Here is a 57,671-nt window from a genome sequence, read left to right as displayed (position 1 = left end):
TAAGTGTAAAGCTCAAGTTATTTTCTCTGATTAAGACTTTTGCCTCTTCCATTCGAAGCGCCTTAAAGAAGGACATCACGGTATATCCCGTTTCTTCTTTAAATATTTTCTTCAAATATGTCTTACTAAGAAAGAAATGGGTACATATATCATCTAAAAATAATTGCTTATGTAATCGTTCATTCATGAAATCGATAATGTCATTCACAATCGTTTTTTCAAACTTTTTCTTAGTTGCTCCGCTTGCACGTTGCTGATTGATTTCCGATGTCTCATCTCTTATTAATCGTATTAAAAACTCACTCAAGTACAAATACATCATCTGTTCCGCTCCAACCCTAGGGTTTGGCAGGCGTATATCGTCTCGATATATCCTTCCTAGACTTGGCTGGAATACATCTTTTGCTTCTTTTAAAACTTTAGCCAACAATTCTCTTTCTCCAGTTGCGACCCTCATAATTTTATTTTCGAAAAAAGACATGATTGGAGATTGACAAACAAAACTAATGACTAAGACATTAGGAGCACAAATTCCATTCGCCCACAAATTATGAAATTCGTTTGGTTTATGGAAAATAATATCTCCTTCTTTTAATTCGTAGCCTTCTTGATCAGCAGAAACCTCTAACTTCCCCTTATCTACATAGACAAATTCCCAAAAATCATGTTTTTCACCCGTATACCGATAATCCTTAGAAAACTCAAAATAATACAATGTTAAAATCTTCTCAATTTCAATTAGATATTGCGGTGGATGAATATTCCTAAAAAAATCAGCCCTCAGAAGAATCGCCACCTTTATTGGAAATTTCAGAATACTTATTTCCAATTATCACAGTATTTACCTAATATAGGTACTACTTTTTACTAATTCAGCCCTTTTTTACAAGAAATGGGACTTTAATTCTAAATATCAAAAGACTTCTTGATAGGTAAGGTTAAAGAAGATTTATATCTTAAATAAAATACTTTTGAAACCGACTGAGGAGGTTGCCCATGTTAAAAGTAGGAATTGTAGGATTAGGTTTTATGGGAAATGCTCATTTACAGAAGTATTTGAGACTGGAAAAGGAAGGATACCCCATTAAATTAGTATCTATTTGTGATGTGGATGAAAAAAAGCGGCATGGTAAAGTAGTGGAGGGGAATTTGGAAACAGGTAAAGAGCAGGTAGATTTCAGCCGGTTCACCTTCTATGAAAAAATGGAAGACATGATTAAGGATGAAAAACTAGATTATGTAGACTTATGCCTTCCAACGTACCTACATGCTCCACTGGCCGTTCAAGCAATGGAATTAGGTGTCCATGTCTTGTGTGAAAAACCGATGGCAATCTCAACAAAGGACTGCTCCTTGATGATTGAAGCCTCTAAGAAATATGACCGCCAATTAATGATAGGTCAGACTCTTCGTTTTTTCCCAAGTTATCAGTACTTAAAAGAAACAATTGATACGAATAGATATGGTCCTGTAATAAGTGCTTCATTCTTTCGAGGCGGTTCAACACCTATATGGTCTTGGGAAAACTGGCTCCTGCAAAAGGAGAAATCCGGTGGATGCTTACTTGATCAACATATTCATGATGTGGACACTATCAATTGGTTGTTCGGTAAACCTGTAGCTGTATCTACAAGCGGAAAAGTGGTTTTTGAAGGAAATGGATATGACATTGTATCTACTAACTATCACTATCTCGATGGCAAAGTAGTAAATGCCCAGGATGACTGGACAATTAAAGGTGATTTTGGATTTGAAATGCGCTACAGAGTGAACTTTGAAAAAGGAACCATTATTTTAGAAAACAATGTACTAACCGACTATCCAGCCGAAGGTAAAAAATTTGTGCCTGATATATCAAAAGAAGACGGCTATTATCTCGAAATTAAACATTTCGCTGAAGCAATAAGGCTGAATACCAGTGCCCAAGATGCAATTCCGTTAGAAAGCACAAAAGAAACCATATATATAGCAGAAAAAGAGCAAGAATCCGCAAACCAATATGGAAAATTGGTATATTTATAGGAAGACATACGGTCCATATTATTACAAAATAGAAAGAAGCCATACAGAGTTATTAAAATCTGTGTGGCTTCTATTTACTACTATTAATATCACCAATATTGTTGGAATCAATATTCAACTTCATTTTTTATACTTATTTAAAGCTGCCATTTTGGCCGCAATCTTGATTTGCTCTTCCATTAAGCTTTTTAATTGCATAAAGCTTGGATAAAAGTACGGTCTTGCCAATATAAAGGGCAAACGCTCTTCCACATTAACTGGTTTCCCCTTTAATTCCTTTAGACATGCAGGGAAGCCGCATAAATCTACAGGTACTTGATTTGACCAATACATAAACGATATATATAGTACAATTCCTTTTAACAGATATGGTTTAATTTCCTGCTTTTCTCTGTTAGCGAACATAATTTCCAACTGTCGAACGATTTCCGCCCATTCATTCGTCAACTGCTCCCTTATAACAGAGAAATCCTCCCAGGGCCTGTACAGATCATTGCCTTTAAAATAATAATACTCATAAGGAAAACCAAGATTGAAAATATCGTTATTCCATCTCAAAAAATCATTTTTATCAAGTTGATTGTACTCAAAATTAAAAGGTTCAAGATTTAATTCTGGTATATTCATTTTCCTTTTCCTGCTGCTTTCATTCTTTTTTTCCCTTCACGGCACAGTAGAAGCATAGGACACTCCTCGCATTTTGGCGATTGAGCTTTACAATGGTATCTACCAAAGAAAATCAATCGGTGATGGGTAATCGACCATTCTTCCTCAGGGATCCTTCTCATCAGCGTTTTTTCAACCTCTAAGACGGAGTCCTTCCATCTGCATATACCTAACCTTTTACTTACTCTCTCCACGTGTGTATCCACAGCGATTGCCGGTGTTCCATACGCTACTGAAACAACCACATTCGCTGTCTTTCTCCCTACTCCGGGAAGCTCAACTAATAAATCCCGGTCATTCGGAACTACCCCATTGTATTTTTCCAGTATAATCTGCGATAACTTCTGAATATTTTTCGCTTTATTTCTGTATAAACCAATTGAACGAATATCATTTTCCAATTCACTAAGCGGTACAGAAAGGAAATCCTCTGGTTTTTTATATTTTTGAAAGAGATTTTTCGTTACTTTATTCACCAAAGCATCCGTACATTGTGCCGATAATACTACCGCTACGGTTAATTCGAATGGATTGGAATGATTTAATTCGCAATGGGCCTCAGGAAACATCCTTGCCATTTCGTCGAGACAATATCGAATTTGTGTATTGGTAAGCATCTAAATCCCCCTCCCTTTATTCTTTATTTTTCGCGAATAAAAAGACCGGATAAAAGGATCTATCCTGGTCTATCGATTAAAGTCTATTCTAGCCAATTATATAATGGCAACTCTTTAGCAACGGGAACAGTTTTAGCAGGACTTTTTTTCGTGTAGCTTCTGAAGCGTTCACTATACGCCTTGGCTTGTTCCAACGTTTTGATACTGTGTTTCTTCCAATCGAACAAAATACGATCTATATATCTGAAACTGAGCTTTCCGGAGATAACGGCTTCTTTAAGAGCAGCCTTAACCAAATCAGGTGAATGCTTATCCTCATCCAGCCACATCGTTAATGTTTCACCCTCAAAGGGTGATAATGGACGGCCAAACTCCTTTTCAAATACGGTATATAAGGATTCACTCTTAATTACTTTCTCTTCAAAGTCGGTTTGCTTAGCTTCTTTTAAATAATGATAGGCCAATTTTTCAAATAATGGCTTGATTGAATAGCTCTCATAACCTGGTTTTTCATCCTCTGTAATATCTAAGAAACCATGCTGAACCAGTTTTCTGAGCAGGTTAGTACAGTCCATTTCAGTGAGGTTCATTACAGAAGAGATTTCAGCAGGAGTGGGAAATGAATTCCCGTTCATTGAAAAGTTTTCAACATGCAGTAAAAGCATCATCTCTTGTTCATTTAATCCCATCTCTTTGTAACTGCTTAACAAATAAGAGGGTATGACAACATTCGCCTGCTTAATCCAATTCGACAGATTTTTTATAGTCATAATTCGACACCTCACCTTTTAGTATACCATGTATGCTGATTTTGAAGTACGGAAAAATAAAACCTGACAATAAAATAAATTGCCAGGTTTTATTTGACTATTAAGGATATAGACGATTTAAAAGACGAGGGAATGGAATCGTTTCACGAACATGTTCCACACCGCTTATCCAAGCAACCGTTCTCTCTAGCCCAAGACCGAAACCAGAATGAGGAACGGAACCATATTGACGTAATTCATAATACCATTTATAAGCATCCATACTTAAATTATGTTCATCAAGTCTTGCTTTTAATAGATCCATATCGTGGATACGCTCTGATCCACCAATGATTTCACCATAGCCTTCCGGTGCAATTAAATCTGCACATAAGACAACATCATCACGGTCAGGAGCAGGCTGCATGTAGAACGGCTTAATTCCTGTAGGATAATGGGTGATAAACACAGGCTTATCATAGCTTTCTGCAATTGCTGTTTCGTGAGGAGCACCGAAATCATCGCCCCACTCGATATCATCAAAGCCCTTCTCATGCAAGAATTTAATTGCATCATCATAGGTAATTCTAGGGAATGGTGCTTTGATATTTTCTAATTTGGAAGTATCTCTTCCTAGCGTTTTCAGCTCAATCACACAATTTTCCAGTACAGATTGAACGATATAGGAAACATATTGCTCTTGAACTTCTAAGTTCTCATTGAACTCAACAAATGCCATCTCTGGTTCAATCATCCAGAATTCGATTAAATGACGTCGCGTTTTGGATTTCTCAGCACGGAATGTTGGACCGAAGGAGAATACTTTCCCAAGTGCCATTGCTGCCGCTTCCATATATAATTGTCCACTTTGAGATAGATAAGCATCTTCATCAAAGTATTTCGTTGCGAACAATTCTGAAGTACCCTCTGGAGCACTTCCTGTAAGAATCGGCGGGTCAACTTTTACAAAGCCCTCTTTATTAAAGAATTCATACGTAGCACGAATGATCTCATTACGAATTTTCATGACAGCATGCTGGCGCTTTGAACGAAGCCATAAATGTCTGTGATCCATAAGGAACTCAGTGCCATGCTGTTTCGGTGTAATCGGATAGTCAACTGCTTCTGCAATTACTTCAAGTCCTGTTACAAGTAGTTCGTAACCAAATGGGGAACGCTCATCCTCCTGAACAATACCTTTCACCCATACGGACGTTTCCTGAGTAATCTTCTTAGCGGTATTGAATAATTCTTCATCAACCTCTGCTTTGACAACTACGCCTTGAATAAAGCCTGTACCATCGCGCAGCTGCAAGAAAGCAATTTTTCCTGAAGAACGTTTATTGGCAATCCAAGCACCTATCTTAACTTCTTCATTAACATATTTATATACTTCATTAATTGTACATTTCACATTTTTTCCCTCCAAAGCTTAAACAAAACCAGGTTATGTACCCTATTCATTATACAAGTACCAAAATGGACAAGCAAATACAAAATTTCACCTGTACATGAAATAATCCATTATTTCATCGATCCTTTGCAGAAAACATCCATTCTCGCTTGCTCGTTTTTTAAATTAATCCTTAACCCCCTCATTTACCATCAGTCAGTAAGGTAATGAAGCGGCTTAAATTAATACCATTCACTCAAAAAACCCCTTTAAGATCATCCAGGAATTTTCCTTAAGGGGTCGTTTCGTTTACCGTCTCCCTGTGAATCCTATTTATTCAGCCTTTGTTGCTGATTTATTTATCACATATTCCTTTATACGCTTAACAGCTTCTTGAAGTGCTTCTAACGATATAGCATACGATAAGCGTATATTATCAGGTGCACCAAAGCCAGAACCGGGAACTACGGCTACCAGAGCATTTTCCAATAGATCTTCTACAAAATCATCTACACTGTTAAATCCACACATCTCTGCCGTTTTTGAGACATTTGGGAACAGGTAGAATGCCCCCTGAGGTTTCAGACAAGTCAATCCCGGTATCTCAAGCAATTGATCGTAAATAGCATCCAATCTTTGTTCAAACGCACTTCGCATAATTTCAACTTGATCTTGCGGTCCTGTATAGGCTTCAATTGTTGCATATTGTGCGGTCGTTGTCGGATTGGACGTACTGTGGCTTGCCAAGTTCGTCATTGCTTTAATTAACGCTTGGTCACCTGCCGCATAACCAATTCTCCATCCTGTCATAGAATGGGATTTGGAAACACCGTTAATGACGATTGTTTGCTGCTTAAACTCTTCGGAAAGCTCTGCTATCGATACATGTTCATGGTTGTGGTAGACCAATTTCTCATAAATTTCATCTGAAACTATAATAATATCATGTTTTAAACATACCTCACCAATCGCCTGTAATTCTTCAGCTGTGTATATCATACCGGTAGGATTGCTTGGTGAATTGATAATAAGCGCTCTCGTTTTTTCAGTAATTGCTTTTTCAATCTGTAAAGGCGTTACCTTAAATTGATTTTCTTCTTTACCTTCAATATAAACAGGCACTCCATCTGCCAATTTAACTTGTTCCGGATAGCTTACCCAATATGGAGTAGGAATCAGCACTTCATCCTCTTCATCCAAAATTGCCTGAAAAAGTGTATATAAAGCGTGCTTGGCACCTGAAGCGATAAAAATTTGGCCGTTACTGTATGTTAGTCCTTGATCTTTTTGCAGTTTATCTGCGACAACCTTGCGCAGGGATTGCAATCCAGCAGAAGGTGTATATTTTGTGTGGCCATCCCGCATGGACTTTTGCGCTGCTTCGAGTATGTTAGCTGGAGTATTGAAATCTGGTTCTCCTGCTCCAAGTCCAATAATGTCCAGACCTTGGGCTTTAAGCTCTTTTGCTTTGGCTGTTATTGCTAGTGTTGATGATGGTGTTAATGCTGATACTCTTTTTGCTAATTTCATCCGGTTCCATCTCCATCCTACAGATTATCGTAATTACGTATTAAATTGCCTGTTTTGAAATTCAGGTAATAATACCCATAAAGGTCTTTATTATTTTTATAGGTTACTTCCCATAAGGGTTGATTATTTTCCATTCCCAAATGGGCAGACACAATCTTCTTCACATTCTTTTTTTCTTTCACGATTGCAATGGCTTTATTTTTACTAATACCTTCTGAGAGGGCAATAATCTGGCTTTTCTTTTTCTTATCATCCGGCACCCAAACACCGATTTTTTTGCCATCTGCTGTTTTGCCAGTTATTACACTCCATGTCTCATTTCCATTATATAAATAGAAATCATCCACTTCTGTCATTCCAGCTGTTTCTCTGGCAATATCTTCTGCACTCTTTTCAGCGTCTTTCCTGGTGCTGTCACCAGCATAGATAGCCTGAATAAAAAAGCCACTGCCAATCAGGATAATAATCACTATGCTCCAAATTACTTTTTTCATATCTATTTCCTTTCAAGTTATGTACGGTATATTGAAAAAACGGCTGTTTGTTGATCTTGTTTATCTAATGCTAAGCCAAACATTAAATTCTCTTTTTTCAACGTTTTATTTAAAGAATCAACGATTTTATATAAATCATTCGTGTATGTCAATTTAACACTTGATAATAGCTCTACCTTACTCTCCATTGTAAGTCCTCCCAAAACGTAGCGCTCTCGTACACATTATACCAAAATAAAATTGCAAATAGCTTTACTTTACTAAAAAAGCGAGCCAAACATTAAATTCCTTACATATTCCTGTATATTGGCTTTACGTAATTTAGACCATGTTCAAACATACTTCTATCACTCCGAATCAAATCATTCTCTATCAAGACCCATTTGCTGTCTTTTTTATAATTCGGAGAAGTATTAAGCAAGCTTCTTAAATTAATGATTAACTCAGATATTAAATCCTCATCTGGAATCGTGCTGTTCATTTCGACTGGAGGCTCAACCATTAAAATCATTGATCGGCCATTATAAGTATGCCAAACCTGATCCCAGCCAGTGTAATTCATTAAGAGAATTGATTGGTCAACAGCAAGATGATTTCGCAGCATTTTCATGGCAGAACCGGAGGATAGTCCCTGAGCCTGCAACTGTATGTGCGTAAATTCTGCTAATCCCTTCATATCATTATATATTGTTTTTAATGATTCTTGTGATTGAAAAAGAAGGATTAAGGGCTTTTGTTGCTTTTTCACAAAATCAATCAGCGTATATCCCGACTTTTCCTTCAATGGAGTCAATATCGTTAAATATTGCTCTTTTACCGGGGGGATCACCAGGCTACTCAACTTGTTTTCCTGAACACCTAATTGTTGTGAAATAAAATGGAAGGATCCACCTACCGTCAAGACATCTGAAATAAATAAAATATGGCTATCCGGCTTTAATAAGTTTCGATTAACCCATTTTGAGACCGATAAGGGCTGGGCATATATTTGGACTGAATTTCTATTTCCCTTTACATTCCAACTCGCCCAAACCTCATCATTTGTATCCAGACTCTTAAAAAACCTATTTAAAGTAACTCGGATTAAATTTATTTCCCCCGATAATTTTGTTAATTCATCAATAATGTTAAATTGACTTCGCTTTAATTTTTCAATTGGTACTTGGTTCAACTCACCAAGGATCTGTTGAAATTGTACTACTAATAAACCGAGAGAGTCATACAGATCATTGGCTTCTTTTAATAATTGATCCATGTATTTTTTATTCTCCAGCTCAGAAAAATCAAGCTTACATTGCACTCTAGGTCCGTCCATATCCTTTTTGCTTTTCATTCCATATGTGAACAATGCCTCATAAAAGCTCTCCACACTGCATGCGATTTCTTCCAATAAAACAGCCAGTTGATTTTCATTATATGAACCGGTCGTTTTTTCCTTTAAAAGCAATATGACAGATCTCAATAGTTGCCGATTATCCAAAGTTCCAATTTTATTCAAGATATTCCTCACTTCTACATAGCTCAGCTCTTTCGTTAATCCGCTTTGAACAGAGGATGGAAAATAATTAGCTTCCTCAAGTACTATATTAGGGCACTCGCTTAAGAAATCCCCTGTTTGAATATCCGAAATTAGACTGTCATGAGTACTAAGAATAATCTTTGCCTGCTTAGCAGCCAGCATCTGTCTCGAATAGAAGTCCCGTTCCGTCCACGGCTTAAGCAAGCGTGGATGCAAATGGGCATGGTGGGCTACTTCCTTCCAATATTCTCTTCCCCCCGAGGATAAATTAAGCTCTTCCAAACAGCCTGTATTTGTCATGGTTAACCAGACTAATATTTGCATTTTTGCGATTGTACTTTCGTAATTTTGTTGTTTTTCCCGCATCGATTGCTCGAACTTCGGCAAACTTAAATACTGCTCCTTAGAATGCAATATGCTAACTTGATTTTGAATCATTTTAGAAGAATAATCCCTCTGAAAAATACCCATTAACTGTTCAGCTGTATGTTTAGTATGGGCAGCTATGGTTACCTGTACATGATTTTCATTGGCATATTCATAAAAGGCTTTTATATGTCCGGTAAAATCCCGTGTCCCATCTTCTACTAAACTAACGTTATGACTCTTAAAGCTCTTCTTTAATATGTTATGTAACGCTGATTCATCAAGAGAAATATGTTTTTTTTCATTCTCCTGTTGTGTTAGGCTTTCAATTGATTTCTGCCTAACAATTGCGATACCACGATAAATATCTAGATCTGGTCTCCATGGCTCACTCATCGTTGAATATTCATTTAATATCTCAGCCAATAATTCTTTAAGCTCGCTTTTTAATAAAAATGATAATCTGTATAATGATTTAATGGTAGGTTTCGGCAATTTCTTTAATTGTTTGTAAAACTCGATAAACAAAAGAGCCGTTACATAAGCATCACTGTCTGCTTGATGTGGCCGCTCATGAAGAAAGCCATAGGCTTTTCCTAACTCCTCTAGTTTAAAACTCGACATTCCAGGATTGACGATTTTTGCTAGTTCCACCGTATCTACGGTATATCCAAGAAAACGCTCATACCCTACACGTTCCAATTCAGCCTGTAAAAATGTCAAATCGAATAATACGTTATGAGCAACAAAAACAGCCTCATCCAATACACCAATAATGTAGGGTGCCAACTCTTTAAATGTCGGTGCATTCTCCACGTCTGCATCCGTAATACCGGTTAATTCCTGTATGAATAGAGGGATGGACCTCCCTGGATTTATGTAAGATGAATATTGGTATGTGATTTCACCATTTTCAATGACGTTAGCCGCAATTTGAATGATGCGATCACCATTTTTAGGGTTATTACCTGTAGTCTCCAAGTCGATTACTACATACTTACTTTTCATATTTAACACCTGCTCACTTCTTCTCTAACTTGCTTCTGTTTAGCTGATGGAAAAATTCACAATGGCACCTTATTTTCCATTTTATTTTTTGGGTCCCCTATCATACACTCTTCATATCATTTATCGTTACCCATTATCTACTGTTATATCAAAACCAGCCTTATTAATCAAAGAAGAATGAAGACTATTGGTTAATAAAAAACAAACGCTGGTTCCCTTAAAGATTTAAGGGGATCAGCGTTTGTTCATTAACAAAGTCATTAAATGATCGTTGCCTCTGGTTCGGCTCCAAGCATTTCAACAATTGTATTATACTCATCAAGAACAGCCACTTTAGGCCGATGGCTTCTTACATAAGCTTCTTCTATTAATCCATAGGATATAATGATTATTTTATCACCTTCCTGAACTAGACGGGCAGCAGCTCCATTTAGGCAGATTACACCACTGCCTCTCTTACCGGGAATGATATATGTTTCAAAACGTGCACCATTATTATTATTTACAATCTGAACTTTCTCATTTGGAAGCATATCTACCGCATCTAATAAATCTTCATCAATTGTAATACTGCCTACATAGTTTAAGTTTGCCTCAGTAACTGTTGCTCTGTGAAGCTTTGCTTTCATCATATTGCGAAACATAATCTTACCCCCTTGTATGACTATAAATTTATGATAATGTTGTCGATTAAACGAACAGACGTATATTGAACCGCCACTGCAAAGATGATTCTTTGATCATGCTCTGTAATCTCACTCAAGTCCGGATAGGATAATCCTTCAAAATAATCGATTTGACCATTGATATGGGATTGCAAATACTCTTTCCCCTTTTCAAGCGCTTCCGCGGGACTGGCACCTTTTTGCAGCTGAGCTTTCACTTTGCAAAGACTTTTATAGATAAATGGAGCTTCTTCTCTTTCCTGCTCTGTTAAATTAATGTTTCTGGAGCTTAATGCAAGACCATCCTCTTCACGCTTAATCTCAACACCAACCAGTTCAATCGGGAAATTAAAGTCATGGATAATCCCTTCTACTACAGCAACCTGTTGAGCATCCTTCAGTCCAAAATAAGTTCGGGTCGGATGGACAATAGTGAACAATTTTGTCAGAACAGTCGCCACTCCATCAAAATGACCCGGTCTGGATTTTCCGCAAAGTACATCGGTGCGCTCATGCACTTTTACCGTCAGGGTTTGCTTATCCCCATACATTTCCTGAACTGTTGGATAAAATAAATAATCCACCCCTGCATTTCGTGCCAGCTCTTCATCCCGTTCCATATCGCGTGGATATTTATCAAAATCCTCATTAGGACCAAATTGAAGCGGATTTACAAATATACTGATAACTACCACATGATTTTTCTCTCTTGCTTCTTGAATAAGTGATAGATGTCCTTCATGCAAATATCCCATAGTTGGGACAAATCCGATGGAATGTTTCTTTTCCCTCTCTAAATCAAGTACTTCACGCAGTTCGTTTATCTGGCTGATAATCTTCATTTTTCTCCTCCATACAATGAGGCTAGTTCTTCTTCCTTCATCGTGAATGAGTGATCACGATCCGGAAAAATTCCCGATTTCACTTCTTTTATATGCTCAGACAAAGCATAGCCAATCACATCATTTAGATTAGCATAGGATTTTACAAACTTGGCCACTCTGCCTACACCATATAATAAAACATCATGATAAACGAGAACCTGACCATCCGTACCGTTACCAGCACCAATCCCGATTGTTGGGATTATTAGTTCATTCGATATATGTTCAGCGACCTGATAAGGTACACATTCAAGCACAACGGCCATTGCCCCGGCTTCTTCACACTTTTTCGCATCCTCCAAAAGTTTAATTGCCGCCTCACTTGTTTTACCCTGGACTTTATAACCTCCAAGTACACCAACTGATTGCGGTGTTAAGCCTAAATGCGCCACTACCGGTATACCTGCATCTGTCATCGCTTTTATTTTGCTAATAACATCTCCGGCACCCTCCATTTTGACCGCATCAGCCCCTGCCTCCTGCATAAGTCTTGCAGCATTTTTTAACGCTTCCTCATTTGTTGTGTGATACGTCAAAAACGGCAGATCCGTCACGATAAATGTGTTAGGTGCGCCTCTTTTAACAGCCTTCGTATGATGAATCATATCCTCGATAGTGACAGGAACAGTAGAATCATATCCTAAAATAACCATTCCAAGAGAGTCACCTACAAGAATCATATCGACCCCCGCTTGTTCTGCCAGTTTAGCAGATGGATAATCATACGCAGTCAGCATTGAAATTTTTTCTCTGTTTTCTTTTAGTTTCAAAAAATCCACAGCAAATTTCATTTTTTCTTTCCTCCTTTTCATTCCGAGGAGAGAAAAACCTATTTACCAAATAAAAAATCCTTCTAATTACAGAAGGATGGATTGGCATAATAGCTTTTATCCCTCTGTCCCGGTCCTTTCTTGGATACAGGCAGAATTATAAATCTATTTAAAATGACTACTATACAAGGTGCAGGTCGTTTCCGCTCCCGCCCTTCTATGAATTATAACATTCAGTCATTTTTATATGCCATATATTAACTCATTTTCAATTAATTTCTTTTTTAAAAACAACCGCTTAATATTGTCCATTATTGATGCACAGTTATATCTCCGGAATAAACCAAATGGCTTTTTTGCTCATCATCCATGATAATCAATACACCATCATCATTAATTCCGGTTGCCAAGCCAGTTAAAGATCCTCGCAGGCTTTGGACGGTGACCTTCTTCCCAATGGTAATGGTAAGCTTTTCCCAAAGCTGTTTTATTGGTTCAAAACCTTTTTCTAAATAAAGTAGATATATATCTTCAAAATTCTTAAAAAAGCTTTGTAAAAATTCAGATCGATCTACTCTTTGTTTCTTCTCGATTAAGACAGAAGTAGCGATCTCTTTTAACTCATCAGGAAACGATTCAAGGGGCTGGTTTATATTCATGCCAATGCCGATAATCACATGATGAATTTGATCGGACTCCGCATGAAGCTCTGTTAGTATTCCCGCAATCTTCCTTCCTTCTACCAACACATCATTTGGCCATTTGATTCCTGCATTCACACCAAATTTGTTTAGTGTCTGAACAACAGCTACAGCTGTTAACAACGTGAGCTGAGGGGCATGGTAGGGAGGAATATCAGGTCTCATAATCATACTTAACCAGATCCCTCCATTTGAAGGAGAATGCCACTTTCTTTTTAATCGCCCTGTACCTTCCGTTTGTTCATCACTAATCACAGCTGTACCATCTTTAGCTCCGCTTCCCGCAAGTTCTCTGGCAACAACTTGAGTGGATGAGACTGTATCATAAGAATATATAGATTGTCCTACAAATTCAGTCTGTAACCCCATTAGAATATCAGTGGCCCTTAGAGAATCTAATTTTTTCAAGAGCCGATACCCCTTTTTCTTTACAGCCTCAATTTCGTAGCCTTCCTGACGCAGCTGGTCAATATGCTTCCATATCGCCACTCTTGAACAGCCAACTAAATCAGCTAATGCCTGTCCTGATATATAATCCTCTCCAGCTTTCGCAAATGCTTTGGCAATCTCATGCTTTAAAGTTTGTTCTCTTGAATGAGCCATTGTTTAATTAACTCCTTTTTATTCGGGACCTTATGATCCAGAATTCCGTTAATCACTTCATGCATAAGCTCCTTAATCCACGGTCCACCTGGTTTATCAGCCCATTTCATCAGGTCGTTTCCGGAAACCTCTATAACAGTTTCCTTATGAATTGGCATACGAGCATGCAGATCAGTGATTGCGTCGTAGTCTGGGTCCGCATGATGATATACTGACCAAACCCTTTCCACGCTCAGGGTGTTTTCAAGGCCAAGCTGATAAATGGTATAGGGAGTAAATGAGGAACTCTCTCTTTTCTTCGTTTCACGGATCAACAGACCTATTTTTTTCATTTGACTTGAAGAAAGCTTCCAGTGACTGTATAGGGATTGATCCTGACCATTAAAGAGGGCAATCAAAGCCATCCATTCTTCAAATGATTCACAACGGTTTAAGGGTAGTGCAAGAAACTGCTCTATATGAGCCGCAAATTGACCAAAACCCGGAAAATAGGCTAGCAAACCTTCGTCTGCAGCAATTTTTAACCCTTTTTCTGGATATTGCCCAAGAACCATTTTTTGAAACTCAGCTGTTTTCCGTTCCTGTGCTATATGTAAGAGTAAATCGGCATTTTTCCGTAATGCCGATCGTGTATTTTCATGCAATGTAAACCCTAGCTGGCTTACAAATCGAACAGCACGAAGAATCCTTAGCGCATCCTCACTAAATCGTTCATCCGCCGGACCAACCGTCTCGATTACCTTTGTATGTATAGCTTTTTCTCCATCAAATGGATCATACAATTTTCCATCCTGGTCCATGGCAATTGCATTCATCGTAAAATCTCTTCTCTTTAAATCCTCATGCAAAGAGGTTACAAAGATGACTGAATCTGGCCGTCGATAATCTTTATATGCAGATTCTGTTCTAAATGTCGTGATCTCAAACGAGTCTCCTTTATAAAGCACTAATACAGTTCCATGATCAATACCAACGTCTACTGTATGGGTGAAAATTTCCTTTACTTGCTCGGGAGTGGCGGAGGTAGCAATATCCACATCATCAATTTCCTTCCCCATTAAAGTATCCCTAACGGCTCCACCAACAAAATAGGCTTCATACCCCTTCGCCGTTAACTGATCCAAAACAGGACGCGCTCTGATAAATTCCTGGTTCATTCATCCTTCTCCCCATTTTTCAATAATGAATAATACAAGTCCTCATATTGATTCACGATATGTTCGGTTTGAAAATGATCTTTAATTTTATGAATAGCGTTATTACCCATATTCATTCTCAGCGAATCATTTTCAAGCAATTCCAACAATCGCATAGAGGCAGCTTCGATATCTCCTAGCTCGATGGTGTATCCGTTAATCCCATCTTCAATAACCTCAGGAATTCCCCCGATTTTGGTTCCAAGACATGGAACGCCATAGATCATCGCCTCAAGAAGTACTAACCCAAAACTTTCTTTTTCTGACATAAGGACACATACATCACTAATGGAATAGAGCTCCTGTAGATTTTCCTGTTTTCCTAACAGAATTATTTTCTCCTGTAAGCCCATTGCTTTAATTTTTTTACTTACAAAAGACATTTCCGGTCCGTCGCCTACTAATAAAAGTTTACTCGGTATTTTGTCTGCCACGGCTCCAAAAGTGTCTATGATATCAGGTACACGCTTCACCTTCCGAAAATTCGAGACGTGAATGACAATTTTTTCATCTTCTTTAATTCCAAGCTCTGCTTTTAAATTAGCCACATTACCAGCATCCGGTTCAGGCGCCGGATAATCGATAAAATTATAAATCGTTTGAATTTCTTGATCCGGTTGAATTAAATCATATGTCTCTTTAACAAGTTCATGAGACACGGCCGTAACAGCATCAGATTTTTCAATAGCGAACTTAATCATGTCCTGCAGAGAAGAATCATACCCTAGTATCGTAATATCCGTACCATGGAGAGTCGTTACTACCTTTAGGCCAGAGGAGGTCATTTGCTTGGCCAAAATTCCGCAAACGGCATGCGGCATCGCATAATGGGCATGAATGATATCAAGCTCTTCCATTTTAACCACCTCGGCTATCTTGCTGGCCAATGACAAGGTATATGGAGGATATTGAAAAACGGCATATTGATTAACTTCAACCTGGTGAAAATATATATTTGAGTATCGCTTTTTTAAGCGGAACGGTACACTGGATGTTATAAAATGAATCTCATGTCCCTTCTCCGCCAGCTTAATTCCTAATTCGGTCGCAACAATCCCTGATCCGCCGACAGTAGGATAACAAACAATTCCAATTTTTAACTTTTTCATTTCTTTCCACCTAACAAATCTTGATCAAGTAAAAGAGGTTTTTTCGTTCTAAATCCTTCTGCAAATAACACGCCTGCCTCTCTTCCATATGCCCGCTCTCTGCCTTCGATTGCTTCGAGATATCCTTCTGTAAGAGGGGTCACAACCCCATCATCCGTTTTAATAAATTGAGAGGAATAGCTTTTTAAACTGGATAATTTACAATGAAAATAGCTGCTGATATCCACACAAAAATCAGGTGGATGAAAGCTATTGATCATGTAATAAAAAACATGCTTCGGCTTATGGGCCTCCAGCTTACTTTCATCCTCATATTTCCTAATACCAGCTGAAAAGACAGCCTCTTCGACCAAAGCTGCACAATGTCCATGATCCGGATGACGGTCAGGAACAGCGGGTACAAAGATGATTTCAGGCTTGTATGTTCTTATAACAGAAACAATCTTTGAGATGTTTTCAGGTGTGGGATATAATTGCCGATCTCCGATATTTAAATTCAAGCGTTCCTTTACACCTAAGATAGCAGCTGCCTGTTTGGCTTCCTTCAATCTGTTTGTGGGAGTACCATTCGATGAAAGCTCCGCCTCGGTTAAGTCACAGATGACAACGGAATGGCCTAATTCTGTATATTTTGCTATTGTACCCCCCATTCCGATTTCCACATCATCGGAATGGGCGCCAAAACATAGTATGTCTGTCTTCATTGTGGGCATATTACTCCTTTTCCCTAACAATATTTCTCCATTTAAGGTCTCCACGTTCTAAACCATGTATTAACATTTCAGCCGTTCCCATATTAGTTGCCAATGGAATGGAATAAACATCAGCCAAACGCATTAAAGCGGACACATCCGGTTCATGCGGCTGCGCAGTCAATGGATCTCTGAAGAAAATAATAATATCAATATCATTTACTGCAACCATCGCCCCAATTTGTTGATCTCCCCCGAGTGGTCCGGACTGATAACGATGAACTGACAGGCCTGCTTCATCCTGTATTCGCTTTCCCGTTGTACCGGTAGCAAAAAGCTGATGCTCTTTTAGGATATGTTTATACGCAAGCGTAAATCGAATCATGTCGTCTTTCTTTTTGTCATGTGCAATCAATGCGATTTTCATGGAACAGTGCTCCTTAATCAATAATATTTTCTAATCCATATACTAATTCTTCTATATTCATGACGGTTTCCACCGACAATTTAACTCCGCTCATAAAAGAGTTTCGATCATATGAATCATGTCTTAGAGTAAATGTCTGACCTTCTCCGCCGAACATGACCTGTTGATGCGCAACAAGTCCAGGTAATCGTACACTATGTATTCTCATTCCTTCATAGTCTGCACCACGTGCACCTTTTATTGTTTCTTTTTCATTTAAATGTCCCTGTTTTTTTATTTGTCTTTCTTCAGAAATTAATTGTGCTGTTTTTATAGCTGTTCCTGAAGGAGCATCAAGTTTTTGATCGTGATGCAATTCAATAATTTCGACATCCGGAAAATATTTAGCTGCCTGCTTGGCAAATTTCATCATTAACACAGCACCAACAGCAAAATTCGGTGCAATAATACACCCAATTCCGTTTTCTTTTGAAATTCTTTTGATTTCATTTAAATCTTCATCTGAAAAGCCGGTCGTTCCAACAACCGGACGGATATGGTGTGATAATGCTGATAATGTATGGATTCTTCCAGACTCCGGAGTGGTCAAATCAATCAGTACATCCGCTTTAACTTCAGAGAAACATTTTTCATGATCTGTATAAATTGGAACATCTATACCGGTAAATCCATCTATTTCACTTAATTTCAACCCATCATTCTTATGATCCAATACAGCTACTAAATGAAAATGTTCTGTATTCATCACTAAATTTACTGCTGCTTTCCCCATTTTACCTCGCGGCCCTGCAATTATGACATTAATCATCAATCATTCTTCCTTTCTTGTCCAACGGTCTTTGTCCCTGGAATTGAATTTCTCCATCACCCTGTCATGTGCATCCTGTAAATCAATATTCAGCGAATTGGCCATACAAATTAGCACAAATAAAACATCTCCTAATTCTTCTTCAATTGCTTTTTCTGTTTCAGATTCTTTTTTGGGTTTTTCACCATAATAATGGTTAATCTCTCTCGCCAATTCTCCAAGCTCTTCAGTAAGTCTCGCTGTCATGGCAAGCGGACTGAAGTATCCCTCTTTAAATTGCCCTATGTATTGATCTACTTCCTGCTGTAAGTCAGCGATTGTTTTCTTATGTTCCATACAGTTACACCCTTTTCTCTTAATGTTAGCGTATTTCTTAGTTATCGAACAATAAATATGATAGAATGCAAAAGGATATCATTCATTATTTTTCCTCAATTGTACACTATAATAATAATTGAGTTAGCAAGAAAGGGGTTAGAATGTGTTTTTCAACTTAAAGCTTAAAAACGTCATACTGATATTATTAGGGGCTGCAATAATGTCTTTTGGCCTTGTTCATTTTAATATGCAAAACGCATTAGGTGAAGGGGGATTTACAGGGATTACCCTTTTAATTTATAACTTAACTGGTATTAGCCCTTCGATTACCAATATTTTATTAAATATACCTCTTTTCTTTGTAGGATATAAACTGTTGGGCAAAAAAACCTTTTTGTATACACTTATCGGTACCATCGCTGTATCTGTATTTATTGCGATTTTCGAAAAATATCAAATACATATTCCTTTAAAGGATGACCTAATGCTCGCGGCTTTATTTGCAGGTGTGTGCATTGGTGTCGGTTTAGGAATTATTTTCCGTTACGGCGGAACGACTGGCGGAGTCGACATCATCGCACGGCTCATGTTCAAATATAAAGGCTGGAGCATGGGAAAAACCATGTTTATGTTTGACTTCTGCGTTATCGTTTTATCACTCGTAACGTATTTGGAATATAAACAAGCCATGTATACACTTGTCCTCGTTTATATTGGCAGCCGTGTAATTGACTTTATCCAAGAGGGTGCATATGCAGCCCGTGGTGTGATGATCATAAGCAACTCCAATTCCGTGATAGCTGAAAAGATTAATCAACAAATGGAACGCGGTGTTACATTACTCAAAGGGGTTGGCTCATATACCAAACAGGAGCGCGATGTGATTTATTGCGTTGTAGGCAGCAATGAAATTGTACGCCTTAAGAGCATTATTACATCCATTGATCCACATGCATTTGTTTCCGTATCTGTCGTACATGATGTACTTGGTGAAGGATTTACGTTGGATGAAAATAAAAATCCGCTTGAAAAATAAGCAATATAGGAAAACCCCCTTCATATACGAAGGGGGTTTCTCTTATTAATCTTCACCATTCATGCCGGTTAGCATAAATACAAATCGTAACAATTCAAGTACAGCAACTGCTGCAGCTGCAACATATGTTAAGGCTGCGGCATCTAAGACTTTTTTCGTTTCTTTTTCTTCATCAGCCCTGATTACACCTAAAGCAACAACCTGTTTCATAGCACGGTTAGAAGCATTGAATTCAACCGGCAGTGTAACGAATTGGAATAACACGGCTGCCCCCATAAACAATACTCCCAGCCATGCTAGATTTAAGCTGCCAAGCAACAGCCCAGCTAAAATTAAAATCCAGGAAAAGTTAGAACCGATATTAGCAACTGGTACTAGCTTATGACGGATTCTCATAAAGGAATAATCTTCTTTATCCTGAATGGCATGGCCAACCTCATGAGCTGCGACAGCGGTGCCGGCGAGTGAATGACCATGATAGTTACTTGATGATAATCTTACCACTTTATTTGTAGGATCATAGTGGTCACTTAATACTCCATGTGTTTCTTCTACTCGTATATTGTACAAACCATTTTCGTCCAACAACTTACGGGCAACTTCCGCACCCGTGTAACCATTCGATGCAGGAACCTGTGAATATTTCTTGTAAGCCCTTTGAACTTTCATTTGTGCATAAATTGGGATAATTAAAAGCAGTATAAAATAAATTAAAAAGCTCATTTATATCCTCCATTTCATTTCTGTTATTTATAGTTGTGTTATGGTAATTGTAATAATGTCGTATTACATCTGTCAATGGATAGATATTATTCAAAATTTTATCAAAAATTCTGTTTTTTCTTTTTTGTATGAAGCTGATCATCTGAAGCTTTATATTTCCTCCATCCAACATAGGATAAGGTCATAATTATAATACTTCCAGTTGAAATGATTACCCACCAAAGGGATGGATCTGCATCATCTTTTTCTGCTTCCTCAAATATATCACGCAGCTGCTCCTCTAAGGAAATCATATCAGTTTGTGATTGATCAGAAAAGACTTGCGGACGATATTGATCAATGAATTGAATATGGGCATCCACTTGCTGAAAACGTTCAGGTGTTACATCTATTTTCAACGATGGATATATAATATTGTAAATCGTTAATAAATGATTTAATTTTTCCTGAAAAGCAATGGAATCCTGTTTCTGGATCGATACCTTTGTTTCCCCTGCAGCAGAGATCATGCTATCCTTTAAACTCGCCCATAATGGTGCGCCATCACTATGAACAGCATCAAGTACTAATCGGAATTTCGTTATTTCATTGATTACTTCATCATCTGTTTTTTCTTTATTTTTCACAGTTTGAATGGCTTCCTCATAGGCAATCGTTATAATATTAATTTCATCCATTGTATAGTTTGAGCTCTCAATTGCCTGATCATAAAATTTATCTGAAAATGCTTCCAATAAACGCTCTGCTTCATCACGTCTATCTACTTTTGCAAATTGAAGGGATTGATCAGCAAGGGTCTCTAACGAATTTTGTTTATCAGGTCCGTTAGCATAGGTCGTAATGAATCCTGATGATATTATAATGGCTATTGAGATAAATAAAGATTTAAACTTCATAAAAATATCCCTCCTCATACTACTTAATCGTATGTGTGAAGGGACAAGACTAGAACCATTTATTGCCTGAGATGAATGGAGTATATTTCCCGATTTTTACGAAGAGTAAACCAATACCCTACTCCAATCGAAAGTACACTCAGCCAAAAAGTGAAATAAGCAATTTGAGGGATATACTGATTCAAAACACTATACGTCGGCATCATCCCATAAACATAATCAATGATTTCATTATGTAACACGACAATCCCAGCCACGGTTAAATGCCATGGTTTAACCCGATAAAATGGAGCATAAAGAATTCCTTCAATTGCCATTGCAGCATGCGATAGAATCAGCATGACAGCGATCAAAGATACATAACCCTCTACAGAGAAAGTTAATATATTCATGACAACTGCCCAAATACCATATTTAAATAGAGAAACGATTGCTAAGGCTTCAAATAAACCAAAATTGCGCCCTAAAAGCCAGCCAATAACAGCAATACAAAAAAATAAACTGGCAGTTGGACTGTCTGGTACAAAAGCAAGAAAGGCTACTGGTGTTATTTCAAGCTGCCCTTTATACCAATAATATCCGTATATTGTTCCCAAAAGATTAACAGTGAATAAAATCCATAAAAATGTCCGATTTCTTAATACAGCATAAAGCCAGCTATTCATAATATCCTCCATCACAATCTGAATTATTCCAAATAAAGTTGCTCGATTACTTGATTTTCAGCCAAATCATCCCTACTCTAAATTTCTCTCTAAATATGAGCTTTTCAATTCAGGTGGAAGCTCACTGGCCGTCCCATATTATTAATAATACAAATAACTACACCTCATTTGTCAACATGATTACGACGACTATGACAATCATCTTAGCAGATAAAAGGGGTACTCATCTGAGTACCCCTCAAAAAAACATTATTCCCCTTTTGAATCTCCGCCTGCATTTGCTCCCTTAATAAATTCTGCCAGAGTTTTTAATTCTTCATCAGAACCTTTAAAAACTGGTGGCATTTTTTTATTTTCGGTACCATTTACAGCGATATGACCGATTTCATCAACCTCTAATTTTGTACCAAGTAATTTAGGACCATTTCCACCCTGTAAGGAGTCCCCATGACAGCTTACACAGCCTTGGCCTTGATATAATTTATATCCCTCTGACTCTTTATCGATTGCTACATCCTCAACAATTTGTCCTTGCAGCTTTGCTGCTGCCCAGTCATGTTGAGAAACAGTTTCCCATGTTAGGTAAAATATAGCTGCAAATGCAAGCAACATAAAACCTACTGGGAAAATCCGTTTAGTTGGTTTGCGTTCCGGTCCGCGATCCAGAAACGGTGCAAGCATTAATGCACCAAAAGCTAGTCCCGGAATAACCAAAGCCCCGATTAAATTATATGGCCCGGAAGCATATGAATATTTAAGCAATTGATACAAGAACATAAAGTACCAGTCAGGTAAAGGCGCATATCCCGTATCTGTTGGGTCAGCAATCCTTTCGAGCGGTGATGGATGGGCAACTGTAAGACATAAAAAACCTACTAAAAATACAGCACCTACCATCCATTCTTTCAGCAAGAAATTGGGCCAAAAGGCTTCTGTTTTTCCTGGATACTCTGAATAATCTTTTGGAATATTCGGTTTTCTATCTGCGCTTATCCTTGAATCCCCTACAAATCTCATTCCTTTACCACGATGCATAAGGATATCCCCTCCTTCGTAACATTTCCATTTTCAACTAATATCTTATAGCGGTCCTGATATTCCCTGTTTGCGTATCATTAAGAAGTGAGCTGCAATTAGTCCAATAAGCGCCGCCGGAAGGAAGAATACATGAATCGCAAAGAAACGCGTTAAGGTTTGCGCCCCGACAATCGTAGGGTCACCAGCAAGCAACGTTTTTAAGTATGGCCCGATGAATGGCACCGAATCGATAATGGTCAACGTTACTTTTGTAGCGAATAACGCTTTCATATCCCAAGGAAGCAGATACCCTGTCAATCCTAGAGCTAGCATTATAAAGAAAATTAATACTCCAACAATCCAGTTTAGTTCACGTGGCTTTTTATAGGCACCCTGGAAGAACACACGAAGAGTATGTAAAAACATCATGACAATGACGACACTTGCTCCCCAGTGATGCATGCCCCGAACAATTTGACCAAAAGCTACTTCATTTTGTAAATAATAAACAGATTCCCATGCATTTTTAATATCCGGCACATAATACATGGTTAAAAACATTCCGGATAAAATTTGAATGACTACGATGAAAAACGTCAATCCCCCAAAACAATAAACAAATGCCGAAAAGTGATGGGCAGGGTTTACATGCTCAGGGACTTCATGATCAGCAATGTCGCGCCATAATGGCGTGATATCCAATCGCTCATCAATCCAATCGTACATTTTATTAAGCATTGATTATGCCTCCCTACACTTCGTTTTCTTTTGCATTGCCCAAGTATAATACTCCATCTTTTTCCTGCTTGTCGTAAACATCGAGCGGCCCGATTGGAGGTGTTTTCGGAATGTTTTTACCATTCTTTTCGTAACGCCCCCCGTGACATGGACAGTAAAATTCATTCTTATGATCTTCTGATCCTTCCCAGTTCACCGTACACCCCAAGTGTTTACATTCCGGAGAAAGGGCAACTATCTTGCCGTTCTCATCTTTGTAAACCCATGCTGTTCTTGTCTCTTCAGCTTCGTACCAACCATCTTTAACCTCAGTTTTATAATCGACACGAGTTGGTGTTTCAGTAATCTCAGATATTTTCATTCCAGTATTAATGAACTCCCCAGATGCATTCGCTTTCAAAGCTGGATCGACTGCAAAACGCAGCATAGGCATAAGTGTTGCCGCTCCCATGAACCCCCCAACGCCCATAAGCGTATAATTCAGAAATTGGCGTCTTGATACTTTTTGGCTGCTCATAAAATTTCTCCCCCCCTTATATCGAAAAAGTCATACAAAATAGAAAATTGCACAAACTCCATAAAACTAGGACATTACAATAATATCCTAATATTTTTAATAGGTCAATAAACTCCCAGTTAAGGAAATACATGTTTTATTTTTCCTGTTTTATACCAATATACTATTTACTTACAAAAACATCATTTATTCCAGGATTCTGTTAGTATATCAACAAGCTGTTTCATTTGATCACTTATAACTGTTTTAATCGCATCAAGAGGCATTTTTTCGATGGGGATTGCCGGTATCCATAAAACATGTCCGCTCTCATCTATACTTGTCCATTTACTGTCAGTAGTGAGAAATTGGATATATTTAAATCCCTGACCTCTATAATAATCTACCCAAACAGACAAGAGATTTAATTTCTCCTCTGTCTTACTATTTTTAATATATGGCAGAGGTAGGGCTAAAAATAGACGGCCCTTTAATTCTTTTTCGAGCTCATGCGTCAGCAATGTCATAAATTCATAGGATGATACCGTCTGGCTAAATGTATCATCAAAATCAACCGGATTTAACGGGATAACTATAGTATCAATATATTCTTTGGATTTACTAAATAATTCTGTATCAACTGACTGATATTTCATAATTTTCCCCCTCGACTTCTTTTTCCATTGTAAAACATAATAAGTAAAATATATACAAATAAGCTTACAATTCAGGGAGAAATCTTTGTTCCTCATCCTGCTGGGATAAGCAACTGCCAAATCAAGCGTGGAAGCATAAAAAAGACCACACATAATCTCTTTCTCTCAAAGAAATATGTGTGGCTGCTATTAGTTAAAAGATTCCTGAGATCGGATTCTTTTCAACTGACTGCTTAATTTATTAAATAATTCTATATCACGGTTATCAATTGCCTCATCAATCATCTGTGCTAACCGTTCCTCTTCGAATCTTGATAGACTGATTTTTAAAATATTTTCTGCAATATATTGATCCTGTTCATTACCGGGGAGGTTTTTTGGCTGATAAGGATTTTCCTCAAGTACGGCTGCATACTGATAGGATGAGTAGGCTGTCCTGAAATTCAATTGTATGTAGATATCCTCGTCCTTATTAAGCCGTATATCATGGAATGACTTCTCTGCGTCAGTTGTCATGATATTACTCTTATAGAATCTAAATGGCACATCTTCCACACAATGAGTGGACATGACCATTCCTTTTGGACAATACTTAGCTCCTTCCACGAAATGAACATTCATCATGAGCTGATCATGACTCATTAAGTAATTTAATATCCATACACATTCTCTGCGCTTTAATTGGTAATGGTTCAGAAACCAGCGTATAAATTCCTTCTTCTCATCGACAGAAACAGGGGTTTTCAAGGTGGAGCCCTCCTCTGTACAAATTAGTTAAATTCGTTCTAAAATATCAATATACTCATCATTGCTTGGGTCTTCGTGGAGTAATGTCTTAAATATCGACCTGGCCTCTTCAAATTTACTGTCTTCCAGCAAGAAATAACCGTATTCATGTAAAAAGTCTCTATTATCTCCAAAAAATTCATGTGCCTCTTTGTAACATGATAATGCTTCACTATACTCCTCAAGCTCTGAATATGCCGTTGCCAGGAGCCAATTAAATTGCGGGTCATCCTCCCCCATCGCTCTAACAGAGGATACCAAATCAATGACATGGTCAAACATTTCTTCGTGTAAATAAAGCTTGCCTAAAGTTAGAATTGCCTCGAGGTAACCCGGATCAATCGCAATAGCCTCCGATAGCCATTTAATAGCTTTCTCTGTATTTCCAAGCTTAGTTGCTAGCTCAGCACCATACAGGAATATTTCCTTATTGAAAGGATCTTCCTTAATCCCTTCTTCTGCAACATCCAGTGCTTTTTCCAAATCAAGGGACTCTTCATAGGCCATGGCTAAATACAAATAAAGTGAATGATAGGCAGGGTCTATTTCCTTAAGCTCTGTAAACTTAGCTATTGCCGTTGGAAATTCTCCTGCATGATACGCAGCAAATCCATATTCAAACAATAAATTTACGTCATCATCCTCCCTGCCAGCTTTCTTGAAATAAGGGAGCGACTCTTCAAATTCGCCCAATGATACAAGTGATAAGGCTAATCTCTTATAAATTGAAACGCCATTTATTACAGTCTCATTCTTTAAGATACTGCTATATAATTCTACAGCCGAACGGAAATGTCCTTGTTGATAATAAAGTTCTGCAAGAGCAAATTTTACAATAGGTTCATCCGGTAAAATTCGATTGGCCTCTTTCAGCTTTTGAACACTGACCTCCTCCATACCCATTCCCTGATATAAATCCCCTAATAATAGGAGTGCTCCTGGGTACATCGGATCTTCCTGATCAATTTTCTCTAAATACAACAATGCTTCCTCTTCCTGCCCCAATTCAGTTGATACTTCAGCCAATGAAAATAAAATCTCTCCTTCATCGGGATAACGCTTCAGCAATTCTTCAAAAAGCTCCTTTGCCTCTTCCATAAACCCAAGTGAAGCGATTTCTTCCGCCAAGGTATAAACATCGTCATCATTGTTGGATTGCTTAATCTGATTTATATGTTTTTTAGCTTCTTCAAATTCACCTTGCATCAGTTTTTTTATAATTGATTCAATTTTCATCATTGGTATTCCTTTCTGTTTCCCTAAATCTATAACAAATCTGCTGGTCATTCGGCAAAATAATGTTCGTCCAATCCGGAGCCTCTAAAATTTTGTTATTACCCCTATTATACTCACTTTTTTTAACCTGTATAAAGAGCTAATGGAAACTCCAGAAAAAAATATTTATCTGATAAGGAAATTAAATGATTTTTTTGTGGTATAGAGCTTGGAGTCTTAATTTTAAGGTTATATAAGTATACTTTATCATTTAACAAAAAGCGACCGAATCGTACTCTTCCATTTCATTCTATCTATCCATTTAATTGATTACATTTTCACCGCCCTATCAACCATTTTTACATGTGTAAAGGCAAGGGTTTCATTGACTTTCTTTTAGACATGCTATGAAACTATCAGAAATTTTAGTACCAAAAAAGAGAGGTTCCCCTCTCTTTTATTTCTGAATGGATACAAGCTTAATTAAATCATCAAAGAAACCTGGATAGGATACTGAAATGGCATCAGCATTGTTTAATACTACAGAGTCTTTGGAAAGCAGTGAAGCAATCGCCAATGTCATTCCGATACGGTGGTCCCCCAGGCTGTCCACCGTACCTCCATGCAAGGTTTGTTCTCCCTCAATGATTAAACCATCGTCTGTTGGAGTTATATCAACACCAAGCGCACCCAATTGAGTAGCGATGGCATCAATTCGATTTGTTTCTTTAACCTTTAACTCAGCAGCATCTTTAATGACGGTTTTTCCCTTAGCCTGTGAAGCTAACAGGGCAATAACAGGCAGCTCATCAATTAACCTTGGAATGATATCTCCGGCAATTGTTATCCCCTTTAAAGAGGAAGTTTTTACTGTAACCGTACCGGATTCTTCCGCAAGTTCTCCTTGTTGATCTAACTGAATTTCAATATTTGCTCCCATTTCTTTCAAAACATCAATAATCCCCGTTCTTGTTTGATTCAGCCCAACGTTCTTTAATATAATCTCACTGTTTGGTACAATGGTACCGGCAACCATCCAAAACGCTGCAGAGGAGATATCTCCGGGAACATGAACATCCTTTCCGCTCAGCACCTGATTTCCTGTAACTCTGATCATATTGCCGTCGATATGGATGCTCCCCCCAAACGATTCAATCATCCGTTCAGTATGATCCCTCGTGGCTGCTTTTTCAATGACCGTTGTGGTTCCTTTTGCATGTAATCCAGCCAAAAGAATAGCTGATTTCACCTGGGCACTTGCTACCGGAAGCTCATATTCAATACCTGACAGCTCACCTTGGTTCATTTCAAGCGGTATAAAGTTACCATCCTCTTTTCCGGATATTCTTGCTCCCATTTTCCTCAGCGGATCTACCACTCTTCTCATTGGCCTTTTTGCAATGGATTCATCACCAGTGAAAGTGATAGAAAAGGGCTGGTTGGCGAGTAACCCCATAAGCAGTCGGATGGTTGTCCCTGAATTGCCGACATCAAGCAAGCCAATCGGCTCCTTTAAACCGCCATATCCATTACCCTGGATGGTGACCTTATCGCCTTCTCTTTGTATATCCACACCCATTTTTTGAAAACACTCAATAGTACTTAAGCAATCCTGACCCTCTAAGAAATGATATACCGTCGTTTTCCCTTCCGCTATTGCCCCAAACATGACCGCTCTGTGCGAAATAGATTTATCTCCCGGCACTTCAATCGTGCCTTTCAACTGGGGGTTTTTGAATAATAGGATTTTTCCCATGCCTTTCCTCCTTTTTATCTCAGTCATAATAAGTATCGTAATTAGTTGCATCACGTAAACATTCCACCGCTAGTTTGCGATCTTCACCTGATTGGAAGGAGATCACCAATACACCGTACACTTCTTCACGCGTCTCAATGATTCTTATATTAGTAATACTTATATTAGATTTTGCTAAATAACCGGTAATCTCCGAAATGACTCCTGGATAATCCGGGACATCCACATATAAATCATAAAAGGAAGGAATTGCACCCTTTTTACGGGCCGGCATCTCATCACGAAACATTTTTGCACTTTGGAAAAAGGAATATAATCTTTCCTCATCCTTCGTACGAATCCATTCTCTCACCTCTGACATTTCATCTATCCAGGAGTCCAAAAGATCGATTAATACTTGATCATTTTGAATCAGAATATCCTTCCACATTTGAGGACTGGATGAAGCTATTCGGGTAATATCCCTGAATCCTCCGGCAGCAAGTCTTGCAACTAAATCATGTTTCGCTTCAGCCTGTTCAGCCTGATTAACAATCGAGGCTGCCATAATATGCGGCAAATGACTGATGACACCTGTCATTAAATCGTGCTCATGAGCATCCACTTCAATGAATTTGGCTTTCGTCCCCTTCAGCCACATCTTCAGCTCAGCAACCTCTTTAACACCTGCATGAGCAGAAGGTGTCAATATATAAAAAGCATTTTCAAAAAGATGCACTTTTGCCGCAGCTACTCCGCTTTTATGAGATCCAGCCATTGGGTGACCGCCTATAAACGTATAATTCATGCTAAACAAACGCTCTGCTTCTTTCATGATCTTTGCCTTTGTACTTCCTACATCCGTAATTATAACGCTTTTTTTCAGCGTACATGCTGACAGGCTTTCCATAACGGTTGATGTAGCTTGCACCGGGACTCCGATAATGATAACATCTGCTCTTCCAGCTGCCTCTTTATAATCCAAAGTCTCTTCATCTATTACTTTTAATGCTTTTGCCAGCTGCACCTGTTTTCGATCCACATCATACCCTAGTATCAATGCCTTCGGATGTTCCTTTTTAATAGATAAAGCAATGGATCCTCCAATTAAACCAAGACCTATCATTAATACATTCCCACGCATGGAGGCACCTCACCTACTATCTATTTGGTTTCTTTATTTTCTTTCATCAAAAGGAAATTTTTCAGCTCTTTCAAAACAGCTTCATTCTGCTGGTCAGAACCAACTGTAATCCTAATGGATGTCGGGAAACCCAAAGCCTGGCCGGAACGAACGATAAAGCCTTTTCTCATTAAATACTGAAAGACTTCATCCCCATCATGACCTGTATCGATTAAGATGAAATTTGCCTGTGATGGATAGTAACTTAAGTTATGAATCTTACAAAATTCATAATATTGCTGAAGGCCATCTCTATTTTTTTGTTTGCATTCCTCAATAAATTGTTGATCACTTATAGCAGCAATCGCAGCCTTTTGAGCTAATGCATTGACGTTAAACGGCTCTCTTGCAGGCTCAAGCATACGGATAATATCGGAATTAGCCACTCCATAACCAATACGCAAAGCCGCCATCCCGTAAATCTTGGAAAAAGTATGCAATAGGATTAAATTATCAAACTGATTAATTAACGGCAAGATTTCAGGATAATCTATAGCTGTGACGTACTCATAATAAGCTGCATCAAATACAACTAATACATCGTTAGGAACCTGACTCAAAAATGGGAGAAGCTCCTCACCTCTTATGTATTCGCCTGTCGGATTATTAGGAGAACAAATCCACACAATCCCCGTGTCAGCATCAATCTGACGAAGCATGCCGTCAAGATCATGTCTGCCATTTATATGCGGCACCTCCCTGATCTCTGCCTGCTCCAAAATGGCATTATGGCTGTACTGACTAAAGGTACCCGTAGACATAACCGTATTCACACCTGGAGCAAGAATCGCCTTTGCTATCATTTGGATGATATTATCTGAACCATTTCCAAAGATAAGCTGATTTTTTTCAACTCCTAAATAGTTAGATAAGACTTCACGCAAATTAACGGCTCCGCCATCCGGATACAAGGGAAGTGACCATTCTGTTTCCTTCAGCGTTTTTGCGACTTCGGATGAATATCCGTATGGGTTTTCATTTGATGCCAGTTTGATGATCTCCTCCAACCCAAACTCCCTTTTTACTTCCTCAATTGGTTTGCCTGGCTTATAAGGCTCTAATGTATATAAATGATTCTTCCATTTCAAAGCTCCAGTTCCCCCTTTTTTATTGTCTATTTCTCTGTTAAATCAGGTCTAAGGACCGTAGCCCCCTCCAGATAAATATGCTTGATATTCTTTTGGGCTGTATCCAAATTGGCATGAATCATAATCCGTATGGCCAATGATAAGGAACCTGGTACTGGAATTTCACGCATGCACATAACGGGAACATATGTAAATCCATCTATTTTTCTAACAACAGCAGCTGGAAACCCTGCATCTATATCATCTGTGACAGATATGAATATAGATGCAATAGACTCTGCCTGAAGATGATTCTGTTCGATCATTTCTCGAAGTAAGATTTCTGTTTTATTTTCAATGAGTTCTTTTTTATTTGCTTCTATGGTAATGGCTCCTCGGATGCCTCTCATCATAATGAATAACCATTCTCCCTTCCGACTATATTGTTTAAGAAATAGGTTAATTCGTCTTGTATTTCCGTATCAGAATAGGAATGTAAGGCTGGGCTGCCATAATCATTTAAAAGGACCGTCGCTATTGTCCCTTGTTTATTTTTCTTATCAAGTTTCATAAATGGCAGCAATAATTCTGCTGATAAAATTTCTTTTGGTATTTGTAGATAGCCTAAATTGGTTAACCAATCCTTAAATGCAGTTAGATTAAAAGAAAAATCAGCATACTTTTGGCTCAAATATAGGTCAAATAACATACCAAAGGCTACAGCTTCCCCATGGGTTACCACTCCATATCCAGCTGCCCCTTCAATCGCATGAGCTAATGTATGACCAAAATTAAGAAAAGCACGCGAGCCTTTCTCCTTTTCATCCTCCGATACAATAGTAGCTTTAACAGAAATCCCTTTTTTTATATAAGAAGCCAATGATTTGGATTGCAGGTCAGAAATACTGCAATACTGATTTCTTAAATCGTCATAAAAGGATTTACTGCATAGTAGGGCATGCTTAATTAACTCGGAAAATCCTGAGCGCCATTCCTTCTCTGGTAAAGTGGATAAAAAGGAACTATCATAGAAGACTGCCTCCGGTTGATAGAAACAGCCTACTAGATTTTTACCCAGTTGATGATTAATAGCCACTTTTCCTCCAACTGCACTGTCATGAGCCAGCAAGGTTGTTGGCAGTTGAATATAGGGAATACCTCTCATATAGGTCGCAGCTACAAATCCAGCTAAATCTCCAACCACTCCCCCGCCCAGAGCTAACACGAGGCTGTCACGATCAAGTTTATTTTCAAATCCTACCGTTAAACATTCTTCGTATACAGAGAATGATTTTGCTCTTTCTCCTGTTGGTACGGCATGGATGATTACTTCATAGCCACGTTTGGCCAACAACGTTTTAATCAGCTCAGAATAAAGAGACGATACCAGTTCATCCGATATCATATATACTTTTGGTTTTCCTTTGAAATTTTTCTCCAAAAATATGGGGAGCTCTTCAATCACTCCATCACCTATAAAAATCGGATACTCCTTTGAAGAAGTTTTAATTTGAATAGTTTCCATTAGAATTCCCTCGCATACATTCTTTGCTGATTAACGGATTCAACCAATGTCTCCATCCGATCAGAATAAAACTGTTCAATGATTGCATTGGCAAGCTCCCATGCTACCACATGCTCAGCAACGACTGCCGCTGCCGGAACAGCACATGCATCAGAGCGTTCTATCGAGGCTGTAAATGACTCTTTAGTATCAATATCCACACTTTTGAGCGGCTTATACAAGGTAGGGATTGGTTTCATGACTCCACGCACTACTACAGGCATTCCAGTTGTCATTCCGCCTTCAAAACCGCCTAGGCGATTCGTTTTACGGCTATATCCCTGTCCTTCCTCCCAAATGATTTCATCATGCACCTGACTGCCTGGAATTCTGGCCGCTTCAAAGCCAATCCCGAATTCGACACCCTTAAATGCATTAATACTAAGGATTGCACCTGCAATTTTTGCATCTAGTTTACGATCATAATGAACATAGCTCCCGACACCAGCAGGCATTCCAGTCGCCACTACTTCAACGACACCACCTAATGTATCGCCATTCTTTTTAGCCAAATCAATGGCTTCCATCATCTTCTCAGCAGCTTTTTCATCAAGACAGCGAACCGGAGAATCCTCTGCCAGCTGTTGGATCTCTTTAATATCCTTAACCTCTGTTTCAGCTGCTTTAATGCCACCGATTTCAACAACATGCGAAACAATTTCTATACCAAGCAGACTAAGCAGTTTCACCGCAACAGCTCCCGCTGCCACTCGGACAGTTGTTTCTCTTGCAGACGAGCGCTCTAAAACATTGCGCAAATCCCTATGTCCATATTTCATACCGCCATTCAGGTCAGCATGCCCTGGGCGCGGTCTTGTGATTTTACGTTTAATTTCGTCTTCTGCCTTTTCATCAATTGGCTCAATTCCCATGACATGGGTCCAATGAGTCCAATCCCGGTTTTTAACTTGCAGAGCAACAGGTGATCCTAATGTCCTGCCATGACGAATTCCTGCTGTAATCTCTACTGTATCTTTTTCAATTTGCATTCTTCTACCGCGTCCATATCCCTTTTGTCTCCTGGCAAGATGCTTGTTGATATCTTCCTCAGACAACGGCATTCCTGCAGGTAATCCTTCTATTAAAGTTGTTAATTGGGGGCCGTGGGATTCCCCAGCAGTTATATATTTCATAAGGCTCCTCCTTCATCACTTTAAAGCATTTATGTAATAATATATCATATACTGTTATTCTTATGGTAATTTTCTTGCTTATATTGTACATCAGATTAACAAGGTACTACCATTCACTCTCTGCCGACGTCTCCTGATTATCTTTCATTTCAGTATGTCTATTAGCTATGTACCCTATGATGATTTCTCTTTTTATAAAAAAACGTATTTGTACTGATAAAATCATATACAGTTGGGTTGAAGATCTGTTCAGTACTGCCCACAAACAAAACTCCGCCAGGACGAAGTGATTGGGAAAATTTCTTATATAATAAACCCTTTGCTTCATCCGTAAAATAAATCAAAACATTACGGCATATGATTAAATCGTATGATTGGCCATACGAATCAGCCAGTAAATTATGTTTCTTGAACGTGACCGCATTTTTTATTTGTTGATTAATATGATAAAATCCATCCACGAATTCGAAATGCTTATTCTTTAACTCTACTGGTACTTCCCCCAAAGATTTTTCTGAATAAATGCCTCTCCTGCAAATTTCTAAGGCATTCTGATCTATATCGGTTGCCAGGATAGAGACACGATTCAGGGCATTTAAGCGGGTTAGCACCATGGCAAGTGAATAGGGTTCATCACCAGTTGAACAAGCGGCGCTCCAAATTTTCAAAGTCTTTTTTTCAGACAATAATTCTGGCAGAATCTCCTTCTCCAAAACCTCCCACCTTCTATAATTCCGAAAGAAGTTCGAAACATTAATCGTCATACGGTCCAGAAGCTCATTTAATAAATACTGGTCTTTACGAAGATGATTGTAATAATCCTGAAACCCATTAAAACCTTGTTTTTCATATAAGGAGGTAATTCTTCTTTTCATTTGCGCTTCCTTATATAAAGATAAATTGATTCCTGTTAAATAGTTAATCCCTTTAACAAACCCCTGATAGTCATCATTAATTTTTATCATATACCCCTACGACTCCAATAAATTCTTTTACTATAAGTATACAAAATTAGCAGATTCAATGATATAACCACACTTATTACGTATGCCCATAACGATCACATGATCTATTCTATAAACCCCCATAAACCGGTAAGATATGCAATTAAAAAAGCCGCCAACCTTGTTGACAGCCCTTAATCTTTATCTATCTACTTAATAAATCCACTCATTCGCTAATTTTGTATATTCAGCAAGCTCTTCTTCTTTAAAGAAGATTCCAAGTTCTCTCTCGGCACTTGCAGGTGAATCAGAGCCATGGATAATGTTTTTGCCTACCGTTACACCATAATCTCCGCGAATTGTACCAGGAGCAGCATCTTTTGGATTGGTAGATCCCATCATTTGACGAGCAGTCGCAATCACATTTTCCCCTTGCCATGCCATTGCAAAAACTGGTCCTGATGTAATAAAGTCAACCAATTCACCAAAGAAAGGACGCTCTTTATGTTCCTCGTAATGCTTTTCAGCCGCCTCTGTTGGAATCATCATCAATTTCGCTCCAACAAGCTGAAAGCCCTTTCTTTCTAAACGTGATACAATTTCCCCGATTAAATTTCTTTGTACACCATCTGGTTTAACCATTAAAAATGTTTTTTCCATAATTACACCTCTGTTCGTATGTATGGGCTTTCAGAAAGAATAATACCATTATTTACATGTATAAAGCAAACAAAAAAGGAAATAGCATTTTAGTATTTCCTTTTTCCGATAAATCTTGCTATTTCATATAAATAATCCGTATTCTTCGACTCTGGCAATAATTCTAGAATATCAAATGCTTTATCCAGGTAAGCATTGCTTAAGTCGATGGATTTCTCGATTGCTCCTGATTGCTTGATAGATTCGAGTATAGGCTGCAACTCTTCTAACCTCATATCTTCGTGAACAGTTCGGATAAGCTTGGCCAATTGCGGTTGCTGTAAGGCATACAAAACAGGTAAGGTAATATTCCCCTGCCACAAATCACTACCCGCAGGTTTCCCCAGATCTTTTTCAGAGGCCGTGAAATCAAGTATGTCATCCATTATTTGAAAGGACATGCCCACATAGTATCCATACAAGAATAATTTTTTGTGTATATCCTCCGATACCCCTGCACTGATCGCACCTAATTGGCAGCTGGCCGCAATTAAGACAGCCGTTTTTCGTTTAATACGCTTTAAATAGTTACGTAGATTTTGATCAAAATTGTATTTATCACGTATTTGTTCTATTTCGCCAATGCTGACTTCCATGATGGTTTTAGCTACTACCTGATGTGCCAATGGATCTTTAATATGAGTCATAAGCTCCTGAGCCCTGGCAAATATGTAATCTCCTGTATAAGTAGCCATTTTATTATCCCATTTGGAACGAACCGTCAGTGATCCCCTACGCAGTTTGGCTTCGTCAATGATATCATCATGTACTAATGATGCTGAGTGAATAAGTTCCAGAGCAACTGCAGCATGCTTAATTTGATTAATATCATACTCTCCAAATTTTGCGGTGAGCAGTACAAAAACAGGGCGTATGCGTTTGCCTCCAGCTTTCAGAGTGTGCATAGATGCTTCCTGAAGTGGTCTGCATTCAGTTTGTATCGATGAACGCAGCTCTTTTTCGATTAATTGGATATCCTGTCTGAAAATTGAATACAATTTTGGTAATTTCATAGTTCCACTTCCCGTTAAACTAATATGCGCCCTTTATTTTGATTGTTTGAATCCAAAATGAGACGCAGCTGCACCACCGGAATAAGGTTTATATTTAACCTTCACAAAACCGGCTTCTTCAAAGAGTCTTTTCAATGCCGGTGCACTTGGAAAATCAGATGCAGATTCCTGCAGCCAGGAATACTCCTTGTAACTCTTAGCCAATAATTTACCCAAGAGAGGCATAATATGCTTAAAATAAAAATAATATAGCTGTCTGTAAACCGGTAACGTCGGTTGAGAAGTATCTAAACAAACAGCCATGCCACCCGGTTTCAGAACACGGTTCATTTCTTTCAATACCGTTAAGTAGTCAGGGACATTCCGAAGACCAAATCCAATTGTGACAAAGTCAAATGTATTATCTTCAAAGGGAAGCTCCATTGCATTCCCATGAAGCAGTTCCACATTATTTAACTGCTCCTTTTTAACCTTTTGTTCGCCAATCTTGAGCATATTTTTACTGAAGTCCAAACCCGTTACCTTACCAGAGTCGCCAATCTGTCTCGCCAGCGCTATCGTCCAGTCAGCTGTACCGCAGCATACATCCAGTGCCTGATCTCCCTGTTTAACATCCATTTTTTTCATCGTATCGGCACGCCAACGCTTATGTAACTGGAAACTGATTACTGAATTCATAGAATCATAATTATCAGAAATCTTTTCAAAGACACCGTGTACACGTTCCTCTTTTGTTTGTTGTTTCATTATGAATTCCCTTTCCCCACATCGTCTTTTTATATGTTTTCAAGATTACCTTATACTTGTCTCAATCCGTAAAACCATTTCATCCTTAAAATTGTATTGCAACATAGCTGATCTTAATCTATCACTTACCTTTGTAATTTCCCTTTTAAGTAAATCTGATATTTTATCAGCAGTTTCATCATTTACACTATGTATTGATTGTAAGGCTTGAATAAATTTAGAGTTACACTTATTTTGATAACCGTCCAATTCTGCCATTAATCTATTCCATAATAAAAAGTCTATAAACAAATCCTTTTGTTCAATTACGTTAAAATACTCAGCTGTTTTTTCGACCAGTATGGTTTCAATCTGTTTAAGATACTTTACTAATGTATCTATATCAGCATCCTTATCCATATATAAGTGTACCTTAGCCTCATTCACTTCCTGAACTCCCCTGGACATTAGGTTAATAAACTCGATATCTTTTGTTTTCGCCAATATATGATAATACATACTGCTATAATAATCTCCAGCCAAAATCGATAACTGCCGTTTCCTTAATTTTGCCGGACTTTCGGATTCCTCTGTGTTTGAAACTCCCTCATGGGTATCCAGGGCAATTTGCATAAGCATGACAGATACTATGTAATATGGCATAAACTTTTGATCCACATTAGCATCACGCAGAATTTTAACCATAACCGCTATCATATCATCATTTATGACTGGCCGATCAATATGATCTAATATTAAAGAATGATAGATAAGTTTCTTTATCTCACTATTAAATTGTATGACTTCATTATTGATGCTATCCAATGGTAATCACCCATGCTTCCACTTCTGATTCCGTACCATAATCGGCACATTACGTATTCATCATACTTATCTTACTATCCTTTTAAATTGCTGTCGAATGGTTTAAAAGGAGAGAATAGATAATCGGTTATTCCTTTTCACTTTCTATTTCACCGTATGGCGTGTACATAACCGCTTTTCCTCTGATTTTCATAGCTGATGTGTGTTCTGTAAATTGAACAAATAACACTTCACCTTTATCAAGCTTTTCTGAATGATGGAATTTAGTATCCTCACCTCTGGTTAATCCAATAACACTCACTCCATCTTCCAATGCTTTTATAACTACAAAATCATTTGATTGAAGGTTCTCCATTCTCTTACTCCTTTTCAACTTTTATCTCATGATTATTTATTAATTAAGCTTAATACTTCCTGACGGGAGATTGAGTCTGTCGCCAATGTTCCTCTTACTGCGGAAGTAATTGTCTTCGATCCTGGTTTTTTAACACCTCTCATAGTCATGCACATATGCTCAGCTTCAACTACGACCATCACTCCATGAGGAGCCAGTGTGTCCATAATAGAATCTGCAACAGTTGATGTAATCCGTTCCTGTAATTGCGGCCTTCTGCTCACTGCTTCGACCGCTCTGGCTAATTTACTCAAACCTGTAACACGTCCGCCTTTTGGTATGTAGGCCACATGTGCCACTCCAAAGAATGGCACGAGATGGTGCTCACACATAGAATAAAAAGGGATATCCTTAACAAGGACTAATTCTTCATGATCTTCACCGAATACCGTTTCAAAATATTCTTTAGGATCCTGTCTCAATCCGGAAAATACCTCTTCATACATTTTTGCTACACGTTTAGGTGTGTCCAGGAGCCCTTCCCTTGTTGGATCTTCCCCAAGAGCCTCCAAAATCATTGTCACTGCTTCTTCTATTTTACCGCGATTGATTTCACTCATTTTATGTCTTCCTCCCATTGCTATACCTAATTTCAACTATTTCCATAGTAGCACATTTTATTCTTAGAGCCATAGATTATGGACTTCATAATAGAAAAAGAGTCATTACCAAAGAAATTGGTAATGACTCTAATCGCGTATAGCGCTTATTCAAGTAAAATCGTATGTAAAAATTACTTAACAGCGTCTTTAAGTGCTTTCCCTGGTTTGAATGCAGGTACTTTGCTGGCACTGATTTCGATTTCCTCACCAGTTTGCGGGTTACGTCCTTTACGAGCAGCACGCTCACGAACTTCAAAGTTACCGAAACCAATCAATTGTACTTTATCTCCATTTTTAAGAGCTTCTAAAATGGATTCGAACACTGCGTCTACTGCTTTAGTTGCGTCTTTTTTAGAAAGCTCGCTAGCTTCAGCAACAGCGTTGATTAATTCTGTTTTGTTCATGCCATTCACCTCCTCCCAAAGTATGCTTCCATTCTACTTCAATACTTTTTAAGTTGTAATGAAATATTTTCATCAGTCAAAACAAAAACTTGAAATATTTTGTCATTAATCATTTTTAACATAAAAAACCATTGATAAACATTGATATATAAGGGTTTTTGCTTTGAACTTGATTTCTGATAAAAGATTATCATAATCCATAGACCATATCAAGTAAATTGGCGAATTTACAGGCATTTATTCGAATAATGTAGGTTATTTTTCTATTTTTATTGCCATATCTTCTTATTTGAGGTATTTTGAAAGTTAAAGCATTTATAAAAACACTTGATTTTTGCAAAAAAATACAGAGGATTACGGATCCGTTACGGTCCGTAAAACCCTCTGTATCTGTTAAAGAATAATGGCAATTAATCCGCCAGATCCTTCATTAATGATTCTTTCAAGCGTTTCCTTTAATTTATATCGTGCATTCTCCGGCATCAAACTTAATTTAGCTTGGATTCCCTCACGAACTACAGTAGACAAACTGCGGCCAAATATATCTGAATTCCAGATGCTCAGAGGATTATCTTCAAAATCCGCCATTAAATAACGAACCAATTCTTCACTTTGTTTCTCTGTTCCGATTATAGGGGCAAATTCTGATTCAACATCTACTTTTATCATATGAATGGATGGCGCCACAGCTTTCAGCCTAACTCCAAACCTGGATCCCTGTCTAATGATTTCCGGTTCATCCAGACTCATATCCGCCAGAGAAGGAGAAGCAACACCATAACCCGTTTGTTTAACCATTTTAAGGGCATCCGCGACCTGGTCATACTCCGCTTTCGCGTAAGCAAAATCCTGCATTAATTCAAGCAAATGATCCTTCCCTCGTATCTCAACACCCACAATCTCTTTTAGAACCAGGTCATACAATTCATCAGGTGCTGATAAATCTATTTCGGCTACTCCCTGGCCCATTTCAATCCCAGCCAATGAAGCATGACCAACAAACTCATACTCTTCAAAAAGATGGACGAGTCTATCAACATCTCTAAGCCTTTTAATATCCTGAACCGTTTCTCTTATAGCATCCTGATAGCTGACCCTCAGCCAATGATTTTCATTAAGCACCATAACCCATCTAGGTAGATTCACATTCACTTCCAGAACAGGGAACTCAAACAATGCTTCCCGCAGGACATTTAACACATCCCCTTCCCGCATGCTCTCAACACTTATGGCAAGCACCGGGATATCATATTTTTCCTGAAGCTTAGCACGCAGAATCTCTGTATCCGGGTGATAAGGGCTGACTGTATTAATAATCATGATAAAAGGCTTTCCAACCTCTTTTAGCTCTTCTACGACCCTTTCCTCAGCATCTACATAGTCTAACCTTGGTATCTCTCCTATTGACCCATCTGTCGTCACTACAACGCCAATTGTAGAATGGTCCTGTATGACCTTACGAGTGCCAATTTCAGCTGCTTCATGAAACGGAATTGGCTCTTCATACCAAGGCGTATGAATCATCCTTGGCCCATTCTCATCCTCATATCCTTTCGCACCAGGAACGGTATATCCTACACAGTCAACCATACGAATATTGACCTCTAACCCTTCGTCTACCTGAACCTGCGCTGCCTGGTTCGGCACAAATTTAGGTTCCGTAGTCATGATCGTTCTTCCTGCTGCACTTTGTGGTAATTCATCGATCGTACGTGCTTTTTCAGCTTCACTTTTCATACCAGGAAGAACAACCAACTCCATAAATTTCTTAATAAATGTAGATTTACCCGTCCGAACGGCTCCAACTACTCCTAAATATATATCGCCGCCGGTTCTCTCGGCTATATCCTTAAATATATCGACCCTTTCCAAGAGATCCCCTCCCGATTCCTCCATATATGAGTACATATACGTAATTATTGATAGTCTTATAAACTTGGACACTATATATTTATGCTATAGCCCATTAAACTTATGACTAGTTTTTTCTCTCCTCTCCTTTTATGTAAACAACCGACTGCTATTTTTGATTAAAAATGAACCAATTATTCGGAGTATCATGATAAAGCACCGAATTATTCAGGAGATGTCAAAATTAAAAATACAATCTGGAATAAAAAAACCTTTCTTTTACAATATATTTTGTAAAAGAAAGGTTATTCCTCAATTGCCTTAAAGACAGGTTTATTTGCTTTTTGATCCCATGTATAAGGCAATGAATAGGCAGGAACAAAGAGGCTGTCTTTCACTAACTCTGCTCTTATATCTTCACCCTTTTTAAATCCCGCCGAACGATCAATAAGTAAATCATATAAATCCGGTGTATAATCAATATACAATTCGCCATCTTCACCTAAAACAAGGTGTAACGATTTACCTGTGAAGGGACTTTTCACGGTAGGTTCCTTGTCAAATCCCATATTTTTATAGTTGAGCGCATAGACATTGGTACCAATTTTTTCTTCAAACGCAGGATAGCCCTGTGATTGAATTTGCAGCTTGGTATCCCGTATTGTCTCGGCTAAACGTAAATCAATCAGCCTAACAGTTGGATTTGTTTCTTCATTAACGAGTGTGTATTGAAAAATCCCGCCATTTTCATAGGCATTTCCCGGAATTTCAGACATATATTTTGGAACCAATTTCTGAAAATCAATTATGTATTTCATATAATACGGTGTATCTTGATCCTTTGTCACAATCGGCAACAGGTTGCCGCCATTATCTTTTCTATATTCCAAAACAGCTTTCTGAACGGATTCGACCTGATCTTCATAGGGTACCTGGTTTTGCTGTAAATTCTCCTGCGGATACATACACCCGGATAGAAAAAGAATTGTACACAGCAAGAATGTCATTCCAGATATTTTATGTGGTATCTTATTCAACACTTTATCCATTTGTAGGACCACTCACAATAATAATGACCATAATAATGGCTGCTATAAACATAGATACATAGGCTATCGTGGCTAAAAGATATTTTAATATACCCTTTAATTTATATCTGCTTAGATATATAGCCAGCACTGCGATTGCCATTAAGCCCATCCCAGCAATCGAAATCCACATTTTTTGCATTGCTATGCTCAATATTCGGCACCCCTTTTTCATCAATTCTTTTTACCATATTTTTAAAAAGAATAATATTTTTTCAACCTTTGCTATTATAACCCAAAATATACCTAAAAGAAAACAAAAACGGAAGCTCGGGTTTTATATACCCAAACTTCCGTCCTGGACTAAATATATAGACTTAGACTAAGTTTATGCTGGCTCAGTCTTTTATAAAGTATACTATGTTTAAATGACCATCTTAGCAAGTAACAAATGCCTATTTTTTGACAAAATCATTGATTAATGATTATTAATCATGCTATCCATCAAATCTTCCATTTCATGCTTCTTGCTTCTAGTCATAAGATCATCTACTTCTGTCTTAATATCCTTGTCATTAAACAGGACATCGTACAAGGCAGTCGTAATTGGCATCTTCACTTGGTATTTCTCCGACAACTGATAAGCTGCCTTCGTTGTTCTCACGCCTTCAACAACCATTCCCATGCTTTCAAGAACCTCTTCAAGATTCTTTCCTTTTCCAAGCATATTACCGGCACGCCAGTTTCTTGAATGGACGCTTGTACATGTTACAATAAGGTCACCGATACCTGTTAATCCAAGGAATGTTAACGGGTTTGCTCCCATCTTCACACCCAGACGAGTGATTTCTGCAAGACCGCGAGTCATCAAAGCGGCTTTGGCATTATCTCCGTATCCAAGTCCATCCGTAATCCCAGCTGCTAAGGCAATAATGTTTTTCAAGGCACCCCCAATTTCCACACCAACTAAGTCTTGGTTCGTATACACGCGGAAATTTTGGTTCATAAATAAATCCTGAATACGCACTGCTGCTTCCATATTTTTAGAAGCAACCGTAACGGTTGTAGGAATCCTTCTGCTTACCTCTTCAGCATGGCTTGGGCCGGAGAGAACTATGATATCTTTTGCTATATCCAAAATTTCTTCTTCTATCATTTCAGATATACGCAGCAAGCTATCTGGCTCGATCCCTTTGCTTACATGGACGATTGTCACTTTATCCTGGACAATCACTTTAACCTTGCGGGCCACTTCACGAATTGCTTTAGTCGGTACAGCAAAAACAATAACCTCTGAGCCAGACAACGCCTCTTCCAAATCATGGTATGCCTTAATAGCGGAAGGGAGCTTGACATCAGGTAAATAACGAATATTTGCCTGTTCACGATTTATCTCATTGACATGTTCTAACTCATGCCCCCAGATTTTTACCGCATGTCCGTTATCTGCAAGGACAATTCCAAGTGCAGTTCCCCACGAACCTGCTCCCAAAATGGTGACTGATTGTTGCATAGACTCCACTCCTCAAAAAAATTATTTACGTAGTCGAGAAAATATTTTTATAGGCGTTCCTTCAAATCCAAATGCATCTCTAATTTTATTCTCCAGGAAGCGTTCATAGGAGAAGTGCATTAATTCTGGATCATTTACAAAGACAACAAAGGATGGCGGCTTAACGGCCACTTGTGTAGCATAATATATTTTCAACCTTTTGCCGTGATGGGTTGGCGTTGGATTCATTGCTACTGCATCCATTATAACATCATTCAGGACATTCGTTTGGATACGCTGTGCATGGTTTTCACTTGCCAAATTAATCATTGGAAGCAAAGTATGGATACGTGCTTTCGTTTTAGCAGACAAGAACACAATTGGAGCATAGTCAAGGAACTGGAATTCAGCTCTAATTTTCTCTTCAAACTTCTTCATCGTTTTATCATCTTTTTCAACTGCGTCCCATTTGTTCACTACAATAACGATAGCTCGTCCTGCCTGATGGGCATACCCAGCAATCTTTTTATCCTGTTCAATAATGCCTTCTTCCCCGTCGAGGACCACTAGGACAACATCTGAACGTTCAATAGCTCGTAATGCACGTAAAACACTGTACTTTTCAGTACTTTCGTATACCTTACCTTTTTTCCTCATTCCAGCGGTATCAATGATGACATAATCATCGCCATTATATTTATATGGAGAATCGACCGCATCTCTTGTTGTTCCTGCGATATTACTTACAATAACGCGCTCTTCACCCAAAATCGCATTAACTAATGAGGATTTTCCAACATTCGGTCTACCGATCAAGCTGAACTTAATCACATCTTCGTCATAGTCAGGTGCTTGGTGATCAGGGAAGCTTTGTACAACAGCATCTAGCAAATCCCCAATTCCAATTCCGTGAGAGCCAGAGATTCCTATTGGTTCACCAAAGCCCAATGCATAGAAATCATAGATCTGATCGCGCATCTCAAAGTTATCCACTTTATTTACAGCAACGACTACTGGTTTCTTTGAACGATAAAGAATTTTTGCCACTTCTTCATCAGCAGAAGTCAATCCCTCTCTGCCACTCGTCATAAAAATAATAACATCCGCTTCATCAATAGCAATCTCTGCCTGTTGACGAATCTGTTCTAAAAACGGTTCATCCCCTATATCAATACCGCCTGTATCAATAATATTGAATTCATGGTTTAACCATTCTCCAGAACTATAAATCCTGTCTCTGGTTACTCCGGCTACGTCTTCTACAATTGATATTCTTTCTCCTACAATCCGATTGAATATTGTAGATTTCCCTACATTCGGCCTGCCTACTATGGCTACAACTGGTTTTGGCATGGTCGTTCATCCTTTCAACTATCCTAGCTAAATTCCTGTTTATTTTCACTGAATTGTTAGCATGTTTAATGTATTTATATTTTATGAAAAAAGAACCCTTCTTAATCATAAAGAAGGGTCTAACTATATTATGATAGCAAACGTTTCGCAAAGTAACAACTCTTCTGCTATATTTCCTTACTATTTTTGACGTGAAATTTAAACTCCCTTGGAGTTTTCCTTTTAATATTCTCGGTAAAAAGTAAACTAAATTACTTTTCTTAATGGAATTTATCCAACAGGTTTTTATCTAACGCCCTTACCTTTTAACCCTACATGCTGCTGATGATAAATCCTTCGCCTCGGTATTCTTTTTGTCCATAGATTATTGGTTTTATTTAAAAGGATAGTAATGGTTATCGCCAGTAACAAAAGGTCCAATGATTCAAATGTACCTATCGCTTTAACTGGAAACCCGTAAACATATAAAATCCCTGAATAAACTGCTTCACCAAGTATAATGGCAACACTAAGTATACTGACCCTTTTAGTTGATTCTAAAAAGATTATACTCAGTACAACCAGCATACCGGCCGCAATATAAATCCAGTTTACAATAAACCATACTGGATATAGAACTGAATAAATTCTAATACATATAAAGGCAATAGTAATAAAAAAAATAGCGACTGTCATTCTAATTAATTCTTTATTCGTCCAATGTCTCCATTGATAAAAAGACCAAAGCAGGGCCGCAATAAAAAACAGATTTAAATGTATACTGAATATATGGATGGACAGACCGGCAAAGCAAATCCCTGCCAATAGTCTGATCATTCCTCTCCGTCTTATCTTAACCGATTCATCTGATATAAAAATAAAATACCAACACCCAAGCCACATTAAACTGAAAAATAAATAACCTTCATGCATAAAAACCTCCCTTAGCAGTATGCCAACTTTCAATTTTTTTAAACATTTCAAATGTAATAGGAAATTGATTTATTTAACACATCTTCGGTAAGCAGGGCATTCGATTCTTTTCTATAAATTCAGTAGATACCCAAAGACACCCTCACTTTCATAAACAGATATTCTACATAACAGATTTTTTCAGCCACGCTAATTCTGGCCCTTTAATCGCAGTCACGACCAAGTTACACTCTAATCCTCGGGTCATTTCACAAAACTAAATAATACAGAGTGAAGCATAACGCTGATTGGTAACTTTATTCGATTTTTTGTTTATACATAGAAACAGCCCTTCTCTATACCTGAGAAGGGCTGATTTTTACTTAATATTAAACCTAAAGCATGCAAGCCTGTAAGGGCATCTAACACATTACTTTATTTTTTTAAATTCTTTAACTGCTCTCCAATCATTTCACCTAATTGGAAGCCTCTTGTTTCTTCAGGGAGTTCATAGTTATCCATTTCAGCAGCTGGATTTTCTTGCAATTCTTTAATACTTAGAGATAATCTGTGCTCATCCTCATTCACGTCAAGCACTTTAACTTTAATAACATCTCCCTCAGACATAACCTCATGAGGAGTGCCGATATGTTTATGTGAAATTTGAGAAATATGCACCAAACCTTCTACACCAGGGAATACTTCCACAAAAGCACCATAGGATACAAGACGTTTAACCGTCCCTTCCAAAACACTGCCTTTTTTTGCTTTATCAGTAATATCTGACCAAGGTCCAGGCAGGGTCTCTTTTATGGATAATGAAACTCTTTCAGTATCACGGTCAATAGATAAAATCTTGACTCGGACGTTGTCTCCCTCTGAGACAACATCTGAAGGTCTGTCCACATGTTCATGAGAAAGCTGAGATACATGAACTAAACCATCAATACCTCCAATATCAACAAATGCGCCGAAATCAGTTATTCGCTGAACCGTTCCTTCAAGGACTTGGCCAGCCTGTAAAGATTCCAGAACGCCAATTTTTTTCTTTTCTTTCTCTTCACGCACAACATCTCTGTGTGAAAGGATTAAGCGGTTTTTTTCTTGGTCCAGCTCTACAATCTTAAACGCTAGCTCTTTCCCTTTGTAGTCAGAGAAATCTTCAACGAAATAATCTTCGACAAGCGAGGCAGGTACAAATCCACGTACTCCCAAGTCAACAACTAGACCGCCTTTTACAACGTCTTTAACCTCAGTTTCAATTATTTCACCATTTTCAAATGAAACAACCAGGTCTCCCCACGCTTTTTCTGCATCTACTTTTCTTTTCGATAGAATCAGAGCTTCATCTTCGACTTTGATAATCTCAAACTCAAGCTCGTCCCCTTCCTTCACCACATCTGAAGCTTTTTCAACGTGCAGACTGGAGAGCTCACTGATAGGGACAATGCCATCATGCTTACTATTTTCAACTTCAATTACGACTTGTTTTTCTTCAACTTTAGTTACAGTCCCACGCACTCTTTGGCCTACATTAAACTCGGTTACATTAATATTGTTCATATCCTCTGTCATATGTACTCCTCCTAACGATCACGGGTTCAATTACCTTTCAATTTATATTTAATACCACTAATCCGCCAGTATTAAACAATATTCTAAATAATCTCTTTTTTCTAACTTCTTATAATTTGTACTATTTGTCAAGCAGGATGTTTAGCGGTTTTGATCAATCAATTGCTTTATATGAGCCATTATGACTTTCGTCACTTCCTCAGGGGAGGCTTTTTGACTACGGTATTCTTCCATGTCAATTGGAGGACCGTATATAACTTTTGTTTTAGAAAATGGTTTATAGGAACCAATCACGGCACAGGGAATAACTTTAGCGTCCGTTCTCAACGCAAAGAAGCCTGCACCCGCAAGACCCTCTCCCAATTCGCCTGTCTTACTGCGAGTTCCTTCAGGAAACAGACCTAAGACATGTCCATCTTTTAAAGCACCCAATCCCTTTCGCAAGGCATTCCGGTCACTCATACCTCTTTTAATAGGAATGGCATGAACACGCGGTAAAATAGTTTTAAGAACAGGTACATTAAACAGTTCTTCTTTAGCGATAAAATGAACATCCCGCGGGCACGTCATCCCTACAACTGGCGGGTCTAATTCACTGATATGATTGGAGCATAATAAAACACCGCCTGTCTCAGGAAAATGTTCTCTTCCTGAAACTGAGACACGGTATAAGGGAGTTAGAGCTATCTTTACTACGCCCCTGGCAAATCTATAAAAGCTCATCCATATACTCCTTTCTCATTCGCTATCTTCATAATAGCATCCACCACTTCATCAATTGAAAGACTTGTTGTATCAAGTTCAATTGCATCTGCTGCTTTTTTCAAAGGAGATACTTCTCTTTCTGAATCAAATTTATCACGGGCCGCAATATCTTGTTTTAATTGTTCAATATCCGAGTCAAACCCTTTTAAGATATTTTCTTCATGTCTTCTTTTGGCACGCTCATCTACACTTGCAAGCATAAAGATTTTGACTTCAGCATTTGGCATAACTTGAGTACCTATATCTCTGCCATCCATTACAACGCCGCCTTGTTCAGACAGGAGCTGTTGTCGTCGAACCATTTCTTCACGGACCAGTTTATGCTGAGAGACAGCGGAAACATTTTTAGTTACATTCGGCGTTCTTATCTCTTCAGATACAATAACTCCATCAACCAGTACATCTTGTCCTTGTTCACTATTCTGCAATTTTATATCCGTAGACATTAATAGATCATAAAGAGCTGCTTCGTTATTCGGATCTATTCCATTATTTAATGCCTTATAAGTTAAAGCCCTGTACATTGCACCTGTATCAATATATATGTATGTTAGCCTTCTAGCAATAATTTTCGCTACTGTGCTTTTACCTGCAGCAGCAGGACCATCAATAGCAATCGATAATTTCTTTTTCATTTGTTCCTCCTTGTTGTACACAAAAATTAATCATGACTATTTTAACACAGCTTTACAGGATATAAATCAATATGAATGTAAAAAAATGAGACAAAGTACTTTACTTTGTCTTTAGAAAACCTAAATATTCATTTATTGGAAATTGCATCCATAATTGCTGTATAATTATTTTCGATGACGCCTTCATATCTTGCGAGTGTTTTCCATTTAGTAAAGGTATGTTCACGATGAAAAACAAGCTGAAAAAATAATAAAAATAAAAGTTGAATGATAGCCATTTTCTTGATAAATCGCTCTACCGCATTCATATGGAACAATCCTCCTCTTACTTATGAGTTTGTCCATACAGATATGTATTTAATCCCCAAAACCTCTGTTTCTTTCCTCCAATTGCCTTTCAAAACAATAACGCAGCAAAATTTGCCGTTCTGCTTCAGTGATTTCGGTAAATTCGACAGATACTTTTTTTCTATTATTCAAAACTTCGACAATTCTTTTCACTTGTACCTGAATGGGTAGTTCACACACTTCCCTATTTCTCATCTCAAATGTAAACTGCAGTATTAGATTAGTATGAGTATCAATCTTTAAATTTTGAGGAACAATGATTGCTGCTCCTCCTGCGCTAATATCCGTTGTTAATGCCGTAAAGGGGGGGAATTCATTATTAATGGGCTGTACATTTACTTTTGTGGACAAGCTTACACGCACATATTCTCTTCGCTGAATTTTTTCCAGATATTCATCACCAGGATAATCTAAAAGCAGCAAAGGTATATTTTCCCTTACTCTTCCCTGGATTTCCGTATTAAACAGATAGGTATTTTGATCCTTTCCAACAAATGTTCCCCTGAAATTCGTTCCATTTATTAAGTAATCTATTCTGTTCGTATATATATTAACTGGATAATCAATATAAAGAATCCCATCTCTAACATCCATTAACTTGCATCTATATGTTTCAGGCTGATCTAATTGGCTCTTCTCAAGTATGATGGTCATTCCGATTGTTAACATAGTTAAACCATTTCCCCTCTGACATGTGTAAAAATATTCCAAAACAAGGACTTATGTACTATTATGACAGAGAATACAAAAAAGGAAAAGACCGTTTCCAGCCTTTTCCTTAGATTATTTTTTATGAGACATCATCATACACTTTTCTTGCTTCATGCATGATTTCTACTTTTTCTTCATGCCCGTTTTCAGCATTAATAAAAATTCGGTAGGTATCATCGCCTACTGTTCCCATAAATTCATAACAGAGTACATCTTCATATAAATTATTTGTGATAACGGCTAATCTTTTTTCCATAATCATTACTTTTCCACTGATTTGCTTTTCAGCTTCTTTTTCAGTGATAGCCGGTTTATTAATTTTTCTTTCCTTATCATGATTTTGAAGATAATCGTCTGCTCCCAATCCGATGATATCTCCATTATCTAGTGCTACTTTGATACGGATTGCTTCAGGATAGATCCTCACTTGATCTTTAACCGTTACAAACGTATAAACACCAACATTATTATATTGAGTACTTTCAAATAACTCCATATTCTGATAGCCCATGTTATTCAGATATTGCCGAGCTTTCTTATATCCATCGTTTAACCCGATCTTAGCATCGGATACTTGACGATCATTAATAATATAAATTGGATGTCCACCTTTTTTAGTCAAATCGATTCCAATCATATTACCTGTAGAAGCACTCTTCAAATTCACATGATAGAACTCGTATTTTGAACCATCCTTATTTGCAGTTACGCTGACAGTTTTAGCATTAGAGACACCTGTATATTTTTTTGCCAGTTCAATTGCTTCCTTACGGGTTATTTCTTTTCCGGACAAATTTTTATAATCTATGTTTTTTTCCTCCACAGATGTAAATGTAGGTCCATATTCACTTTTTTGTCCAATTGACTTTACATTTTTATCTATCGTTTTAAGTCCATCAATAACTTGGTTGTCCCGTTGGCTGTCCCCCTTCGTATCCGCCAAGGCTGTTTCCACATCCATCCAACGTAAATCATTGTCGCTGATTTTCCTTTGAACACTCCTTAGCTCATCTCTTATTTCCGTTGCGTCACTATACAGAGCTTTTAATGTATTATATTCTTCATCAGATAGCGGACTTTTATCTAAATCTCGCACAGATGTCTTATAGGCGAAATCACCGATATTTGTTAAAAATTTCTCCGTTTCATGAAATGGCATTAATGTTAGGGGCAAATGACCAACATTATTATGTGCTTCACTTGTTAATCTCCAAACCTCAGCCAATGCCGGAGATAGAGAATCCTTTGTATTCATAGCCAATGTCGTCCCGATTTTATCATTTAACACATCAATTTGATAGTTCAGATCATTAAAGGCACGCTGATAATTATTCTCGGTTTGATTCATGATAGCTATTTTTTCTTGATGATCCTGATATGCCCAGTACGCTGTTCCAACTAAACCGATTAGCAATACAGCAATCACGATATTTCTTATCATTACATTCACCTCAGTTGCAGAATATATGCTTGCCGATTTTTTTTATTTGCGGACGACTCCATATCCATGAACTTGTCGCTGTTTCCGGGTTAAAATAATATTCAGCTTCACCGGTCGGATCCCAACCATTGATAGCATCTATAACTGCGTTTCTTGAACTCTCATTAGGTTCAAGCCAGATTTGTCCGTCAGCTACCGCAGTAAATGCTCCCGACTGAAATATAACCCCTGAAACTGTATTTGGAAACGATGAACTTTGGACCCTATTCAAAATAACCGCAGCAACTGCTACCTGACCCTCGTATGGTTCACCTCTCGCTTCACCATGAACTGCGTTCGCCATTAACTTTATATCACTTTCCGAAAATCCAGCTGGTATATTTGCAGCTGTACCGGTCGTCTTTGTGGATGTGTTCTTTTTCGCCGTATTTGTTGATTTTGTCGTTTTATTCGATGATGATTTTGGCTTAACTTGATGCTCAATTGGAGTTCCCTGATAATAAGTAAACTCATTTCCTGAATTGATTTGTTTTTTCACCCAGGAAGCATTGTAATTAGAGGCGCTAACCAGTTTACTTTTAGTCTTTGCTCCACCTAACCCATCAATAGGTAAGCCGAATTGTTCCTGAAAATTACGCAATGCCCAGTATGTTCCCCATCCAAAGACCCCATCGATTTTTCCATGATAAAAGCCTATATTTTGAAGACGCGCCTGTAATTCGATGACATCATCTCCGACAGCTCCCCTTTGAATCACTTGATTGGTAAATGCTTCAGTCTGGATATCAAAAATGGGTGAGAGGAATAAAAAACAACCAATTATTGAAAAGGATACTAACTTCCTTACTAAACCCTTCATTTCATGCCCTCCTGTAGAATTAATGACAGTAAGGGTAGTTTTTGCAAACACATATAAAATATTCAGTCCAACATGAAAATCATTTTCAAACTAGAGGATTGATGATTATAAAAATAAGTTGCATACAAAAGCTTTTTGAGCTGATAGCAGAGAAAAGCAAAGTTGAATGGAGGTAGGGAAAAATCATTTAGGATTGTAGAAGCAGTGGGGTATGAAGCATATTCTTTGTAACATAATAAGCAACAATTTCAGGATGAATTCATGACCTTTATTTACCCTGGAGGATTAAAGCCGCAGACAACATAAATAGATAAAACATCCTTTAAAATAAAAAAAACAAACCCTAATCAAATCTACTCCTAAAAAGAAGCAGATTTAGATTTAGTGTTTGTTTCTATTTTACTGCCGTTTATAGTTTATTAAACTGATTCAAATGACTGTTTAAAAGCCTTTTCTGTTAAAATTCTTGCCTTTTTTACTTTCCAAAGTCCGAGACCCCATAGACAGAACATAAACGGAATTAAATATACATACCATTTTTCCTGCTCCATCAATATATAGTTAAAGGAACCATGCAAGGCAATCGGAATGAACAAGGCTGTCAGCATATAAGTCAGCTTTAACCTGGGCTGGGTTTGGAATTTGGCTTTCCCAAAATAAAAGCCCATGATGACCCCAAACAGTCCATGACTTGAAACAGGGAACATCGCTCTTCCCCATGCATATTCAAGCCCATTCGAAAATAAATAGAGGATATTTTCCAATGTTGCAAACCCCAAAGAAATAGAAACTCCATAAACAATTCCATCATAGGGTTCATCAAAATCAACATGGCCATAGATCAACCAAAGGAATAAAGCCCACTTAATCAGCTCTTCTACCATTCCCTTTTCAAAGAAGGCATCAGCCCAAACAGAAAGAAAAAGCCCTTCTGCCTGGATGACATATTGAATAAACATAACAGGTATGACAAATAACGCACCATAGATAAATACTTTAAATACAACTGATACAGGCTCAGTGTTATATTGATCTTTCAGGTAAAAATAAATTAGCAAGGCTATACCAGGTGCAACGCCCGCTGTTAATATATTTAACATGGATTACCCTCTCTTTTTTACTCTTTCGTCCTTTAATCGTAACACGGACGAAAAAAAAAGAAAATCAAGAATTCTCACAGCTTTCATGTGATTAGTGTAATTCGAACCCTACAACTTAAACGCAGCCTTGATATCGACATTACCATTGGATAATAATATGGCCAATTTCAATCTTGCCTTCTTGCTGTCATAATCCTCACCTAGAATCACACCCCTATTTTGCAGGTCATGCGCACTGCCGTGGTATCCATAGGCAGGATACACTTTTCCTTCTTCCGCACTTGTACTGATAACAATTGTTATCCCGTTATCCAAAGCAGATTGGATTGAGTTGACCATTAAAGGTGTTACTTGCCCACGGCCGACTCCTTCTAGCACAATTCCACGTGCGCCGGCATTTACAGCGGCATCAATCATAATCCCATCTGCACCTGTATAACATTTTACGATATCAACGCGCGGTATTTCCGGACCGATTTTGTAAGATTCATTATAGATCGGCTTTTGATAGACGCTGACTACATCATTATCGATGATTCCAAGATATCCATAACCAAATGATTCAAAGCCCTGGAGATTCGAAGCATGGACTTTTTTCACGTATCTTGCAGAATATATCCGCTCATTAAAGACAACCAAAACTCCGCTATGCTTTAAGTGTTGATTTGCGGCTACATAGATTGAATTCCGTAAATTGGAATATACATCGGTTCCGACATCCTGAGGGGAGCGCTGTGAGCCTGTTACCACTATTGGTCTTGGATCTTTAGTTGTTAGATCAAGAAAATAAGCCGTTTCCTCTAACGAATCCGTTCCATGAGTGACTACCACTCCACAAACTCCTTCATCCTCCAATTCCTTTTCAATGGCTTCTTTTATTAAAACCATATCTTCGAAACCAATATGCATGGAAGGCTTTTGCATTAAATCTATAATTTTTATATCGAAACCCTCCGGCAACTGACAGAGTGCTGCTAATTCCTCACCACTCATAGCACCCGAATTCAGAAGTCCTTTAGAGATTTCTTTACTGGCAATCGTTCCACCAGTCGTAATTAGTGAAATTTTCTTCATTTTACACCTCTTAACAAGTAATCAAGCATTCTTAATGCTACTCCAACCCTTCCTTATCTTTTACCGCATTTGCTATTTGTCCACCATGAAATCTTCCATTCTCAATAAAAATTTCATTAGCATTATTTCCGGCCACAATCACACCAGCCACAAATAGGTTCTCTATGTTTGTTTCCATTGTTTGCTCATCAATCATTGGTTTCCCTGTATCACTTTGTATTTCAACACCTACATTGGTTAGAAGGCTGTAATCCGGATGGTACCCTGTCATAGCAAAAACAAAATCATTTTGTATTTCGATTATTTGCCCCTCTTTTTCATAAATGACAGTTTGCTCTTTAATCTCTTTTACGACTGAATTAAATTCCATTTTGATAATTCCGTTGCGGACATATGATTCAAACTCGGGCAAAATCCAAGGTTTAATGCTTTTTGAATAAACATTTCCCCGATATATGACTGTTACTCTTGCTCCCGCTTTTACAAGCTCTAGCGCAGCATCTACGCTTGAATTTTTGCCACCGATCACAACCACATCCATATCGTAGAAAGGATGTCCTTCTTTGAAATAATGGTATACCTTATCCAAATTTTCACCTGGTATATTCATCATATTTGGTTGATCATAATAGCCCGTTGCAATGATACAGTATGGTGTTTCATATTCATTTTTGGTTGTTTTTATTCTAAATAATCCATTCTTCTGCTTTTCTATTACTTCCACACATTCATATGTATTTATTCTGAGATTCTTCCTCTTCGCTACTTCTCTATAGTATGTTAATGCCTGGAGTCGGATAGGTTTCCGATTTTCAGTAATGAAAGCGACATCCCCAATTTCTAATTTCTCACTGGTTGAGAAAAAGGTTTGATGTGTTGGGTAATGATAAATCGAATTAACAATATTCCCCTTTTCAATAATCAATGGATTTTTACCAATTTCCTTTAAACTAATGGAAGCTGACATACCACATGGTCCGCCGCCAATCACAATTGCTTCTTCATAGTGCATACTTCTTTCCTCCAAATAACCGTAAACTGGAATTTCAATTTGTATGTAGTATCTAGTACTTCTCAATGAATATTTAAATAACCCTTTTAGAATAACATTTTTAGAACCTAAACTCATCCACCACATGCAAAAAAGTTTTCTATCTCACGAGGGACAGAAAACTTTCTTATTGTTTGCAGTATTAAATCCAGCCTCTGAAACGCGATGCTTCGGCCATTTTCCGTACCCCAACCATATAGGCAGCGAGGCGCATGTCTACACGGCGGGATTGAGCTGTATCGTAGATGGTATTAAATGATTTAACCATTACTTTTTGTAATTTTTCCTCAACTTCTTCTTCAGTCCAATAGTATCCTTGATTATTCTGTACCCATTCAAAATAAGATACTGTAACACCACCGGCAGAAGCTAAAACGTCCGGTACTAACAGTATACCGCGATCTGTTAGAATACGCGTTCCTTCCAAAGTGGTTGGACCATTAGCAGCTTCAACGACAATCTTCGCTCGTATATTGTGAGCGTTTTCGTCTGTAATTTGATTTTCAATTGCGGCAGGTACCAAAACATCACATTCCAGTTCAAGTAATTCTTGGTTGGTTATCGTATTCGTGAATAGGTTGGTTACTGTACCAAAGCTGTCTCGACGATCCAGCAAGTAATCAATATCAAGGCCATCGGGATCATGTAAAGCCCCATTTGCATCTGAAATACCGATTACCTTGGCACCGGCATCATGCATGAATTTTGCCAAAAAGCTTCCTGCATTTCCAAAGCCTTGGACAACAACTTTCGCTCCTACTAAATCCATTCCACGTTTTTTAATCGCTTCATGGATACAAATAGTTACCCCTTTGGCAGTGGCTGATTCCCTGCCATGTGAACCGCCAAGAACAAGCGGTTTACCGGTAATAAATCCCGGAGAGTTAAATTCATCTATACGACTGTATTCATCCATCATCCAGGCCATAATCTGTGAATTGGTGAAAACATCCGGTGCCGGGATATCTTTTGTAGGACCGACCAATTGGCTTATCGCCCTGACATATCCACGGCTAAGCCTTTCCAATTCCCGAAAAGACATATTGCGCGGATCACATATGATACCGCCTTTTGCCCCTCCATACGGTAAGTCTACAATGCCACATTTCAAACTCATCCATATGGATAAAGCTTTAATCTCATTCTCTGTAACATTAGGATGAAAACGAATTCCACCTTTTGTCGGACCTATAGCGTCATTATGTTGAGCACGATAACCAGTGAAAACCGTTACAGAACCATCGTCCATTTTAACAGGGATTTTCACAGTTAGCATACGAAGCGGTTCCTTCAATAATTCAAATACCTCTTCTGGATATCCAAGCTTATCTAAAGCCTTATGGATGACAGTCTGAGTCGATTTTAAAACATCTAGTTTGTCCTCAGTGGAATGATGGTCGGCTGTCATTATAGTACCTCCTACAGATGTATAATAAGTAATATTTTCCTACCAGCATAAGTATACAACTTTGGCAATTGTCTGGAAAGTGAAATAATAGAATAATAGGGTTAAAAATTACAAAACAAAAATTTTTGAAAAAATATTCAGATTTATTATTCGCTTTTATAAATTCAGTATACTTAATAAAGCCTGGAAAGTGCAAGAGTACTGTTTTGGCCTTTATAAACACGCTTAGATTAAATAAAAATAACCACATCTTTTAGATGCGATTATGATAGGAAATATTTTTTTATAATAGTAATTATATTCTCTTTACTTATCCTGTGTCCGTAATCCGACAGGTATTCTTTACTCAAGGTCGAGAATTCTCCAAACTCCAAAAGAATAGACATAAGAGTTGCTTGGTTTATAAGAGTATCTTCTTTTATCTCTAAATAGTATTTGGACTGCCAAAAATAAAGGATTCCTTTCACATTCCAGCTAGTCTTTATAATTCTGCAAGCTTGTACCACATCATCAAACTCCGCAAATTCATATATGACTTGATCTCGCTTCATTATATTAACAGATAGGTACCCTTCTATTTCTTCTTCTTCTTCTTCTTCGAGATCTTCGTTTAAATTGTACGCATCCCTTTTTAAAATTATATAGATTCCGTAGCATGGATAAGAGTATACATCCATCTGAAAAAATCCAGCAACCAAATTCCCACATTCTTCAAGCACTTCTTGAATAATATGATAAAAAAAGCTATGGGTTTCCACCGAATGACTGGTTAGCACCTGACAGGTAACACCTCTGTCTTCCAATTCATCGTAGGGAATAAATAGTTTGAACAATGTCGGATTGATTTGTTTAAGCTTCATGAAAAAATCCTCCTGTAGCTACTCTCTCCATTCCATTGTATGAAGGGAGTCACAGTCGGTACCTTGTTTTAAAATCATGAAGGAGTTAACTTCTTTAAATGGATTAAATGAGTCTCAGGTTTTGCCATTAATCGCAGCGGAAGTAAGCTTGTTCCATATCCATTACTTGTTAGGA

General features: G+C 38.0%; 63 protein-coding genes (2 of these 63 running past the window's edge). 2 read left to right on the top strand and 61 right to left on the bottom strand.

What is annotated here, in order from left to right:
• A protein-coding gene (locus tag FHY45_RS09690; protein WP_257469015.1) for an AraC family transcriptional regulator crosses the window boundary here: on the bottom strand, positions 1 to 715 show its 5' portion. 152 nt of this gene lie to the left of the window's left edge; only the first 715 of its 867 coding nucleotides appear in the window; its start codon is at positions 713 to 715; its stop codon lies beyond the left edge, outside the window.
• Between the two features lie 281 nt (positions 716 to 996).
• Here FHY45_RS09690 and FHY45_RS09685 point away from each other — a divergent pair, with 281 nt between their 5' ends.
• Positions 997 to 2,022 (top strand): Gfo/Idh/MocA family protein, encoded by a 1,026-nt coding sequence (locus FHY45_RS09685; protein WP_139891748.1) that lies wholly within the window; start codon positions 997 to 999, stop codon positions 2,020 to 2,022.
• 120 nt (positions 2,023 to 2,142) lie between these two features.
• Here the strand turns inward: FHY45_RS09685 and FHY45_RS09680 are convergent, their stop codons facing one another.
• From FHY45_RS09680 to FHY45_RS09595, 18 genes are all read right to left on the bottom strand, one after another.
• The gene (locus FHY45_RS09680) at positions 2,143 to 2,649 is read right to left on the bottom strand and encodes a YpoC family protein (RefSeq protein ID WP_139891747.1); all 507 of its coding nucleotides are present in this window, start codon (positions 2,647 to 2,649) and stop codon (positions 2,143 to 2,145) included.
• Complete coding sequence (gene nth / locus FHY45_RS09675; protein ID WP_066107366.1) at positions 2,646 to 3,305, bottom strand: endonuclease III; 660 nt, start codon at positions 3,303 to 3,305, stop codon at positions 2,646 to 2,648. Before nth ends, FHY45_RS09680 begins: the two co-directional genes overlap by 4 nt.
• Before the next feature lie 83 nt (positions 3,306 to 3,388).
• Positions 3,389 to 4,075, bottom strand: a complete 687-nt coding sequence (locus tag FHY45_RS09670) for a DnaD domain-containing protein (RefSeq protein ID WP_139891746.1) — start codon at positions 4,073 to 4,075, stop codon at positions 3,389 to 3,391.
• Between the two features lie 100 nt (positions 4,076 to 4,175).
• Positions 4,176 to 5,468: an asparagine--tRNA ligase gene (asnS, locus tag FHY45_RS09665; RefSeq protein ID WP_066107371.1), complete on the bottom strand. Its 1,293-nt coding sequence runs from the start codon at positions 5,466 to 5,468 to the stop codon at positions 4,176 to 4,178.
• A gap of 312 nt (positions 5,469 to 5,780) precedes the next feature.
• Positions 5,781 to 6,977 carry a pyridoxal phosphate-dependent aminotransferase gene (locus FHY45_RS09660; RefSeq protein WP_139891745.1) on the bottom strand — a complete coding sequence of 399 codons (1,197 nt, stop codon included), beginning with the start codon at positions 6,975 to 6,977 and terminating at the stop codon, positions 5,781 to 5,783.
• Positions 6,978 to 6,994: 17 nt separating this feature from the next.
• Positions 6,995 to 7,471: a cell wall elongation regulator TseB-like domain-containing protein gene (locus FHY45_RS09655; protein ID WP_066107378.1), complete on the bottom strand. Its 477-nt coding sequence runs from the start codon at positions 7,469 to 7,471 to the stop codon at positions 6,995 to 6,997.
• Positions 7,472 to 7,488: 17 nt separating this feature from the next.
• Positions 7,489 to 7,659 carry a YpmA family protein gene (locus FHY45_RS09650; protein WP_066107380.1) on the bottom strand — a complete coding sequence of 57 codons (171 nt, stop codon included), beginning with the start codon at positions 7,657 to 7,659 and terminating at the stop codon, positions 7,489 to 7,491.
• Positions 7,660 to 7,760: 101 nt separating this feature from the next.
• A complete protein-coding gene (locus FHY45_RS09645) occupies positions 7,761 to 10,364 on the bottom strand; it encodes an exonuclease domain-containing protein (RefSeq protein WP_139891744.1) in 2,604 nt (867 codons plus the stop codon).
• 260 nt (positions 10,365 to 10,624) lie between these two features.
• Entirely contained in the window at positions 10,625 to 11,008 is a 384-nt protein-coding gene (gene panD, locus FHY45_RS09640) for an aspartate 1-decarboxylase (protein ID WP_066107385.1), read from the bottom strand.
• A 20-nt stretch (positions 11,009 to 11,028) separates the two neighbouring features.
• Complete coding sequence (panC, locus tag FHY45_RS09635) at positions 11,029 to 11,871, bottom strand: pantoate--beta-alanine ligase (protein WP_139891743.1); 843 nt, start codon at positions 11,869 to 11,871, stop codon at positions 11,029 to 11,031.
• The gene (gene panB, locus FHY45_RS09630; RefSeq protein ID WP_066107390.1) at positions 11,868 to 12,704 is read right to left on the bottom strand and encodes a 3-methyl-2-oxobutanoate hydroxymethyltransferase; all 837 of its coding nucleotides are present in this window, start codon (positions 12,702 to 12,704) and stop codon (positions 11,868 to 11,870) included. Before panB ends, panC begins: the two co-directional genes overlap by 4 nt.
• Positions 12,705 to 12,994: 290 nt before the next feature.
• On the bottom strand, positions 12,995 to 13,987 hold the full coding sequence (locus FHY45_RS09625) for a biotin--[acetyl-CoA-carboxylase] ligase (RefSeq protein ID WP_066107394.1): 993 nt from the start codon (positions 13,985 to 13,987) through the stop codon (positions 12,995 to 12,997).
• On the bottom strand, positions 13,960 to 15,144 hold the full coding sequence (locus FHY45_RS09620) for a CCA tRNA nucleotidyltransferase (protein WP_066107396.1): 1,185 nt from the start codon (positions 15,142 to 15,144) through the stop codon (positions 13,960 to 13,962). The genes FHY45_RS09625 and FHY45_RS09620 overlap by 28 nt, the downstream gene beginning before the upstream one ends.
• Positions 15,141 to 16,292, bottom strand: coding sequence for an N-acetyl-alpha-D-glucosaminyl L-malate synthase BshA (gene bshA / locus FHY45_RS09615; protein WP_139891742.1), 1,152 nt, complete (start codon positions 16,290 to 16,292; stop codon positions 15,141 to 15,143). The genes FHY45_RS09620 and bshA overlap by 4 nt, the downstream gene beginning before the upstream one ends.
• On the bottom strand, positions 16,289 to 16,996 hold the full coding sequence (gene bshB1, locus FHY45_RS09610) for a bacillithiol biosynthesis deacetylase BshB1 (protein WP_139891741.1): 708 nt from the start codon (positions 16,994 to 16,996) through the stop codon (positions 16,289 to 16,291). Before bshB1 ends, bshA begins: the two co-directional genes overlap by 4 nt.
• A gap of 10 nt (positions 16,997 to 17,006) precedes the next feature.
• The gene (gene mgsA / locus FHY45_RS09605; protein ID WP_066107405.1) at positions 17,007 to 17,411 is read right to left on the bottom strand and encodes a methylglyoxal synthase; all 405 of its coding nucleotides are present in this window, start codon (positions 17,409 to 17,411) and stop codon (positions 17,007 to 17,009) included.
• Between the two features lie 13 nt (positions 17,412 to 17,424).
• On the bottom strand, positions 17,425 to 18,219 hold the full coding sequence (dapB, locus tag FHY45_RS09600; RefSeq protein WP_066107408.1) for a 4-hydroxy-tetrahydrodipicolinate reductase: 795 nt from the start codon (positions 18,217 to 18,219) through the stop codon (positions 17,425 to 17,427).
• Positions 18,220 to 18,222: 3 nt separating this feature from the next.
• Positions 18,223 to 18,555: a nucleotide pyrophosphohydrolase gene (locus tag FHY45_RS09595; RefSeq protein ID WP_066107409.1), complete on the bottom strand. Its 333-nt coding sequence runs from the start codon at positions 18,553 to 18,555 to the stop codon at positions 18,223 to 18,225.
• A gap of 145 nt (positions 18,556 to 18,700) precedes the next feature.
• Between FHY45_RS09595 and FHY45_RS09590 the strand changes: the two genes are divergently transcribed.
• Positions 18,701 to 19,573, top strand: coding sequence for a YitT family protein (locus tag FHY45_RS09590; RefSeq protein WP_066107413.1), 873 nt, complete (start codon positions 18,701 to 18,703; stop codon positions 19,571 to 19,573).
• A gap of 45 nt (positions 19,574 to 19,618) precedes the next feature.
• On the opposite strand, the gene FHY45_RS09585 is transcribed toward FHY45_RS09590, so the two are convergent.
• From FHY45_RS09585 to FHY45_RS09380, 42 genes are all read right to left on the bottom strand, one after another.
• Positions 19,619 to 20,296: a zinc metallopeptidase gene (locus FHY45_RS09585; protein ID WP_066107416.1), complete on the bottom strand. Its 678-nt coding sequence runs from the start codon at positions 20,294 to 20,296 to the stop codon at positions 19,619 to 19,621.
• Positions 20,297 to 20,397: 101 nt separating this feature from the next.
• Entirely contained in the window at positions 20,398 to 21,192 is a 795-nt protein-coding gene (locus FHY45_RS09580) for a sporulation protein YpjB (RefSeq protein ID WP_066107420.1), read from the bottom strand.
• 59 nt (positions 21,193 to 21,251) lie between these two features.
• Positions 21,252 to 21,857 (bottom strand): lipoprotein heptaprenylglyceryl N-acetyltransferase LhaT, encoded by a 606-nt coding sequence (lhaT, locus tag FHY45_RS09575; RefSeq protein WP_139891740.1) that lies wholly within the window; start codon positions 21,855 to 21,857, stop codon positions 21,252 to 21,254.
• Between the two features lie 249 nt (positions 21,858 to 22,106).
• Entirely contained in the window at positions 22,107 to 22,892 is a 786-nt protein-coding gene (locus FHY45_RS09570) for a menaquinol-cytochrome c reductase cytochrome b/c subunit (RefSeq protein ID WP_066107424.1), read from the bottom strand.
• Positions 22,893 to 22,937: 45 nt separating this feature from the next.
• Positions 22,938 to 23,612 (bottom strand): menaquinol-cytochrome c reductase cytochrome b subunit, encoded by a 675-nt coding sequence (gene qcrB, locus FHY45_RS09565; RefSeq protein WP_066107427.1) that lies wholly within the window; start codon positions 23,610 to 23,612, stop codon positions 22,938 to 22,940.
• A gap of 13 nt (positions 23,613 to 23,625) precedes the next feature.
• Complete coding sequence (locus tag FHY45_RS09560; protein ID WP_139891739.1) at positions 23,626 to 24,129, bottom strand: Rieske (2Fe-2S) protein; 504 nt, start codon at positions 24,127 to 24,129, stop codon at positions 23,626 to 23,628.
• A 182-nt stretch (positions 24,130 to 24,311) separates the two neighbouring features.
• Complete coding sequence (locus FHY45_RS09555) at positions 24,312 to 24,764, bottom strand: DUF2487 family protein (protein WP_066107433.1); 453 nt, start codon at positions 24,762 to 24,764, stop codon at positions 24,312 to 24,314.
• Between the two features lie 189 nt (positions 24,765 to 24,953).
• Positions 24,954 to 25,511, bottom strand: a complete 558-nt coding sequence (locus tag FHY45_RS09550) for a ReoY family proteolytic degradation factor (RefSeq protein ID WP_066107436.1) — start codon at positions 25,509 to 25,511, stop codon at positions 24,954 to 24,956.
• Positions 25,512 to 25,538: 27 nt separating this feature from the next.
• Positions 25,539 to 26,786 carry a tetratricopeptide repeat protein gene (locus tag FHY45_RS09545; protein WP_254654729.1) on the bottom strand — a complete coding sequence of 416 codons (1,248 nt, stop codon included), beginning with the start codon at positions 26,784 to 26,786 and terminating at the stop codon, positions 25,539 to 25,541.
• 436 nt (positions 26,787 to 27,222) lie between these two features.
• Entirely contained in the window at positions 27,223 to 28,521 is a 1,299-nt protein-coding gene (gene aroA, locus FHY45_RS09540; protein WP_139891738.1) for a 3-phosphoshikimate 1-carboxyvinyltransferase, read from the bottom strand.
• A 19-nt stretch (positions 28,522 to 28,540) separates the two neighbouring features.
• Positions 28,541 to 29,644 (bottom strand): prephenate dehydrogenase, encoded by a 1,104-nt coding sequence (locus FHY45_RS09535; RefSeq protein ID WP_139891737.1) that lies wholly within the window; start codon positions 29,642 to 29,644, stop codon positions 28,541 to 28,543.
• Between the two features lie 20 nt (positions 29,645 to 29,664).
• The gene (gene hisC, locus FHY45_RS09530; protein WP_139891736.1) at positions 29,665 to 30,771 is read right to left on the bottom strand and encodes a histidinol-phosphate transaminase; all 1,107 of its coding nucleotides are present in this window, start codon (positions 30,769 to 30,771) and stop codon (positions 29,665 to 29,667) included.
• 26 nt (positions 30,772 to 30,797) lie between these two features.
• A complete protein-coding gene (gene aroH, locus FHY45_RS09525; protein ID WP_139891735.1) occupies positions 30,798 to 31,163 on the bottom strand; it encodes a chorismate mutase in 366 nt (121 codons plus the stop codon).
• Entirely contained in the window at positions 31,160 to 32,275 is a 1,116-nt protein-coding gene (gene aroB / locus FHY45_RS09520; RefSeq protein WP_139891734.1) for a 3-dehydroquinate synthase, read from the bottom strand. Before aroB ends, aroH begins: the two co-directional genes overlap by 4 nt.
• Positions 32,275 to 33,447, bottom strand: coding sequence for a chorismate synthase (gene aroC / locus FHY45_RS09515; protein WP_139891733.1), 1,173 nt, complete (start codon positions 33,445 to 33,447; stop codon positions 32,275 to 32,277). The genes aroB and aroC overlap by 1 nt, the downstream gene beginning before the upstream one ends.
• 161 nt (positions 33,448 to 33,608) lie before the next feature.
• Positions 33,609 to 34,412 carry a CheR family methyltransferase gene (locus tag FHY45_RS09510; protein WP_066107456.1) on the bottom strand — a complete coding sequence of 268 codons (804 nt, stop codon included), beginning with the start codon at positions 34,410 to 34,412 and terminating at the stop codon, positions 33,609 to 33,611.
• A 192-nt stretch (positions 34,413 to 34,604) separates the two neighbouring features.
• Positions 34,605 to 35,051 (bottom strand): nucleoside-diphosphate kinase, encoded by a 447-nt coding sequence (ndk, locus tag FHY45_RS09505; protein ID WP_139891732.1) that lies wholly within the window; start codon positions 35,049 to 35,051, stop codon positions 34,605 to 34,607.
• A gap of 89 nt (positions 35,052 to 35,140) precedes the next feature.
• On the bottom strand, positions 35,141 to 36,103 hold the full coding sequence (gene hepT, locus FHY45_RS09500) for a heptaprenyl diphosphate synthase component II (protein ID WP_139891731.1): 963 nt from the start codon (positions 36,101 to 36,103) through the stop codon (positions 35,141 to 35,143).
• 33 nt (positions 36,104 to 36,136) lie between these two features.
• Positions 36,137 to 36,850, bottom strand: a complete 714-nt coding sequence (locus tag FHY45_RS09495; protein ID WP_139891730.1) for a demethylmenaquinone methyltransferase — start codon at positions 36,848 to 36,850, stop codon at positions 36,137 to 36,139.
• Between the two features lie 45 nt (positions 36,851 to 36,895).
• Positions 36,896 to 37,654 carry a heptaprenyl diphosphate synthase component 1 gene (locus FHY45_RS09490; protein WP_066107470.1) on the bottom strand — a complete coding sequence of 253 codons (759 nt, stop codon included), beginning with the start codon at positions 37,652 to 37,654 and terminating at the stop codon, positions 36,896 to 36,898.
• A gap of 127 nt (positions 37,655 to 37,781) precedes the next feature.
• On the bottom strand, positions 37,782 to 38,009 hold the full coding sequence (gene mtrB / locus FHY45_RS09485) for a trp RNA-binding attenuation protein MtrB (RefSeq protein ID WP_066107475.1): 228 nt from the start codon (positions 38,007 to 38,009) through the stop codon (positions 37,782 to 37,784).
• Between the two features lie 32 nt (positions 38,010 to 38,041).
• Complete coding sequence (gene folE, locus FHY45_RS09480) at positions 38,042 to 38,608, bottom strand: GTP cyclohydrolase I FolE (RefSeq protein ID WP_066107479.1); 567 nt, start codon at positions 38,606 to 38,608, stop codon at positions 38,042 to 38,044.
• A gap of 173 nt (positions 38,609 to 38,781) precedes the next feature.
• Complete coding sequence (locus FHY45_RS09475; protein WP_049670554.1) at positions 38,782 to 39,054, bottom strand: HU family DNA-binding protein; 273 nt, start codon at positions 39,052 to 39,054, stop codon at positions 38,782 to 38,784.
• A gap of 393 nt (positions 39,055 to 39,447) precedes the next feature.
• On the bottom strand, positions 39,448 to 40,926 hold the full coding sequence (gene spoIVA, locus FHY45_RS09470) for a stage IV sporulation protein A (protein WP_066107482.1): 1,479 nt from the start codon (positions 40,924 to 40,926) through the stop codon (positions 39,448 to 39,450).
• A 284-nt stretch (positions 40,927 to 41,210) separates the two neighbouring features.
• Positions 41,211 to 41,954, bottom strand: coding sequence for a hypothetical protein (locus FHY45_RS09465; protein WP_373925468.1), 744 nt, complete (start codon positions 41,952 to 41,954; stop codon positions 41,211 to 41,213).
• Positions 41,947 to 42,147 carry a DUF2768 domain-containing protein gene (locus FHY45_RS09460; RefSeq protein ID WP_066107485.1) on the bottom strand — a complete coding sequence of 67 codons (201 nt, stop codon included), beginning with the start codon at positions 42,145 to 42,147 and terminating at the stop codon, positions 41,947 to 41,949. Before FHY45_RS09460 ends, FHY45_RS09465 begins: the two co-directional genes overlap by 8 nt.
• Positions 42,148 to 42,411: 264 nt before the next feature.
• A complete protein-coding gene (locus FHY45_RS09455) occupies positions 42,412 to 43,446 on the bottom strand; it encodes an NAD(P)H-dependent glycerol-3-phosphate dehydrogenase (RefSeq protein WP_139891729.1) in 1,035 nt (344 codons plus the stop codon).
• 21 nt (positions 43,447 to 43,467) lie between these two features.
• Complete coding sequence (der, locus tag FHY45_RS09450) at positions 43,468 to 44,778, bottom strand: ribosome biogenesis GTPase Der (RefSeq protein WP_066107491.1); 1,311 nt, start codon at positions 44,776 to 44,778, stop codon at positions 43,468 to 43,470.
• 285 nt (positions 44,779 to 45,063) lie between these two features.
• Entirely contained in the window at positions 45,064 to 45,690 is a 627-nt protein-coding gene (locus tag FHY45_RS09445) for a YphA family membrane protein (RefSeq protein ID WP_066107492.1), read from the bottom strand.
• Positions 45,691 to 46,104: 414 nt separating this feature from the next.
• Positions 46,105 to 47,244: a 30S ribosomal protein S1 gene (gene rpsA, locus FHY45_RS09440; protein ID WP_066107495.1), complete on the bottom strand. Its 1,140-nt coding sequence runs from the start codon at positions 47,242 to 47,244 to the stop codon at positions 46,105 to 46,107.
• A 141-nt stretch (positions 47,245 to 47,385) separates the two neighbouring features.
• Positions 47,386 to 47,967, bottom strand: coding sequence for a lysophospholipid acyltransferase family protein (locus tag FHY45_RS09435; RefSeq protein ID WP_066107498.1), 582 nt, complete (start codon positions 47,965 to 47,967; stop codon positions 47,386 to 47,388).
• Entirely contained in the window at positions 47,964 to 48,644 is a 681-nt protein-coding gene (gene cmk, locus FHY45_RS09430; protein WP_066107501.1) for a (d)CMP kinase, read from the bottom strand. The genes FHY45_RS09435 and cmk overlap by 4 nt, the downstream gene beginning before the upstream one ends.
• 128 nt (positions 48,645 to 48,772) lie before the next feature.
• On the bottom strand, positions 48,773 to 48,952 hold the full coding sequence (locus FHY45_RS09425; protein ID WP_139891728.1) for a DUF5359 family protein: 180 nt from the start codon (positions 48,950 to 48,952) through the stop codon (positions 48,773 to 48,775).
• Between the two features lie 49 nt (positions 48,953 to 49,001).
• Positions 49,002 to 49,661 (bottom strand): flagellar brake protein, encoded by a 660-nt coding sequence (locus tag FHY45_RS09420; RefSeq protein WP_066107509.1) that lies wholly within the window; start codon positions 49,659 to 49,661, stop codon positions 49,002 to 49,004.
• Positions 49,662 to 49,782: 121 nt separating this feature from the next.
• Positions 49,783 to 51,144, bottom strand: coding sequence for a germination protein YpeB (gene ypeB / locus FHY45_RS09415; RefSeq protein WP_066107512.1), 1,362 nt, complete (start codon positions 51,142 to 51,144; stop codon positions 49,783 to 49,785).
• A 10-nt stretch (positions 51,145 to 51,154) separates the two neighbouring features.
• Positions 51,155 to 52,003, bottom strand: a complete 849-nt coding sequence (gene sleB / locus FHY45_RS09410) for a spore cortex-lytic enzyme (RefSeq protein WP_066107513.1) — start codon at positions 52,001 to 52,003, stop codon at positions 51,155 to 51,157.
• A gap of 419 nt (positions 52,004 to 52,422) precedes the next feature.
• The gene (gene prsW, locus FHY45_RS09405) at positions 52,423 to 53,103 is read right to left on the bottom strand and encodes a glutamic-type intramembrane protease PrsW (RefSeq protein ID WP_066107516.1); all 681 of its coding nucleotides are present in this window, start codon (positions 53,101 to 53,103) and stop codon (positions 52,423 to 52,425) included.
• Positions 53,104 to 53,211: 108 nt separating this feature from the next.
• Positions 53,212 to 54,177, bottom strand: a complete 966-nt coding sequence (locus FHY45_RS09400; protein ID WP_066107519.1) for an asparaginase — start codon at positions 54,175 to 54,177, stop codon at positions 53,212 to 53,214.
• Between the two features lie 37 nt (positions 54,178 to 54,214).
• Positions 54,215 to 55,189: a YpdA family putative bacillithiol disulfide reductase gene (locus tag FHY45_RS09395; RefSeq protein WP_066107522.1), complete on the bottom strand. Its 975-nt coding sequence runs from the start codon at positions 55,187 to 55,189 to the stop codon at positions 54,215 to 54,217.
• Positions 55,190 to 55,370: 181 nt separating this feature from the next.
• Positions 55,371 to 56,636 (bottom strand): Glu/Leu/Phe/Val family dehydrogenase, encoded by a 1,266-nt coding sequence (locus FHY45_RS09390; RefSeq protein ID WP_066107527.1) that lies wholly within the window; start codon positions 56,634 to 56,636, stop codon positions 55,371 to 55,373.
• 263 nt (positions 56,637 to 56,899) lie between these two features.
• The gene (locus FHY45_RS09385) at positions 56,900 to 57,496 is read right to left on the bottom strand and encodes an adaptor protein MecA (protein WP_139891727.1); all 597 of its coding nucleotides are present in this window, start codon (positions 57,494 to 57,496) and stop codon (positions 56,900 to 56,902) included.
• Positions 57,497 to 57,570: 74 nt separating this feature from the next.
• Positions 57,571 to 57,671, bottom strand: the end of a protein-coding gene (locus tag FHY45_RS09380) for a metallophosphoesterase (protein ID WP_066107533.1). 685 nt of this gene lie beyond the right edge of the window; 101 of the gene's 786 nt are visible here — the last part of the coding sequence; its start codon lies beyond the right edge, outside the window; its stop codon occupies positions 57,571 to 57,573.

It is taken from the genome of Bacillus sp. D386 (genome assembly GCF_006346415.1).
This window is presented reverse-complemented; position numbering and strand designations above follow the sequence as displayed.

Bases quoted from the DNA above. Each gene is read 5' to 3' on its own strand.
- FHY45_RS09685 (WP_139891748.1), top strand. From the start codon at position 997: ATGTTAAAAGTAGGAATTGTAGGATTAGGTTTTATGGGAAATGCTCAT.
- FHY45_RS09680 (WP_139891747.1), bottom strand. From the start codon at position 2,649: ATGAATATACCAGAATTAAATCTTGAACCTTTTAATTTTGAGTACAAT.
- nth (WP_066107366.1), bottom strand. From the start codon at position 3,305: ATGCTTACCAATACACAAATTCGATATTGTCTCGACGAAATGGCAAGG.
- FHY45_RS09670 (WP_139891746.1), bottom strand. From the start codon at position 4,075: ATGACTATAAAAAATCTGTCGAATTGGATTAAGCAGGCGAATGTTGTC.
- FHY45_RS09660 (WP_139891745.1), bottom strand. From the start codon at position 6,977: ATGAAATTAGCAAAAAGAGTATCAGCATTAACACCATCATCAACACTA.
- FHY45_RS09655 (WP_066107378.1), bottom strand. From the start codon at position 7,471: ATGAAAAAAGTAATTTGGAGCATAGTGATTATTATCCTGATTGGCAGT.
- FHY45_RS09650 (WP_066107380.1), bottom strand. From the start codon at position 7,659: ATGGAGAGTAAGGTAGAGCTATTATCAAGTGTTAAATTGACATACACG.
- FHY45_RS09645 (WP_139891744.1), bottom strand. From the start codon at position 10,364: ATGAAAAGTAAGTATGTAGTAATCGACTTGGAGACTACAGGTAATAAC.
- panD (WP_066107385.1), bottom strand. From the start codon at position 11,008: ATGTTTCGCAATATGATGAAAGCAAAGCTTCACAGAGCAACAGTTACT.
- panC (WP_139891743.1), bottom strand. From the start codon at position 11,871: ATGAAGATTATCAGCCAGATAAACGAACTGCGTGAAGTACTTGATTTA.
- panB (WP_066107390.1), bottom strand. From the start codon at position 12,704: ATGAAATTTGCTGTGGATTTTTTGAAACTAAAAGAAAACAGAGAAAAA.
- FHY45_RS09625 (WP_066107394.1), bottom strand. From the start codon at position 13,987: ATGGCTCATTCAAGAGAACAAACTTTAAAGCATGAGATTGCCAAAGCA.
- FHY45_RS09620 (WP_066107396.1), bottom strand. From the start codon at position 15,144: ATGAACCAGGAATTTATCAGAGCGCGTCCTGTTTTGGATCAGTTAACG.
- bshA (WP_139891742.1), bottom strand. From the start codon at position 16,292: ATGAAAAAGTTAAAAATTGGAATTGTTTGTTATCCTACTGTCGGCGGA.
- bshB1 (WP_139891741.1), bottom strand. From the start codon at position 16,996: ATGAAGACAGACATACTATGTTTTGGCGCCCATTCCGATGATGTGGAA.
- mgsA (WP_066107405.1), bottom strand. From the start codon at position 17,411: ATGAAAATCGCATTGATTGCACATGACAAAAAGAAAGACGACATGATT.
- dapB (WP_066107408.1), bottom strand. From the start codon at position 18,219: ATGATTAATGTCATAATTGCAGGGCCGCGAGGTAAAATGGGGAAAGCA.
- FHY45_RS09595 (WP_066107409.1), bottom strand. From the start codon at position 18,555: ATGGAACATAAGAAAACAATCGCTGACTTACAGCAGGAAGTAGATCAA.
- FHY45_RS09585 (WP_066107416.1), bottom strand. From the start codon at position 20,296: ATGAGCTTTTTAATTTATTTTATACTGCTTTTAATTATCCCAATTTAT.
- FHY45_RS09580 (WP_066107420.1), bottom strand. From the start codon at position 21,192: ATGAAGTTTAAATCTTTATTTATCTCAATAGCCATTATAATATCATCA.
- lhaT (WP_139891740.1), bottom strand. From the start codon at position 21,857: ATGAATAGCTGGCTTTATGCTGTATTAAGAAATCGGACATTTTTATGG.
- FHY45_RS09570 (WP_066107424.1), bottom strand. From the start codon at position 22,892: ATGCATCGTGGTAAAGGAATGAGATTTGTAGGGGATTCAAGGATAAGC.
- qcrB (WP_066107427.1), bottom strand. From the start codon at position 23,612: ATGCTTAATAAAATGTACGATTGGATTGATGAGCGATTGGATATCACG.
- FHY45_RS09560 (WP_139891739.1), bottom strand. From the start codon at position 24,129: ATGAGCAGCCAAAAAGTATCAAGACGCCAATTTCTGAATTATACGCTT.
- FHY45_RS09555 (WP_066107433.1), bottom strand. From the start codon at position 24,764: ATGAAATATCAGTCAGTTGATACAGAATTATTTAGTAAATCCAAAGAA.
- FHY45_RS09545 (WP_254654729.1), bottom strand. From the start codon at position 26,786: ATGAAAATTGAATCAATTATAAAAAAACTGATGCAAGGTGAATTTGAA.
- aroA (WP_139891738.1), bottom strand. From the start codon at position 28,521: ATGGGAAAAATCCTATTATTCAAAAACCCCCAGTTGAAAGGCACGATT.
- FHY45_RS09535 (WP_139891737.1), bottom strand. From the start codon at position 29,644: ATGCGTGGGAATGTATTAATGATAGGTCTTGGTTTAATTGGAGGATCC.
- aroH (WP_139891735.1), bottom strand. From the start codon at position 31,163: ATGATGAGAGGCATCCGAGGAGCCATTACCATAGAAGCAAATAAAAAA.
- aroB (WP_139891734.1), bottom strand. From the start codon at position 32,275: ATGGAAACTATTCAAATTAAAACTTCTTCAAAGGAGTATCCGATTTTT.
- aroC (WP_139891733.1), bottom strand. From the start codon at position 33,447: ATGAAATATATAACTGCTGGGGAATCCCACGGCCCCCAATTAACAACT.
- FHY45_RS09510 (WP_066107456.1), bottom strand. From the start codon at position 34,412: ATGATAAAAATTAATGATGACTATCAGGGGTTTGTTAAAGGGATTAAC.
- ndk (WP_139891732.1), bottom strand. From the start codon at position 35,051: ATGGAAAAAACATTTTTAATGGTTAAACCAGATGGTGTACAAAGAAAT.
- hepT (WP_139891731.1), bottom strand. From the start codon at position 36,103: ATGAAATTACCAAAATTGTATTCAATTTTCAGACAGGATATCCAATTA.
- FHY45_RS09495 (WP_139891730.1), bottom strand. From the start codon at position 36,850: ATGAAACAACAAACAAAAGAGGAACGTGTACACGGTGTCTTTGAAAAG.
- mtrB (WP_066107475.1), bottom strand. From the start codon at position 38,009: ATGGAGAACCTTCAATCAAATGATTTTGTAGTTATAAAAGCATTGGAA.
- folE (WP_066107479.1), bottom strand. From the start codon at position 38,608: ATGAGTGAAATCAATCGCGGTAAAATAGAAGAAGCAGTGACAATGATT.
- FHY45_RS09475 (WP_049670554.1), bottom strand. From the start codon at position 39,054: ATGAACAAAACAGAATTAATCAACGCTGTTGCTGAAGCTAGCGAGCTT.
- FHY45_RS09465 (WP_373925468.1), bottom strand. From the start codon at position 41,954: ATGGATAAAGTGTTGAATAAGATACCACATAAAATATCTGGAATGACA.
- FHY45_RS09455 (WP_139891729.1), bottom strand. From the start codon at position 43,446: ATGCAACAATCAGTCACCATTTTGGGAGCAGGTTCGTGGGGAACTGCA.
- der (WP_066107491.1), bottom strand. From the start codon at position 44,778: ATGCCAAAACCAGTTGTAGCCATAGTAGGCAGGCCGAATGTAGGGAAA.
- FHY45_RS09445 (WP_066107492.1), bottom strand. From the start codon at position 45,690: ATGCATGAAGGTTATTTATTTTTCAGTTTAATGTGGCTTGGGTGTTGG.
- rpsA (WP_066107495.1), bottom strand. From the start codon at position 47,244: ATGACAGAGGATATGAACAATATTAATGTAACCGAGTTTAATGTAGGC.
- FHY45_RS09435 (WP_066107498.1), bottom strand. From the start codon at position 47,967: ATGAGCTTTTATAGATTTGCCAGGGGCGTAGTAAAGATAGCTCTAACT.
- cmk (WP_066107501.1), bottom strand. From the start codon at position 48,644: ATGAAAAAGAAATTATCGATTGCTATTGATGGTCCTGCTGCTGCAGGT.
- FHY45_RS09425 (WP_139891728.1), bottom strand. From the start codon at position 48,952: ATGAATGCGGTAGAGCGATTTATCAAGAAAATGGCTATCATTCAACTT.
- FHY45_RS09420 (WP_066107509.1), bottom strand. From the start codon at position 49,661: ATGTTAACAATCGGAATGACCATCATACTTGAGAAGAGCCAATTAGAT.
- ypeB (WP_066107512.1), bottom strand. From the start codon at position 51,144: ATGATAAGAAATATCGTGATTGCTGTATTGCTAATCGGTTTAGTTGGA.
- sleB (WP_066107513.1), bottom strand. From the start codon at position 52,003: ATGAAGGGTTTAGTAAGGAAGTTAGTATCCTTTTCAATAATTGGTTGT.
- prsW (WP_066107516.1), bottom strand. From the start codon at position 53,103: ATGTTAAATATATTAACAGCGGGCGTTGCACCTGGTATAGCCTTGCTA.
- FHY45_RS09400 (WP_066107519.1), bottom strand. From the start codon at position 54,177: ATGAAGAAAATTTCACTAATTACGACTGGTGGAACGATTGCCAGTAAA.
- FHY45_RS09395 (WP_066107522.1), bottom strand. From the start codon at position 55,189: ATGCACTATGAAGAAGCAATTGTGATTGGCGGCGGACCATGTGGTATG.
- FHY45_RS09390 (WP_066107527.1), bottom strand. From the start codon at position 56,636: ATGACAGCCGACCATCATTCCACTGAGGACAAACTAGATGTTTTAAAA.
- FHY45_RS09385 (WP_139891727.1), bottom strand. From the start codon at position 57,496: ATGAAGCTTAAACAAATCAATCCGACATTGTTCAAACTATTTATTCCC.